Source organism: Streptomyces sp. ISL-87, from assembly GCF_018614095.1.
Taxonomy (GTDB): Bacteria; Actinomycetota; Actinomycetes; order Streptomycetales; family Streptomycetaceae; genus Streptomyces.
Genome location: NZ_JAGGOY010000021.1, coordinates 1 through 48,311 on the forward strand (window position 1 = coordinate 1; position 48,311 = coordinate 48,311).

The 48,311-nt window shown below is 72.7% G+C and carries 41 protein-coding genes, 1 rRNA gene and 1 pseudogene; 31 read left to right on the forward strand and 12 right to left on the reverse strand.

Going from position 1 to position 48,311, the window contains the following annotated elements; genetic code table 11:
- Positions 1 to 95 precede the first annotated feature (95 nt).
- The 3 genes and pseudogenes from rrf (at position 96) to J7I97_RS07765 (ending at position 2,834) form a co-directional block, all read left to right on the forward strand.
- A 5S ribosomal RNA gene (rrf, locus tag J7I97_RS07755) occupies positions 96 to 212 on the forward strand.
- Between the two features lie 588 nt (positions 213 to 800).
- Positions 801 to 1,592: pseudogene (locus tag J7I97_RS40185) on the forward strand (hypothetical protein); the annotation flags it as partial.
- A 357-nt stretch (positions 1,593 to 1,949) separates the two neighbouring features.
- Positions 1,950 to 2,834 (forward strand): tetratricopeptide repeat protein, encoded by an 885-nt coding sequence (locus tag J7I97_RS07765; protein ID WP_214932026.1) that lies wholly within the window; start codon positions 1,950 to 1,952, stop codon positions 2,832 to 2,834.
- A 93-nt stretch (positions 2,835 to 2,927) separates the two neighbouring features.
- On the opposite strand, the gene J7I97_RS07770 is transcribed toward J7I97_RS07765, so the two are convergent.
- Positions 2,928 to 4,199: a DUF1015 family protein gene (locus J7I97_RS07770; protein ID WP_214932028.1), complete on the reverse strand. Its 1,272-nt coding sequence runs from the start codon at positions 4,197 to 4,199 to the stop codon at positions 2,928 to 2,930.
- Positions 4,200 to 4,287: 88 nt separating this feature from the next.
- On the opposite strand from J7I97_RS07770, the gene J7I97_RS07775 reads away from it, so the two are divergent.
- From J7I97_RS07775 to J7I97_RS07790, 4 genes are all read left to right on the forward strand, one after another.
- Entirely contained in the window at positions 4,288 to 5,322 is a 1,035-nt protein-coding gene (locus J7I97_RS07775) for an HAD hydrolase-like protein (RefSeq protein ID WP_214932030.1), read from the forward strand.
- Between the two features lie 115 nt (positions 5,323 to 5,437).
- Complete coding sequence (locus J7I97_RS07780; protein ID WP_374195445.1) at positions 5,438 to 6,496, forward strand: FecCD family ABC transporter permease; 1,059 nt, start codon at positions 5,438 to 5,440, stop codon at positions 6,494 to 6,496.
- Positions 6,493 to 7,560, forward strand: a complete 1,068-nt coding sequence (locus J7I97_RS07785; RefSeq protein ID WP_214932032.1) for an iron chelate uptake ABC transporter family permease subunit — start codon at positions 6,493 to 6,495, stop codon at positions 7,558 to 7,560. The genes J7I97_RS07780 and J7I97_RS07785 overlap by 4 nt, the downstream gene beginning before the upstream one ends.
- Complete coding sequence (locus tag J7I97_RS07790; RefSeq protein ID WP_214932034.1) at positions 7,557 to 8,429, forward strand: ABC transporter ATP-binding protein; 873 nt, start codon at positions 7,557 to 7,559, stop codon at positions 8,427 to 8,429. Before J7I97_RS07785 ends, J7I97_RS07790 begins: the two co-directional genes overlap by 4 nt.
- Here the strand turns inward: J7I97_RS07790 and J7I97_RS07795 are convergent.
- Positions 8,413 to 8,760: an SCP2 sterol-binding domain-containing protein gene (locus J7I97_RS07795; RefSeq protein WP_214932036.1), complete on the reverse strand. Its 348-nt coding sequence runs from the start codon at positions 8,758 to 8,760 to the stop codon at positions 8,413 to 8,415. The genes J7I97_RS07790 and J7I97_RS07795 overlap by 17 nt on opposite strands.
- Before the next feature lie 64 nt (positions 8,761 to 8,824).
- On the opposite strand from J7I97_RS07795, the gene J7I97_RS07800 reads away from it, so the two are divergent.
- The 5 genes from J7I97_RS07800 to J7I97_RS07820 all read left to right on the forward strand — a co-directional run bounded on the left by J7I97_RS07800 (position 8,825) and on the right by J7I97_RS07820 (position 14,132).
- Entirely contained in the window at positions 8,825 to 9,142 is a 318-nt protein-coding gene (locus J7I97_RS07800; RefSeq protein WP_214932038.1) for a hypothetical protein, read from the forward strand.
- 7 nt (positions 9,143 to 9,149) lie between these two features.
- Entirely contained in the window at positions 9,150 to 9,965 is an 816-nt protein-coding gene (locus J7I97_RS07805) for a TlyA family RNA methyltransferase (protein ID WP_214932040.1), read from the forward strand.
- Between the two features lie 23 nt (positions 9,966 to 9,988).
- A complete protein-coding gene (locus tag J7I97_RS07810; protein ID WP_214932104.1) occupies positions 9,989 to 10,930 on the forward strand; it encodes an NAD kinase in 942 nt (313 codons plus the stop codon).
- Between the two features lie 93 nt (positions 10,931 to 11,023).
- On the forward strand, positions 11,024 to 12,769 hold the full coding sequence (gene recN / locus J7I97_RS07815) for a DNA repair protein RecN (protein WP_214932107.1): 1,746 nt from the start codon (positions 11,024 to 11,026) through the stop codon (positions 12,767 to 12,769).
- Positions 12,770 to 13,001: 232 nt separating this feature from the next.
- The gene (locus tag J7I97_RS07820) at positions 13,002 to 14,132 is read left to right on the forward strand and encodes a glycosyltransferase family 4 protein (RefSeq protein ID WP_308365021.1); all 1,131 of its coding nucleotides are present in this window, start codon (positions 13,002 to 13,004) and stop codon (positions 14,130 to 14,132) included.
- Positions 14,133 to 14,542: 410 nt separating this feature from the next.
- On the opposite strand, the gene J7I97_RS07825 is transcribed toward J7I97_RS07820, so the two are convergent.
- Positions 14,543 to 16,180: a PucR family transcriptional regulator gene (locus J7I97_RS07825; protein ID WP_214932044.1), complete on the reverse strand. Its 1,638-nt coding sequence runs from the start codon at positions 16,178 to 16,180 to the stop codon at positions 14,543 to 14,545.
- A gap of 182 nt (positions 16,181 to 16,362) precedes the next feature.
- Between J7I97_RS07825 and J7I97_RS07830 the strand changes: the two genes are divergently transcribed.
- Together J7I97_RS07830 and J7I97_RS07835 are read left to right on the forward strand one after the other, a co-directional pair.
- Positions 16,363 to 17,895, forward strand: a complete 1,533-nt coding sequence (locus J7I97_RS07830; protein WP_214932046.1) for an APC family permease — start codon at positions 16,363 to 16,365, stop codon at positions 17,893 to 17,895.
- A 22-nt stretch (positions 17,896 to 17,917) separates the two neighbouring features.
- Positions 17,918 to 19,543, forward strand: a complete 1,626-nt coding sequence (locus J7I97_RS07835; protein ID WP_214932048.1) for an NAD(P)/FAD-dependent oxidoreductase — start codon at positions 17,918 to 17,920, stop codon at positions 19,541 to 19,543.
- A gap of 52 nt (positions 19,544 to 19,595) precedes the next feature.
- Here the strand turns inward: J7I97_RS07835 and J7I97_RS07840 are convergent, their stop codons facing one another.
- Together J7I97_RS07840 and J7I97_RS07845 are read right to left on the reverse strand one after the other, a co-directional pair.
- The gene (locus tag J7I97_RS07840; protein ID WP_214932050.1) at positions 19,596 to 20,978 is read right to left on the reverse strand and encodes an FAD-binding oxidoreductase; all 1,383 of its coding nucleotides are present in this window, start codon (positions 20,976 to 20,978) and stop codon (positions 19,596 to 19,598) included.
- Between the two features lie 214 nt (positions 20,979 to 21,192).
- A complete protein-coding gene (locus J7I97_RS07845; protein ID WP_214932109.1) occupies positions 21,193 to 22,959 on the reverse strand; it encodes a glycoside hydrolase family 15 protein in 1,767 nt (588 codons plus the stop codon).
- A 589-nt stretch (positions 22,960 to 23,548) separates the two neighbouring features.
- Here J7I97_RS07845 and J7I97_RS07850 point away from each other — a divergent pair.
- The 13 genes from J7I97_RS07850 (at position 23,549) to J7I97_RS07910 (ending at position 38,589) form a co-directional block, all read left to right on the forward strand.
- Positions 23,549 to 25,201: a CTP synthase gene (locus J7I97_RS07850; protein WP_214932052.1), complete on the forward strand. Its 1,653-nt coding sequence runs from the start codon at positions 23,549 to 23,551 to the stop codon at positions 25,199 to 25,201.
- Between the two features lie 91 nt (positions 25,202 to 25,292).
- Complete coding sequence (locus tag J7I97_RS07855) at positions 25,293 to 25,925, forward strand: NUDIX domain-containing protein (protein WP_374103695.1); 633 nt, start codon at positions 25,293 to 25,295, stop codon at positions 25,923 to 25,925.
- 301 nt (positions 25,926 to 26,226) lie between these two features.
- Positions 26,227 to 28,191 (forward strand): tetratricopeptide repeat protein, encoded by a 1,965-nt coding sequence (locus J7I97_RS07860; RefSeq protein ID WP_308369216.1) that lies wholly within the window; start codon positions 26,227 to 26,229, stop codon positions 28,189 to 28,191.
- A gap of 152 nt (positions 28,192 to 28,343) precedes the next feature.
- Complete coding sequence (gene ald, locus J7I97_RS07865) at positions 28,344 to 29,459, forward strand: alanine dehydrogenase (RefSeq protein WP_214932056.1); 1,116 nt, start codon at positions 28,344 to 28,346, stop codon at positions 29,457 to 29,459.
- A 282-nt stretch (positions 29,460 to 29,741) separates the two neighbouring features.
- Complete coding sequence (locus J7I97_RS07870) at positions 29,742 to 30,902, forward strand: ParA family protein (protein ID WP_374103694.1); 1,161 nt, start codon at positions 29,742 to 29,744, stop codon at positions 30,900 to 30,902.
- Positions 30,887 to 31,414 (forward strand): hypothetical protein, encoded by a 528-nt coding sequence (locus tag J7I97_RS07875; protein WP_214932058.1) that lies wholly within the window; start codon positions 30,887 to 30,889, stop codon positions 31,412 to 31,414. Before J7I97_RS07870 ends, J7I97_RS07875 begins: the two co-directional genes overlap by 16 nt.
- 373 nt (positions 31,415 to 31,787) lie before the next feature.
- Positions 31,788 to 33,044: a ScpA family protein gene (locus tag J7I97_RS07880; RefSeq protein WP_214932060.1), complete on the forward strand. Its 1,257-nt coding sequence runs from the start codon at positions 31,788 to 31,790 to the stop codon at positions 33,042 to 33,044.
- Entirely contained in the window at positions 33,041 to 33,661 is a 621-nt protein-coding gene (scpB, locus tag J7I97_RS07885) for an SMC-Scp complex subunit ScpB (protein WP_214932062.1), read from the forward strand. Before J7I97_RS07880 ends, scpB begins: the two co-directional genes overlap by 4 nt.
- Positions 33,661 to 34,965: a pseudouridine synthase gene (locus J7I97_RS07890; RefSeq protein ID WP_214932064.1), complete on the forward strand. Its 1,305-nt coding sequence runs from the start codon at positions 33,661 to 33,663 to the stop codon at positions 34,963 to 34,965. The genes scpB and J7I97_RS07890 overlap by 1 nt, the downstream gene beginning before the upstream one ends.
- Before the next feature lie 141 nt (positions 34,966 to 35,106).
- Positions 35,107 to 35,715, forward strand: coding sequence for a nicotinamide riboside transporter PnuC (gene pnuC / locus J7I97_RS07895; RefSeq protein WP_214932066.1), 609 nt, complete (start codon positions 35,107 to 35,109; stop codon positions 35,713 to 35,715).
- Positions 35,712 to 36,800, forward strand: a complete 1,089-nt coding sequence (locus J7I97_RS07900) for an AAA family ATPase (protein WP_214932068.1) — start codon at positions 35,712 to 35,714, stop codon at positions 36,798 to 36,800. Before pnuC ends, J7I97_RS07900 begins: the two co-directional genes overlap by 4 nt.
- On the forward strand, positions 36,797 to 37,528 hold the full coding sequence (locus J7I97_RS07905) for an NUDIX domain-containing protein (protein ID WP_214932071.1): 732 nt from the start codon (positions 36,797 to 36,799) through the stop codon (positions 37,526 to 37,528). The genes J7I97_RS07900 and J7I97_RS07905 overlap by 4 nt, the downstream gene beginning before the upstream one ends.
- Positions 37,525 to 38,589, forward strand: a complete 1,065-nt coding sequence (locus J7I97_RS07910) for an ADP-ribosylglycohydrolase family protein (RefSeq protein WP_214932073.1) — start codon at positions 37,525 to 37,527, stop codon at positions 38,587 to 38,589. Before J7I97_RS07905 ends, J7I97_RS07910 begins: the two co-directional genes overlap by 4 nt.
- A 113-nt stretch (positions 38,590 to 38,702) precedes the next feature.
- Here J7I97_RS07910 and J7I97_RS07915 read toward each other — a convergent pair whose 3' ends face one another.
- From J7I97_RS07915 to J7I97_RS07925, 3 genes are all read right to left on the reverse strand, one after another.
- Entirely contained in the window at positions 38,703 to 39,398 is a 696-nt protein-coding gene (locus tag J7I97_RS07915; protein ID WP_214932076.1) for a DNA polymerase beta superfamily protein, read from the reverse strand.
- A 98-nt stretch (positions 39,399 to 39,496) separates the two neighbouring features.
- Positions 39,497 to 39,997, reverse strand: a complete 501-nt coding sequence (locus J7I97_RS07920) for a Rieske (2Fe-2S) protein (protein ID WP_214932079.1) — start codon at positions 39,995 to 39,997, stop codon at positions 39,497 to 39,499.
- 104 nt (positions 39,998 to 40,101) lie between these two features.
- The gene (locus J7I97_RS07925) at positions 40,102 to 40,443 is read right to left on the reverse strand and encodes a DUF952 domain-containing protein (RefSeq protein WP_214932081.1); all 342 of its coding nucleotides are present in this window, start codon (positions 40,441 to 40,443) and stop codon (positions 40,102 to 40,104) included.
- 252 nt (positions 40,444 to 40,695) lie between these two features.
- On the opposite strand from J7I97_RS07925, the gene J7I97_RS07930 reads away from it, so the two are divergent.
- From J7I97_RS07930 to der, 4 genes are all read left to right on the forward strand, one after another.
- Complete coding sequence (locus J7I97_RS07930) at positions 40,696 to 41,784, forward strand: prephenate dehydrogenase (RefSeq protein ID WP_214932083.1); 1,089 nt, start codon at positions 40,696 to 40,698, stop codon at positions 41,782 to 41,784.
- 128 nt (positions 41,785 to 41,912) lie between these two features.
- Positions 41,913 to 42,611, forward strand: a complete 699-nt coding sequence (cmk, locus tag J7I97_RS07935; RefSeq protein ID WP_214932085.1) for a (d)CMP kinase — start codon at positions 41,913 to 41,915, stop codon at positions 42,609 to 42,611.
- 56 nt (positions 42,612 to 42,667) lie between these two features.
- Positions 42,668 to 43,255, forward strand: a complete 588-nt coding sequence (locus J7I97_RS07940; protein ID WP_251058586.1) for a 1-acyl-sn-glycerol-3-phosphate acyltransferase — start codon at positions 42,668 to 42,670, stop codon at positions 43,253 to 43,255.
- A 75-nt stretch (positions 43,256 to 43,330) separates the two neighbouring features.
- A complete protein-coding gene (gene der / locus J7I97_RS07945) occupies positions 43,331 to 44,794 on the forward strand; it encodes a ribosome biogenesis GTPase Der (RefSeq protein WP_214932089.1) in 1,464 nt (487 codons plus the stop codon).
- Between the two features lie 64 nt (positions 44,795 to 44,858).
- On the opposite strand, the gene J7I97_RS07950 is transcribed toward der, so the two are convergent.
- The 4 genes from J7I97_RS07950 to J7I97_RS07965 form a co-directional block, all read right to left on the reverse strand.
- Positions 44,859 to 45,341 carry a hypothetical protein gene (locus J7I97_RS07950; protein WP_214932091.1) on the reverse strand — a complete coding sequence of 161 codons (483 nt, stop codon included), beginning with the start codon at positions 45,339 to 45,341 and terminating at the stop codon, positions 44,859 to 44,861.
- Between the two features lie 153 nt (positions 45,342 to 45,494).
- Positions 45,495 to 46,313, reverse strand: a complete 819-nt coding sequence (locus tag J7I97_RS07955) for a hypothetical protein (RefSeq protein WP_214932094.1) — start codon at positions 46,311 to 46,313, stop codon at positions 45,495 to 45,497.
- 650 nt (positions 46,314 to 46,963) lie between these two features.
- Positions 46,964 to 47,722 carry an ATP-binding cassette domain-containing protein gene (locus J7I97_RS07960; RefSeq protein ID WP_214932096.1) on the reverse strand — a complete coding sequence of 253 codons (759 nt, stop codon included), beginning with the start codon at positions 47,720 to 47,722 and terminating at the stop codon, positions 46,964 to 46,966.
- Positions 47,712 to 48,311 (reverse strand): ATP-binding cassette domain-containing protein (locus J7I97_RS07965; RefSeq protein ID WP_214932098.1); only part of this gene is annotated, 600 nt, incomplete at its 5' end. The genes J7I97_RS07965 and J7I97_RS07960, both read right to left, overlap by 11 nt.

Genomic DNA, 48,311 nt, shown 5'->3' on the forward strand with positions numbered 1-48,311 from the left:
TCCACTGTGTTAGTTCTGAAGCAACGAACGGTTGCTGGTTTCTAGAGCTAGAACATAACTACAAAGTGTGCTTGTTCGCTCGAAACCGATAGTGTTTCGGTGGTCATAGCGTTAGGGAAACGCCCGGTTACATTCCGAACCCGGAAGCTAAGCCTTTCAGCGCCGATGGTACTGCAGGGGGGACCCTGTGGGAGAGTAGGACGCCGCCGAACAATCTTTCAAAGGACCCTTGGTCCAGCGTTCAACGCTGGACCAAGGGTCTTTTTTGTTTTTCACCTCTTTACGCCGAAGCGCGGCCATGGGTTGGTTGCGCGAGAATGACTAGCGGTACCCCGAAGACAGGAGTCACACCCATGTCCAACTCTCCCGACGATCGTCCGGAGCGCGAGCCTCGGCGCAACGACGGCGGTGACAGGGGCGGCTTCCGTGGCGGTCGTGACGACCGTGGCGGCGACCGCGGTGGCTTCCGCCGTGACGACCGTGGTGGCCGACCCGCCGACGGTGGCGGCGGCTTCCGTCGCGACGACCGCGGTGGGCGTCCTGCCGGTGGCGGCGACCGTCCCACCGGTGGTGGCTACCGTGGTCGTGACGACCGCGGTGGCGACCGTCCGAGCTCCCCCCGTCGTGACGACGAGCGCGGTGGCCGTCCCGCCGGCGGTGGCGGCGGTTTCCGCAGCCGCGATGACCGCGGTGGCGACCGTCCGTCGTACCCGCGTCGTGACGACGAGCGCGGTGGCCGTCCCACGGGTGGCGGCTTCCGCCGCGATGACCGTGGTGGGGACCGTCCGAGCTTCCCGCGTCGTGATGACGAGCGTGGTGGGTTCCGCGGTGGTCGTGATGACCGTGGTGGCGACCGTCCGTCGTACCCGCGTCGTGACGACGAGCGTGGCGGGCGTCCCGCCGGTGGCGGCTTCCGCCGCGATGACCGTGGTGGGGACCGTCCGAGCTTCCCGCGTCGTGATGACGAGCGTGGTGGGTTCCGCGGTGGTCGTGATGACCGTGGTGGCGACCGTCCGTCGTACCCGCGTCGTGATGACCGTGGTGGCGACCGTCCCAGCTTCCCCCGTCGTGACGACGAGCGTGGTGGCCGTCCTGCCGGTGGCGGCTTCCGCCGCGATGACCGTGGTGGCGACCGCCCGAGCTACCCGCGTCGTGATGACCGTGGTGGGGACCGTCCCTCGTTCCGTCGTGATGACGAGCGTGGCGGGCGTCCCGCCGGTGGCGGCTTCCGCCGCGATGACCGTGGTGGCGACCGCCCGAGCTTCCCCCGTCGTGACGACGAGCGCGGTGGCCGTCCCGCCGGTGGCGGCTTCCGCCGCGACGACCGTGGTGGCGACCGTCCCAGCTTCCCCCGTCGTGACGACGAGCGTGGCGGGCGTCCCGCCGGTGGCGGCTTCCGCCGCGACGACCGTGGTGGCGACCGTCCGAGCTACCCGCGTCGTGATGACCGTGGTGGGGACCGTCCCTCGTTCCGTCGTGATGACGAGCGTGGCGGGCGTCCCGCCGGTGGCGGCTTCCGCCGTGATGACCGTGGCGGCGAGCGCCCGAGCTTCCCGCGTCGTGATGACGAGCGTGGTGGGTTCCGCGGTGGTCGTGATGACCGTGGTGGCGACCGTCCGTCGTACCCGCGTCGTGACGACCGTGGTGGGGACCGTCCCAGCTTCCCCCGTCGTGACGACGAGCGCGGTGGCCGTCCCGCCGGCGGTGGCGGCGGTTTCCGCGGCCGTGATGACCGTGGTGGCGACCGTCCGTCGTACCCGCGTCGTGACGACCGCGGTGGCGACCGTGGCGGATTCCGTGGGCGCGATGACCGTGGCGGCGACCGTGGTGGCTTCCGCGGGCGTGACGACCGTGGTGGCGACCGCGACTTCCGTGCGGACCGCGACCGGGACCCGGTCAAGCGGCTTCCGATCGACGAGGACGTCACCGGCTTTGAGATCGACTCGGATGTGCGCCAGGAGCTCCTGAGCCTGCCCAAGGGGCTGGCCGAGGAGGTCTCCCGGAACCTGGTCATGGTGGCCCGGCTGATCGACGAGGACCCGGAGCAGGCGTACGCGTACTCGCGCATCGCCCTGCGGCTCGCTTCCCGTGTCGCCGCCGTGCGCGAGGCCGCCGGGTTCGCCGCGTACGCGACGCAGAAGTACAGCGAGGCGCTCGCGGAGTTCCGCGCCGCCAAGCGGATGACCGGTTCGGTCGAGCTGTGGCCCGTCATGGCCGACTGCGAGCGCGGCCTCGGCCGCCCGGAGCGGGCGCTGGCCATGGCCGGCGAGCCCGAGGTGCAGAAGCTGGACAAGGCCGGCCAGGTCGAGATGCGTCTCGTCGCCGCCGGTGCCCGGCGCGACCTGGGGCAGCTCGACGCCGCGATCGTGACCCTGCAGAGCCCGGAGCTGGCCTCCAGCTCCGTCCAGCCGTGGACCGCGCGCCTGCGGTACGCCTACGCCGACGCCCTGCTGGCGGCCGGTCGTGAGGACGAGGCGCGCGAGTGGTTCGGCAAGACCCTTGAGGCCGACAAGGACGGGGCCACGGACGCGTCCGACCGGCTCGCGGAGCTTGACGGCGTCGAGTTCGTCGACGCGATGCACGAAGCCGACGTGGACGTGGACGTGGACGCGGATCTGGACGAGGACGAGGACGAGGACGAGGACGAGGACGACGAGGCGGACGCCGCCGAGGTCGCCGCGGCCGAGCGTGCTTCGGACCAGGCCGAGTACTACGACGAGGACGACGAGGAGTTCGAGCCCCTCGAGGAGCCCGACGCCGACGTGGACGTCACCGACGAGGTCGTCGTCGGGATCGAGGACGACGAGCAGGGCCGGACCGGCGACAAGGCCTGAGGCCGATGTAGCGGGTTGAAGTTGAAGTGAAGGAAAGGGCGGTACCCCCGGTGGGGGTACCGCCCTTTTCGCGTTTTGTGGGGTGGGGCGGGGTCAGTCCAGGCTGCGCAGGACCAGGCCGGTGGCTGGTTTCGGGCCGAAGGAGGTGGACTTCCGGGGCATCGTGACGCCCTGGCGGGCCAGGTCCCGGACGACTTCCTCGCGTACGGGGTGCAGCAGGACCGCGGTGCCGCCGTGGCGTTCGGCCATCGCCACGGTCGCCTCGGCGTCGTGGATGTACGCGATCTGGTCCGGGGTGTCGGGGATGTCCCACAGGCCGTCGAGCAGGGTCGCGTGGAGCACGGTGGCGTCCAGCCGGCGCCAGGCCTCGGGGCGGTCGTGGCGGACCGTGCGTCCGATGAGCGCCGGGTCGGGGTCGGTGACGAGGTGGAAGGAGCCGTCGCCGGTGAGGAGGAAGGCGGTGCCGCGCTCCGCGGCGTCCTCCAGGGCCTCCAGGGCCAGCGGGAGCGGGCCGTCGACCGGGCGGACCCGGAAGGAGCCGTCGAGGGCGGCCAGGGCCTCGGCCGGGGGGAGGCGGCGCAGCATGCGGTGGATGGCGCGGACCTGGAGGGGGTAGCGGGCCGTGTCGACGAGGAGGACCAGGCCGTAGTCCCACGGGGTGGGGGACTGGTGTTCCTCCTGGAGGCGCAGGTACGTCGCCCAGCGGTGGTGGCCGTCGGCGATGAGGGCCTGGCGATGGCCGAGATCCGCCGTGACGGCGGCCAGCTCGGCGGGGTCGGTGACGGCCCAGAGGCGGTGCTGGAAGCCGTCCTCGGTGGTGGTCGAGAGGAGGGGGGTGAGCCCGGCCGCCCGCTCGACGACCGCCGCTGCGCCCGCGCCGGGCTCGTCGCCGAGGTAGGTCAGCAGGAGGGGTTCGAGGTTGGCGGAGGCGGCCCGCATCAGGCCCGCCCGGTCGGTGACCACGTCGGGCATGACGTCCTCGTGCGGGAGGACGATGCCCTCGTCGGCGGCGGACAGGGCGAGGGCGCCGATGATCCCGCGCTGGAGGAGGGGGCCCTTGTGCTGCTCGTACACGTAGAGCGCGGGCTCCGGGTCGGCGCTGAGGACGCCGCCGGCGAGCCAGTCGCGGAGGGTCCGGGCGGCCTGTTCGTTGCGCGCTGCGGGGGTGTCGGCCTGCGGAAGGATCAGGCGGACGATGTTGTGCGGGTCGGCCGACTCCAGGTAGTCGACTCCGTCGGGACGCACGACCACGTCGTACGGCGGAGAGGTGACGGCGGCCAGGCTGCCGACACGCTCCGGGACATAGCGCAGTCCGTGGAAGGGGATCAGGCGCAGCCCGTGCTCCGCAGTGCCAGATGTGGTCATTGGTGCATGGTAAGACGCGTCTCGGCATGCGGGATGATCGGGGGAGTACGGAATCGGACAAGATCGAATCGTATGAGGAGCGGACAGGATGACCCGGCTGAGCAGGACCAGTCCCGCGGGCAGTGAGCGGAGTCTGCACCAGGCGTACGACACGGCTCTGCTGGATCTCGACGGGGTGGTGTACGCGGGCGGGCACGCCATCGCGCACGCCGTGGACGCGCTGGCGGCGGCCCGGGCCGACGGGATGCACCTCGCGTACGTCACGAACAACGCGCTGCGCACGCCGGACGCGGTGGCCGGGCACCTGACCGAGCTGGGCATCCCGACCGAGGCCGGCGAGGTGATCACCTCGGCGCAGGCGGTGGCCCGGCTGATCGCGGACCAGGTACCGGCCGGCTCGAAGGTGCTGGTGATCGGCGGCGAGGGGCTGCGGGTCGCCCTGCGCGAGCGCGGGCTGGTGCCGGTGGAGTCGGCCGACGAGGAGGGGCTGGCGGCGGTCGTCCAGGGGTACGGGGGTCCCGAGCTGGCGTGGGGGCGGTTCGCGGAGGCCTCGTACGCGATCAACCGCGGGGTGCCGTGGTACGCGTCGAACACCGACCTGACGATTCCGGGGGCGCGCGGGATCGCGCCGGGCAACGGTGCCGCGGTGGAGGTCGTACGGATCGCCACGGGCGCGGAGCCGCAGGTGGCGGGGAAGCCGCTGCCCCCGATGCACCGGGAGACGGTGCTGCGGACCGGGGCCGAGCGGCCGCTGGTGGTCGGGGACCGGCTGGACACCGACATCGAGGGCGCCTTCAACGGGGAGGTGGACTCGTTGCTGGTGCTGACCGGGGTGACGGACGCGGCGCAGCTGCTGCGGGCGGAGCCCAGGCACCGGCCGACGTACGTGGACCGGGACCTGCGGGGGCTGCTCACCGGGCAGCCGGAGGTGGCGCCGGCCGAGGAGGGCTTCCGCTGCGGCGGTTGGACCGCGGTCGCGCTGGACGGCGTACTGGAGCTGCGCGGGGAGGACGGGGATCCGCTCGACGGGCTGCGGGCGCTGTGCGCGGCGGCCTGGACGGAGGCGGGGGACGGGGTGTGCGGCCTGTCCGCCGACAAGGCGCTGGCCCGGCTGGGGCTTTAGGGGGCGGCCCTGATCCGCCGGACACCCCCCTAGGGGGGCCTGCCGGGCTCCTGGAGTGCGCGGTGGGCTGTTCGGGGAGCCCGGAGAAAGTGCAGGGTAGGCTAACCTAACCTGCGTGTTGGTCGAGATTCCCCCCGAGATTCCCCCCGGACAGAGCGCGGCGCCGGCCGCCGCCACCCGTTCACGCGATGCCGCGCGGGCCGCCGGTCTGCTGGCCGCCCTCACGCTGCTGGCCGTGATCGCGGTGGCGAGCATCGCCGTGGGCGCCAAGCAGGTGCCCCTCGACCAGGTCTGGCACGGCCTGTTCCACTACGCGGGGACCTCCTCCGACGTGGTGGTGCGGGACCTGCGGGTGCCGCGCACCATCCTCGGGGTTATGGTCGGCCTCGGGCTGGGCCTGTCCGGTGCGGTGATGCAGGCGCTGACCCGCAACCCGCTGGCCGAGCCGGGCATCCTCGGGGTCAACGCGGGCGCCGCTGCCGCCGTCGTCTCGGCCGTCAGCTTCCTCGGCGCCACCTCCCTCAGCGAGTTCGTCTGGTGGGCCTTCCTCGGAGCCGCCGTCGTCTCCGTCCTCGTGTACGTGCTCGGCGGGAGCCGCAGCGCGACGCCGGTGCGCCTCGCGCTCGCGGGTACGGCGGCCAGCGCGGCCCTGGTCGGCTACATCAACGCCGTGCAGCTGATGGACAGCAAGGCGCTGGAGAAGCTGCGCTTCTGGACGGTGGGCTCGCTGGCCTCCGCCACCATGGACACCGTCACGCAGGTGGCCCCCTTCCTGGCGGTGGGCGCGGTGATCGCGCTGGCGCTCGGCCGGCCGCTCAACGCCATGGCGATGGGCGACGACACCGCGCGGGCGCTCGGGGCCAACCTGACACGGACCCGGATCGGCGCCATGGCCGCCGTCACCCTGCTGTGCGGCGCGGCCACCGCCGCCTGCGGGCCGATCGTCTTCGTCGGCCTGATGATCCCGCACCTGGTGCGGTTCTTCACCGGGCCCGACATGCGTTGGGTGCTCGCGTACTCCGCCGTCCTGTCGCCCGTCCTGCTGCTCGGCGCCGATGTCGTCGGACGGGTCGTCACCCGGCCCGCCGAGCTCCAGGTCGGCATCGTCACGGCGCTCATCGGCGGCCCCGTCTTCATCTACCTGGTTCGGCGCAAGAGGATGGCCCAGCTGTGACCCTGCCTGCGAAACTCCGGGCGGGCCGGCCCGGGCCCCGGCCGCTGCGGCTGCCCGGCGGCGTCTCCCTGCGCGTGGAGCGGCGCGCGCTGGCCGTCGGGCTGTTGCTCACCGCCGCGGCGCTGGTGCTGGCCGTCGCCCTCATCGGGACCGGCGACTTCCAGATCGCCCCCGGGGACGTCGTACAGACGCTGCTGGGCAACGGCACCCCGGCCAACGACTTCATCGTCAACGACCTGCGGCTGCCGCGGGTCCTGGTGGCCCTGCTCGTCGGTGCGGCCCTCGGGATGTCCGGCGCCGTCTTCCAGTCCGTCTCGCGCAACCCGCTCGGCTCCCCGGACCTGCTCGGCTTCGGGTACGGCTCGGCGGTGGGCGCGCTGAGCGTCATCGTCCTGTTCAAGGGCGACGCCACGGACGTGGCCGCGGGAGCGCTGGCGGGCGGCCTGCTGGCCGGCCTGGCCGTCTACCTGCTCGCGTACAAGCAGGGCATCCACGGCTACCGGCTGGTCCTCGTGGGCATCGGCGCCTCCGCGATGCTCGTCGCCGCGATCCAGTACCTGCTGACCAAGGCGCAGTTCGCCGAGGCCGGCCGCGCGATGGTCTGGCTGACGGGCTCGCTGGCCGGCCGGGACTGGGAGCAGGTGTGGCCGCTGCTCGCGACCTGCGCGGTGCTGTTCCCGCTGGTCCTCAGCCAGAGCCGGGCCCTGCGGATGATGGAGATGGGCGACGACGCCGCGAACGCCCTGGGCGTACGGGTGGAACGCACCCGGCTGCTGCTGATGGTGGCCGCGATCCTGCTGACCACCGCGGCCGGCGCCGCGGCCGGGCCGATCAGCTTCGTCGCGATGGCCGCGCCACAGCTGGCCCGGCGGCTGACCCGCTCGCCCGGGGCGGGCCTGCTGACCGGCGCGCTGATGGGCTCCGTGCTGCTGATGCTGTCCGACTGGGCCTCGCAGCGGGTCTTCGGTTCCGACCAGCTGCCGGTGGGCGTGGTGACCGGGCTGGTCGGCGGTGTGTATCTGCTGTGGCTGCTCGTCACCGAGCGCAAGGCGGGACGTATATGAGCGGGGCGGGTCCGACCCACCTCCGTGCTCAGGAATTCGGCAACCCTAGGAGTACCCAAGTGCAGCGGCTGACCGCGGAGAACGTGACCCTCGGCTACGAGCAGCGGGTCATCGCGGAGAACCTGTCGGTGGAGATCCCCGACAACTCCTTCACGGTGATCGTCGGCCCCAACGCCTGCGGCAAGTCCACGCTGCTGCGCGCCCTGTCGCGGATGCTGAAGCCGTCCGCCGGGCGGGTGCTGCTGGACGGGCAGGCCATCGGGTCGCTGCCGGCGAAGAAGGTCGCCAAGACGCTGGGGCTGCTGCCGCAGTCCTCGATCGCGCCGGACGGCATCACGGTGTCCGACCTGGTCTCGCGCGGCCGCTACCCGCACCAGGGGCTGCTGCGGCAGTGGTCCTCGCAGGACGAGCGGATCGTGAACGAATCGATGGCCTCCACCGGGGTCGCCGAGCTCGCCGACCGGGCCGTGGACGAACTCTCGGGCGGGCAGCGCCAGCGCGTGTGGATCGCCATGGCGCTGGCCCAGCAGACCCCGCTGCTGCTGCTCGACGAGCCGACGACCTACCTGGACATCCAGCACCAGCTCGATGTGCTGGACCTGTGCGCGGAGCTCCACGAGAACCAGGGCCGGACCCTGGTCGCGGTGCTGCACGACCTCAACCACGCGGCCCGCTACGCCACCCACCTGATCGCGCTGCGGGGCGGCGAGGTGATCGCGCAGGGGCCGCCGGACGAGGTGGTCACCGCGGAGCTGGTGGAGCGGGTGTTCGGGCTGCGCTGCCAGATCATCGAGGACCCGGAGACTGGCACCCCGCTGGTGGTCCCGGCGGCGCGGCAGGCCCGCAAGCGGGTTACAGCAGGCTCTTGAGGCGCAGCAGGTCGCGGAAGCCGGCCTCCAGCCTGACCCGGCCGGAGGCCCAGGCCTTGGCGAACTTCAGCTCGCCGGCGACGAGCGCCAGCAGGTCGTCGCCGGCCATCGCGAGCCGGATCTCGGCCTTGGCGGCGGGCGGGCCGGGGGCCACCGCCTCCACCCGGACCCGGCCGCCGTCGAGCCGGCCGGTGAAGGTCTGGTCGAGGTCGGTGATGTGGCAGCTCAGGGAGCGGTCGAGCGCCGCCGCGCCGCGCACGTCGCCGTCGGCCCGCGCCAGGTTGTCGGAGAGTCGGTCGAGTGCTTCGCGGCACTCCTCGATCGTAGCCATCGTGATCACGACCGTACCGCAGAGCCGTGCGTGGTCGCGGCCTGCTACGGGGTAGCGTCAAGGCATGAACGACGAAGTGTCCGGGGCCGTTCCGGACGTCCCCGAGGACCGCGCCGCGGAGCCCGGCGAGGAGACCGCCGCCGAGGCCGCCGAGGCCGCCGAGGCCGCCGCCGGGCCGGCCGGGCCCGCACCGCTGGGCCTCGTACGGACCCCCACGGGGCACGCCCGGGTGGACGCGCACCTGGAGCGGCTGGCGGACGCGGACCACCTCACGGCGGACGGGCACGTCGAGGTGTACGAGGATGTGCACAGGGGACTGCGTGAGGCGCTGACCGCGCTGGACGCACCCTCCCTCCCCGGACCGTACGAAAACAGGAGCTGAACCGAACGTGGCAGGAGTGGCACGCCGCCGCCTGGACGCCGAACTGGTACGCCGCAGCATGGCCCGCTCGCGCGAGCACGCGGCCCAGCTGATCGCCGCGGGCCGGGTGACCGTGGGCGGCACCACCGCGACCAAGGCGGCCACCCAGGTCGAGACCAGCGCGGCCCTCGTGGTCCTCAAGGACGACAGCGACCCCGACTACGTCTCCCGAGGCGGCCACAAACTGGCGGGCGCGCTCGCGGCGTTCCAGCCGCAGGGGCTGCGCGTCGAGGGCCGCCGGGCGCTCGACGCCGGGGCCTCCACCGGCGGGTTCACCGATGTACTGCTGCGCGCGGGCGTGGCCCACGTCGTCGCCGTCGACGTCGGCTACGGGCAGCTCGCCTGGTCGCTGCAGAGCGACGACCGGGTCACGGTCAAGGACCGGACGAACGTCCGTGAACTCACGGTGGAGCTGATCGACGGAATCCCGGCGGACCTGGTCGTCGGCGACCTGTCCTTCATCTCGATCGGGCTGGTGCTGCCCGCGCTGGTGCGGTGCACGGCGCCCGACGCGGACCTGGTGCTGATGGTCAAGCCGCAGTTCGAGGTCGGCAAGGACCGGCTCGGCAGCGGCGGGGTGGTGCGCAGTCCCGAGCTGCGTGCCGAGGCGGTACGGGACGTCGCGGCGCAGGCGTGGAAGCTGGGGCTGGGCGTGCTCGGGGTGACCGCGAGCCCGTTGCCGGGTCCGTCGGGCAATGTCGAGTACTTTCTGTGGCTGCGGGCGGGGGCACCGGCACTCGACCCGGCGGATGTTGACCGTGCAGTGGCGGAGGGGCCGCAGTGACAGTTTCTGCAGTGACACATTCCATGGGGGAACGGCCTTCGGGGGAAGGGGTGCCGGGGGAAGGGGCTACGGGGACGCGGACGGTCTTCCTGCTCGCGCACACCGGCCGGCCGGCCGCCATCCGCAGCGCCGAGCTGGTCGTACGCGGCCTGCTGCGGAGCGGGCTGGGCGTACGCGTGGTGCGCTACGAGGCGGCGGACCTGCCGCTGCCGCCCGAGGTGGAGCTCGTGTCCGAGTGCACCCCGGAGGTGCTCGAGGGCTGTGAGCTGCTGATCGTGCTGGGCGGGGACGGGACCCTGCTGCGCGGCGCGGAGTTCGCCCGCGGCTCGGGCGTGCCGATGCTCGGCGTCAACCTGGGCCGGGTGGGGTTCCTCGCCGAGGCCGAGCGCGACGACCTGGACAAGGTCGTGGACCGGGTGGTGACGCGCGAGTACGAGGTCGAGGAGCGGATGACCCTCGACGTGGTCGTGCGCACCAACGGGGACGTGGTCCACCGGGACTGGGCGCTCAACGAGGCCGCCGTCCAGAAGGTGTCCCCGGAGCGGATGCTGGAGGTCGTCCTGGAGATCGACGGGCGCCCGGTGTCCGGGTTCGGCTGCGACGGGATCGTCTGCGCGACGCCGACGGGCTCGACGGCCTACGCGTTCTCCGCGGGCGGGCCGGTGGTGTGGCCGGAGGTGGAGGCGCTGCTGATGGTGCCGATCAGTGCGCACGCGCTGTTCGCGAAGCCGCTGGTGACCTCGCCGGCCTCGGTGCTGGCGGTGGAGGTGCAGACCGGGACCCCGCACGGGGTGCTGTGGTGCGACGGGCGGCGCACGCTGGAGCTGCCGGCCGGGGCCCGGGTGGAGGTCCGCCGGGGCGCGGTGCCCGTGCGGCTCGCCCGGCTGCATCACGCGTCGTTCACGGACCGGCTCGTCGCGAAATTCGCGCTTCCGGTGTCGGGGTGGCGCGGAGCGCCGCATTAGTGCGCCATTAGCACGTCCGTTCGGAGAGCTCTCCACGGGTGACGTCACATGGCACCGGTGAAACCTCGGTATCGTCGTCCCGTGCTTGAGGAGATGCGGATACGGTCGCTCGGGGTCATCGACGACGCGGTGGTCGAGCTGTCGCCCGGTTTCACCGCGGTGACCGGCGAGACCGGCGCGGGCAAGACGATGGTCGTCACCAGCCTCGGGCTGCTGCTCGGCGGGCGCGCCGACCCGGCCCTGGTACGGATCGGGGCCAAGGCGGCGGTGGTCGAGGGCCGCATCGTCATGCGCCCCGACGCCCCCGCCGCCGTACGCGCCGAGGAGGCCGGGGCCGAGCTCGACGACGGCGCCCTGCTGATCAGCCGGACCGTGTCCGCCGAGGGGCGTTCGCGCGCCCACGTCGGTGGCCGCTCCGTGCCCGTCGGCCTGCTCGCCGAGCTCGCCGACGACCTGGTCGCCGTACACGGGCAGACCGATCAGCAGGGGCTGCTGCGGCCGGCCCGGCAGCGCCAGGCCCTCGACCGGTACGCCGGGGACGCGGTCGCCGTCCCGCTGGAGAAGTACGCGGGCGCCTACCGGCGGCTGCGGGCCGTGTCCGCCGAGCTGGAGGAGATCACCACCCGGGCCCGGGAGCGGGCCCAGGAGGCGGACCTGCTGCGCTTCGGGCTGGACGAGATCGCGGCCGTGGAGCCGCTGGCCGGCGAGGACGACGAACTCGCGGCGGAGGCCGAACGGCTCGGGCACGCCGAGTCGCTGGCCTCGGCGGCGCAGGTCGCGCACGCGGCCCTGGCCGGCAATCCGGAGGACCCGGAGGGCATCGACGCGAACACGCTCGTCGCGGGCGCGTACCGGGCGCTGGAATCCGTACGGTCGCACGACCCGGCGCTGGGCGCGCTCGCCGAGCGGATCGGGGAGCTGGGCATCCTGCTGGGCGATGTGGCCGGGGAGCTGGCCGGATACGCCGACGACCTGGACGCCGATCCGCTGCGGCTGGCGGCGGTGGAGGAGCGGCGGGCGGCCCTGACCCAGCTGACGCGCAAGTATGGGGAAGCGGCGGCTGCCGGGACCGGCGGCAGCACGGTGGCGTCCGTACTGGAATGGGCCGAGCGGGGTTCCGCACGGCTGCTGGAGCTGGACGGCGACGACGAGCGGATCACCGAGCTGACCGCCGAGCGGGACGGGCTGCGGGCCGAACTGTCGCTGCTGGCACAGGCATTGACGGACGCGCGGGTGGAGGCGGCCACCCGGTTCGCGTCCGCCGTGACGGAGGAGCTGGCCTCGCTGGCGATGCCGCACGCACGGGTGACCATCGACATCCGGCAGGCCGAGGACCCCGACGGCGTGGAGGTGGACGGCCGCCGCGTGGCGTACGGGCCTTCGGGCGCCGACGAGGTCGAACTGCTGCTGGCCCCGCATCCGGGCGCCCAGCCGCGGCCGATCGCCAAGGGCGCCTCGGGCGGTGAGCTGTCCCGGGTGATGCTGGCGGTGGAGGTCGTGTTCGCGGGCTCCGACCCGGTGCCCACGTACCTCTTCGACGAGGTCGACGCGGGCGTCGGCGGCAAGGCGGCGGTCGAGGTGGGCCGACGGCTCGCGAAGCTCGCCAAGTCGGCCCAGGTCGTCGTCGTCACGCACCTGCCGCAGGTGGCGGCCTTCGCGGACCGGCAGCTGCTGGTGGAGAAGACCGTCGACGGGGCCGTGACGCGAAGCGGTGTCACGGTCCTGGAGGGCGAGGACCGGATCCGGGAACTGTCGCGGATGCTGGCGGGCCAGGAGGACTCGGAGACCGCCCGGGCGCACGCCGAGGAACTGCTGGCGGCGGCGCGCGCGGATGCGTGAGTACGCCTGACCGAGCGTTGTCCGCCAGGGCCCGGGGCGTGTCGCGCTCCGGGCCCCGGCGGCTTTCCGCGGGCAGCGGGAGCGGCGGCGGGCTAGCCCGTGTGGGTGAGGCTCGGGGCCCCGTGAAGGTATCTCCTGCGAGATCCGTACCCGTATGGTCCCGGAACGCGCGTGCGGACTGGCATCCTTGGCGACGTCTCTGACTCCCTCACCCAGCCAGGAGCTTCGGCCCGTGAGCAGCTCCCCGGTCCCGGTACCCGCCCAGTCCCCGCCGTACGGGCGGCCGCCGCTGCGCACCGTCCAAGTGCTCGGCGGTGCGGGCGCGGGCAGTAGTACGCACGTACGGTCCCTCACGAACGGGCTCGCCGCACGGGGGGTACGGGTCACCGTGTGCGCTCCCGCCGAGGCGGAGGGGGAGTACGACTTCACGGGCGCCGGGGCCTCGTTCGCGCCGGACGCGGTGAGCACGCTGCGGGCCGCGTGCGCCGGGGCGGATGTGGTGCACGCGCACGGCGTACGGGCCGGGATGCGGGCCGCGCTGGCGTTGCGCGGGAGCGGGCCTGGGCGCAGGGCGCCGCTGGTGGTGACCTGGCACGGCGGTGCGCCGGACGCGGAGGGCGCGCTGGGGCGGCTGACCCGGCTGCTGGAGCGGCGGGTGGCCCGGGCGGCGGCGGTGGTGCTGGGCGCGTCGACGGAGCTGGTGGACCTGGCGCGCATGCGGGGCGCACGGGACGCGCGGTTGGCGCCGGTGGCGGTACCGGTGCCGGCGGGGCCGGAGGCGGCCGCGGACCCGGGCAAGGCGCGGGCGGAACTCGGGGCGGTGGAACGGCCGTTGGTGATCGCCGTCGGGAGCCTGGTGCCGCGGCGGGGGTACTTCGTACTGCTGGACGCGGCGCGGGCGTGGCGGGTGCTGGACCCGGTGCCGCTGCTGGTGATCGCGGGGGAGGGCCCGCTACGGGCCGAACTGGCCCGGCGGATCGAGGCGGAGGGGCTGCCGGTGCGGCTGCTGGGGCGGCGCCGGGACGCGGCGGAGCTGCTGGCGGCGGCGGACGTGGCAGTGCTGCCGAGCCGGTGGGAGGGCCGGTCACTGCTGGCGCAGGAGGCGCTGCGGGCCGGGGTGGCGCTGGTGGCCACGGCGGTCGGGGGCGTGCCGGAGCTGGTCGGGGACGCGGCGGTGCTGGTGCCTTACGGGGACCACGGGGCGCTCTCCGCGGCGGTGGCGGGCCTGTTGGGGGATCCGGCCCGGCGGGCGGCGCTGGGCGCGGCGGGGCGTTCGCGGGCCGCGACGTGGCCGTCGGAGGACGACACCGTGGCGCAGGTCCTGTCGGTGTACGACGAGCTGATGGCACGCCGGCGGTCGTAACCGGGCCGTGCGTATGGCCGGGCCGGCCGGGACCGAAACCCCGGGGGCTTCGCCCCGAGCCCTCGCCCGTGGGGCCGGGTGCGCCTCCGCTGCCGGGGGCCAGCCAGCCCCCGGACCCCCGCGCCTCAAACGCCGGCGAGGCTGGGTGTGCCGGCGGGGCTGGGTGTGCCAGCGTGGCTGGTGTGCCCGGCGTGGGCCGGGTGGCCCGGCGGGGATGTGTCCAGTGGGGCCGGATGTGCCCGGAGGGCTGGAAGGTGGGTCTGGGGCGGAGCCCCAGGGAACGGTGGAAGGGCGGGCAGGGGACAGCCCCGCAGGGCCGACCCACCCGCACCCGGCCCCGCACCCCGGCCACCGGCGCCGCGGCTCGAAGCCGGGGAGGCCCGCCAGGGCCGAGCCGTGCGAGAGTCGCGTCAAGAAGGCGACGGCGCAGGCGAAGGCGCGTGGCGGCGGGCGCGTAGGGCCAGGCTCAGGGAGAGGACCGTCTCCGGGTCGTCCAGGTCCGTGCCCAGGAGCTCCGAGATGCGGGCCAGGCGGTTGTACAGCGTCTGGCGGTTGAGGTGCAGCTCCCGGGCTGTTTCCGCCTTGCGGCCCGCGTGGGCCAGGTACGTCTCCAGGGTGGGCAGGAGAGGGGGGCGGGACGACACGTCGTGGGCCCGGATCGGGCCGATCGCGCGGTCCACGAAGGCCGCCAGGTCGGGGTGTTCGCGCAGCCGCCACAGCAACAGGTCGATGTCCAGGCGGCGGGCGTCGTACCAGGGGCGGGAAGGCAGACCGTGGGCCGCCGTCGCGGTTTCGGCCGCGTGACGCAGGCCCGCCGAGGCCGCCGCCCAGCCGCCCGCGACGCCAACCACCACCGCCGGCGGGGCGGCGGCGCGGTCCAGGCCGGCGCGTTCGACCCCGGCCCGGAGCGCGGCCGCGACCCGGTCCGCCACCGCCGTGCGTTCCGACTCCGCGCGCAGGGACACGAGCAGCGGCACCCGGCCCTCCACCGGGCGGACGCCCAGCAGGACCGGGACGCCGACCGAGGACAGCTCTTCCAGCACCGCCCGGGCCAGGACCGCCCAGTTGCCCGCCGGGCCCAGGTCGGAGGAGAGCCGCATGACCACCGGGAGCAAGGGCCCCCCGCCCGGCCTGAAGCCCAGGACGCGGGCCTGCGCCGGCGCGTCCTCCGCCGAGATCCGCCCCTCCGCCAGGTCCGTGAGGAAGTCCCCGCGGCCGCGCGCCGCCAGCTCGTCCTCCTGCCGCGCCTGCATCAGTACGACCGCCAGCACGCCCGCCGTCCGCTCCGCCGCCATCCGGTGGACGGGGAGGAGCGGAGCCGTGACACCCAGGAGGACCATCCGCGCGCGGACCGAGCCCGTACCGTGGCCGCCTCCGGGGACGTCGACCACCACCGTGTTGGCCGACGGCTCCGCCTCGCGTTGGCCCCGTAGGCCCTCCCACACCTGGAGCGGGTCCGCCGCGGCCTCACCGGAGACCGGGCCGGCCGCGTACAGGAGCTGGCCGTCCGGGGTCTCCAGGAAGACGGGGTTCGCGGTGAAGTCGGCCAGGATGTGCAGCACCTGCGGAATGCCGCCGCCGCCCAGCAGGGCCTCCGTACAGCGCCGGTGGATCTCCTCGGCCCGCTGGAGCAGCGCGTAGTGGCCGTTGACGATCTCGGTGTGGACCTCCTCCGTCACCGTCACGAAGGGGACTTCCCGGTGCAGTTGGACGAGCGGGAGGCCGGCCGAGCGGGCGGTCTCGACGATCGTCGCCGGAAGGCGGGTGAAGCGCGGCCCGAGTTCCACCACCAGCGCTGCGATCCCCCGGTCCGCCAGGCGGCGTACGAAGGCACGCTGTTCGGCGGGCCGGGTACCGAGGCCGAGCCCGGTGGTCAGCAGCAACTCGCCGCCCTTGAGCAGGGACGCGATGTTCGGCACCTCGCCCGCGTGCACCCAGCGCACGGTCCGCCCGAGGCGGTCGGCGCAGGCCACCACCTCCGGCAGCCCGCTGCGCAGTCCCGGCAGCTCCAGCGCCCGCTGAACGGTGATCCCGCCCTGGTTGTCCATATCGCGGGACGGTACCGCCAGCCCTGTTCCGAGCACATCACCGGATGGTTACGGTGCCCGATATGCCCCCGTCCGGCCCGACAACTCGTCGTCCCCGCAAGGAGATTATCGGACCGCGTGCCGATTGTGGCATGCGTCACTCCGGGGGAGAGTGGCGCCCTCCCGACAGGAACGAGGACCCGATGAGCGCAGACACCACACCACAAGCCCAAGGAGCGGGGCAGGTCCCCCCGGTCCACCGGCTCAAGGCCAATTCGGTCGGCCTGGTCGGCGTCGTGTTCATGGCCGTCGCCACCGCGGCCCCGATCACCGCCATGACCGGCAACCTCCCCATCGCCGTCGGCTTCGGCAACGGCACCGGCGCCCCGGCCGGCTACCTGTTCGCCACCGTCGTGCTGACCGTCTTCGCCGTCGGCTACGTCGCCATGGCCAAGCGGATCACCGCCGCCGGCGCCTTCTACGGATACATCTCGCACGGCCTCGGCCGGATCGCCGGCATGGCGTCCGGCATGCTCGCGGTCCTCGCGTACATCGTCTTCGAGGCCTCGATCGTCGGCGTGTTCTCCTACTTCGCCAAGACCACCGTCAAGGACCAGCTCGGCGCCGACGTGCCCTGGATCGTCTACGCGGCGGCCATGCTCGCGGTCACCGCCGCCCTCGCGCACTTCGACATCAACCTCACCGCCAAGGCACTCGGCGTGATGCTCGTCGCCGAGATCGCCGTCCTCTTCGCCGTCGCCACCGCCGTACTGGTCGCGGGCGGCGGCCCGGACGGGATCCCCCTCGAACCGGTCAACCCCAAGCACGCGTTCACCGGCACCTCTGCCGGGCTGGGCCTCTTCTTCGCCTTCTGGTCCTGGGTCGGCTTCGAGTCCACCGCGATGTACGGGGAGGAGTCCCGCGACCCCAAGCGGGTCATCCCCAAGGCGACCCTGATCTCCGTCGTCGGCGTCGGCCTCTTCTACATCTACGTCTCCTGGATGACCATCGCGGGCAACGGCCTCGCCAAGTCCGTCGAACTGTCCGCCTCCGCGAGCCCCCTCGACCTGTTCTTCGCGCCCACCCAGACCTTCATCGGCGGCTGGGCCGTCGACGCCTTCCAGTGGCTGCTGCTCACCGGCTCCTTCGCCTGCGGCATGGCCTTCCACCAGTGCGCCGCCCGCTACCTGTACGCCATCGGCCGCGAAGGCTTCCTGCACCCCGGGCTCGGCCGGACCCACGCCAAGCACGGGTCCCCGTACATCGCGTCCGTCGTGCAGACCGCCATCGCCACCGGCCTGGTCGCGCTGTTCTGGCTGACCGGCCAGGACCCGTACATCCACCTCTACACGCTGCTCGCGATCCTCGGCACGATGGCGATCCTCATCGTCCAGACCCTGTGCTCCTTCGCGGTGATCGGCTACTTCCGCAAGAACCACCCCGAGGACCGGCACTGGTTCCGGACGCTGACGGCCCCGCTGCTCGGCGGGATCGGCATGACCGCCGTGGTCGTCCTGCTGGTGGTCAACATGAAGACCGCCGCCGGGCTCGCCGCCGACTCGTTCTTCTTCACCCTGATCCCGTGGATCGTCGGCGTCGTGTTCTTCGGCGGGCTGGGGCTCGGGCTCTGGCTGAAGTTCAAGGCCCCCGAGCGCTACGAGATCATCGGCCGCGTCGTCCTGGAGGACTCCGCCGAGCGCACCGAAGACCCCGCCCCGTCCTCCGCGACCGTCTGAGAATCCGAGTAGGAGCACCGCCATGGCCCGTACTCCCCTGATGCACGCCCTCCGGCAGCTGGCCGCCGAGCACGCCGCCGCGCGCCGCCTCTCCCTGCCCGTCGCCGAGGTCCGCGGCCTCGGCCGCCGTGAACTGCTCGGCCGCGCCGCCGCCCTCGGACTCGGCGCCGCGCTCGCCCCGGCCGCGACCGCCTACGCCGCCGAGGCCGTCCCCGACAAGAAGCCCGTCACCCCCGCCCGCGTCGCCGTCGTCGGCGCCGGCATCTCGGGGCTCACCGCGGCCCTCACCCTCCAGGACGCCGGCGTCAACTGCACGCTCTACGAGGCCAACCCGAGCCGGGTCGGCGGCCGGATGTGGACCCAGCGCTCGCACTGGGCGTACGGGCAGACCTCCGAGATCGGCGGCGAGCTGATCGACACCAGCCACAAGAAGATCCTGGAGCTGTGCCGCCGCTTCAACCTGCCCACCGAGGACTTCCTCGGCGGCGGACCCAACGGCGCCGAGGAAGTCCTCTGGTTCAACGGGACCTACTACCCGCGCACCCAGGCCGACGAGGACTTCAAGGCCGTCTACCAGGCGCTGCACCGCGACCTGGTGGAGTCCGGGGAAGTCACCTGGAACTCCTCGACCCCGGCCGGCACCGCCCTGGACAACATGTCGCTCCACGAGTGGATCGAAACCCGCGTCCCCGGCGGCCACGGCTCCCGGCTCGGCCGCTTCATCGACGTCGCGTACAACGTCGAGTACGGTGCCGACACCGACCAGCAGTCGGCGCTCGCCCTGGTCCTGCTGATGGGCTACCAGCCCAACCCCGGCAACTTCAACGTCTGGGGCCTGTCCAACGAGCGCTACCACATCACCGGCGGCAACGACCAGCTGCCGAACGCCATCGCCAAGGCGCTGCCCGCCGGTTCCCTCGTGATGGGCCGCGAGCTGGTCGCCGTACGGGTGGCCGCCGACGGCACCCAGACGCTGACCTTCAACGACGCGGGCGCGACCCGCACGGTCGTCGCCGACCACACCATCCTGTGCGTGCCGCTGCCGATCCTCCAGCGGATCGACCTCAGCGGGGCCGGCTTCGACCCGCTGATGAAGAACCTGCTGCGCGACGCCCGGATGGGTTACTGCACCAAGCTCAACATGCAGTTCACCGCCCGGCCCTGGAGCGGCACCGGGGTCTGGCCGGGGGTCTCCGCCGGGGACTGCTTCACCGACTCCGGCGTCCAGCAGACCTGGGACACCACCAAGGTCCAGCCGGGCACGGGAGGCATCCTGCTCCAGTACGGCGGCGGCAGCCTGGCCGGGGCGCTCACTCCGGCCACGCCGTTCGCCACCGAGGCCGATCCGTACGTACGCACCCTCGCGGACCGCGTGCTGACGGGCGTCGACGCGTTCTTCCCGGGCACCAGGGCCGTGTGGAACGGGCGGGCGCAGCTGTCCGCCTGGCACCGCAACCCGTACTCCCTCGGCGCGTACTCGTACTGGCCGATCGGCTACCTGCACCGCTACGCCAAGTACGAGGGCACCGCCCAGGGACGCGTCCACATCGGCGGCGAGCACTGCTCGTACGACTTCCAGGGGTTCATGGAAGGCGGGGCCACCGAGGGGGAGCGGGCGGCGCGCGAGGTGATCGCCGCCCTGTCCTAGCACCCTCCCGGAACGCCTAGTGCCGTGACCGGCAAGGNNTCCGGCCACGGCACTAGGCGGGCTTGATGTTGTGGTTGAAGCGGAAGACGTTGTCCGGGTCGTACTCCCGCTTCACCGCAGCCAGCCTGGCCAGATTGTCGGCGCCCACACCCGCGACCACGCGCTCGGGCCCCTCGTCGCCGGTGAAGTTGAGATAGACCGCGCCGGTGCTCCACGGCTGCACGTCGGTCCGTACGTCCCTGACCCACTGGATGGCGCGGCCGTCGTCCGCCGCGTCCTCCCAGATCCCGAAGGGGTGCACGGCCCAGGTCGCGTCCCGGTAGGGGACCGGCCACTCGGGCGGGCCCGTGGCGATGGCGCCGCCCTGCGGGAAGAGCACGTGCTGGCAGCCCGTCGGCACCGGCATGCTGTCCGCGCGGGCGCAGAACACGTCCACCAGCTCGTCCGGGGCGCCGGTGAGGTACTCCGCGGACCAGTAGTTGCGCAGGTCGGGCGGATCGTCGAACTGGGTCTGGAAGTCCGCGTACGGGAGGGCGGTGACCATCTCCACCTCGTGCGGGATCGACAGCAGCGGCTCGGCGAGCCTGCGTACCTCGTCCTCGGGGCCCGTGTAGGTGATCAGCGCGCCGGACAGCAGCGTGCCGACCAGATGGGGCGGGACGAACTCCTCCGGCGGGCCGGTCATGTAGATGACACCGCCGGCGGCGTCGTCCGGGCCGGAGTCGATGATGTCGCGGTAGGCGCGGGCCAGGGCGGGGCCGTGCTCCGGCAGGGCCAGGACCATGGCGATCGAGAACACCGGCAGCTCGTGCAGGCGCAGCGTCAGCGAGGTGGCGACGCCGAAGTTCCCGCCGCCGCCGTGCAGGGCCCAGAACAGGTCGGGGTTCTCCTCCGCCGTCGCGTCCACGACCTGGCCGTCGGCCGTCACCAGCTCTACGCCCAGCAGGTTGTCGCAGGCCAGCCCGAACTTCCGGTCCACCCAGCCGGAGCCGCCGCCCAGCACATAGCCGCCCAGGCCGGTGGTGGAGGCCCGGCCGCCGGTGGTTGCCAGGCCGTACGGCTGACAGGCGCGGTCCAGGTGGCTCATGAGGGCTCCGCCCTCGACCCGTACTGCCTTCGCCGCCGGGTGGACCGTCACCTCGTGCATCCGGCGCAGGTCGATGACGACTCCGCCGTCGTTGAGGGACATGCCGGCGACGCTGTGGCCGCCGCCGCGTACCGCGATGGGCAGGTCCAGTTGCCGGGCGAAGCGCACGGCGGTGGCGACGTCCGGGACGCTCTCGCACTGGGCGATGACGGCCGGCCTGCGGTCGATCAGCGCGTTGAACAGCCTGCGGGCCTCGTCGTAGCCCGGATCGTCCGAGGTGAAGACAGAACCGGACAGATCCTCGCGGAGCGCGGCGAGTGCCTTGCCGGCCTTTGAGAGGGGCGCCATGGCGGTCCCCTTCCGGGAAAGGGCGCGGACCCTTTCAGGGTAGGCGGGAGGGGGTGGCAGGGCGCGGCGAGCCGGGGATCGGCCGTGCGGCGCCGTTGCCGGGGCCAGCCCCCGAACCCCCGCGCCTCAAACGCCGGCGAGGCTGAAAAGACCTGGGCCCCGCCGAATCCGGCCCCGCCGAACACCGGCGGGGCTGGGTTCGGCGGGGCCGGGACTATCCCCCGTACGCCCCGCTCGCCGTCAGACGCAGGGCCGTGTCGATCAGGGGGACGTGGCTGAAGGCCTGTGGGAAGTTGCCGACTTGGCGTTGGAGGCGCGGGTCCCACTCCTCGGCCAGCAGGCCCAGGTCGTTGCGGAGCGAGAGCAGCTTCTCGAAGAGCCGGCGGGCCTCGTCGACCCGGCCGATCATCGCGAGGTCGTCCGCCATCCAGAACGAGCACGCGAGGAACGCCCCCTCGTCTCCCTCCAGCCCGTCCACGCCGGCCTCCTCGCCGGCCGTGGGGTAGCGCAGGATGAAACCGTCGGGCGTGGACAGCTCGCGCTGGATCGCCTCGATCGTGCCGATGACCCGCTTGTCGTCCGGCGGCAGAAAGCCCATCTGCGGAATCAGCAGCAGTGAGGCGTCCAGCTCCCTCGACCCGTACGACTGGGTGAAGGTGTTGCGCTCCTTGTCGAAGCCCTTCTCGCACACGTCCTGGTGGATCTCGTCGCGCAGCTCGCGCCAGCGGTCCAGGGGGCCGTCCGCGTCCCCGCTCTCGATCAGCTTGATCGTGCGGTCCACGGCCACCCAGGCCATCACCTTCGAGTGCACGAAGTGGCGGCGCGGGCCGCGCACCTCCCAGATGCCCTCGTCCGGCTGGTCCCAGTGGGCCTCCAGGTAGCGGATCAGCTTGAGCTGGAGCAGCGAGGCGTAGTCGTTGCGGGCCAGGCCCGTCATGTGGCCCAGGTGCAGGGCCTCGGTGACCTCGCCGTACACGTCGAGCTGGAGTTGGTGCGCGGCGCCGTTGCCCACGCGGACCGGCCGCGAGTTCTCGTAACCCGGCAGCCAGTCCAGCTCGGTCTCGCCGAGCTCCCGCTCGCCCGCGATCCCGTACATGATCTGCAGGTTCTCCGGATCGCCGGCCACCGCGCGCAGCAGCCAGTCCCGCCAGGCGGAGGCCTCGTCGCGGTAGCCGGTGCGCAGCAGCGAGGACAGGGTGATCGCCGCGTCGCGCAGCCAGGTGTAGCGGTAGTCCCAGTTCCGTACGCCGCCGATCTCCTCCGGGAGGGAGGTCGTCGGAGCGGCGACGATCCCGCCCGTGGGGCCGTACGTGAGGGCCTTGAGCGTGATCAGGGAGCGGACGACCGCCTCCCGGTAGGGCCCGTGATACGTGCAGTGCTCCACCCAGTCCCGCCAGAACTCGCTGGTGGCGTCCAGCGCGGCCTCGGCGTCGGGAGTCTCCGGCGGGCCCTTGTGGGAGGGCTGCCAGCTGATGCAGAAGGCGAGCCGGTCACCGGCCCGGACGGTGAAGTCGGAGTACGTCGTCAGGTCTTCGCCGTACGTCTGCGCCTCGGTGTCCAGCCAGACCGAGTCGGGGCCGGCGACGGCCACGGTGCGCCCGTCGACCTTGTGCACCCAGGGCACGACCCGCCCGTAGCTGAACCGCATGCGCAGCGCGGAGCGCATCCGGACGCGTCCGCTGACGCCCTCCACGATGCGGATCAGCTGCGGCGCGTGGTCCTCGCGGGGCGGCATGAAGTCGATGACGCGCACGGTGCCGCGTGGGGTGTCCCACTCCGACTCAAGCACGAGTGAATCGCCGCGGTAGCTGCGGCGGCTCGCGCGTGGCGCCTCGGCGTCGGCGGGGAACGCCGGGCCGATCCGCCAGAAGCCGTGATCCTCGGTGCCGAGGATGCTCGCGAAGGCGGCATGGGAATCGAAACGTGGCAGACACAACCAGTCCACCGATCCGTCCCGGCAGACCAGCGCCGCGGTCTGCATGTCCCCGATCAGTGCGTAATCCTCGATGCGCCCGGACACGTTGCATCTCCAGTCGAACGGCCACGTCCGCCCCTAAGGGCGCTTGCAATGCGCGGTTGCGCGGTCTCCTGGGTGGAGAGAAACCCCCGCATCGAGCCATGATCCCTCAAGCCGGCGGGGTTGCGCCGTCTCCCGGACTGCTCGGCGGGCGATGTGCAGCGATATCCGAGCAGGATATGTCGGCACCCTAGTGATCTCCTTAAGCCCGGGAACAATGTGGCTCCGCCGAACGGGTGACCGCCGGGCGCGCCCCGGGCGCGCCCCCGGGCGAGCTTCGGGCGACTGACTGGCGAGCTTCGGGCGACCGCGGGCGACCGGCCGGTGACCAGGCCGGACCGTTCGCCGGGCCGTCCCGGAGGGCACCCCGCCGGGTGGCCGGAGGCAGACCGGCCCGGGCGCTGATAGGCTGGTACCCCGTGGACCGGTGGTCTGCCTGTGCGAATCAGGAGCCCCGAAACCGCAGCTTCGGCGCCCCCTGAGACCCTCCGGTTCGATGGTGGCCGGCGCCGGACGCACCTCACTTCGCGACCACGGGAGCCCCCTCTTGGCGATGCCGCCCAAATCCATGACGACCAAGCACATCTTCGTCACCGGGGGTGTCGCTTCGTCCCTCGGCAAGGGCCTGACGGCCTCCAGCCTGGGTGCGCTGCTGAAGGCGCGCGGTCTGCGGGTCACGATGCAGAAGCTCGACCCGTACCTGAACGTCGACCCGGGCACGATGAACCCGTTCCAGCACGGCGAGGTGTTCGTCACCAACGACGGCGCCGAGACCGACCTGGACATCGGCCACTACGAGCGCTTCCTCGACGTCGACCTCGACGGCTCGGCCAACGTCACCACCGGCCAGGTCTACTCGACGGTCATCGCCAAGGAGCGGCGCGGCGAGTACCTCGGTGACACCGTGCAGGTCATCCCGCACATCACCAACGAGATCAAGCACCGCATCCGCCGCATGGCGACCGAGGACGTCGACGTCGTCATCACCGAGGTCGGCGGCACGGTCGGCGACATCGAGTCGCTGCCGTTCCTGGAGACCGTCCGCCAGGTCCGCCACGAGGTCGGCCGCGACAACGTCTTCGTCGTGCACATCTCGCTGCTGCCCTACATCGGCCCCTCCGGCGAGCTGAAGACCAAGCCCACCCAGCACTCGGTCGCGGCGCTGCGTAACATCGGCATCCAGCCCGACGCGATCGTGCTGCGCGCCGACCGCGAGGTCCCCACCTCGATCAAGCGCAAGATCTCGCTGATGTGCGACGTCGACGAGGCCGCGGTGGTCGCCGCCATCGACGCCAAGTCGATCTACGACATCCCCAAGGTGCTGCACACCGAGGGCCTGGACGCGTACGTCGTGCGCAAGCTCGACCTGCCGTTCCGCGACGTGGACTGGACGGTGTGGGAGGACCTGCTGGACCGGGTCCACAACCCCGACCACGAGGTCAAGGTCGCGCTCGTCGGCAAGTACATCGACCTGCCCGACGCGTACCTGTCGGTGACCGAGGCGCTGCGCGCCGGCGGGTTCGCCAACAAGGCCCGCGTCCAGATCAAGTGGGTCACCTCCGACGACTGCAAGACCCCGGCGGGCGCCGCCGCGCAGCTGAGCGACGTGGACGCGGTCTGCGTGCCCGGCGGGTTCGGCGACCGCGGTGTCAACGGCAAGGTCGGCGCGATCACGTACGCCCGCGAGAACAAGATCCCGCTGCTGGGCCTGTGCCTGGGTCTGCAGTGCGTGGTCATCGAAGCCGCGCGGAACCTGGCGGGCATCGAGGACGCGAACTCCACCGAGTTCGACGCCTCGACCCCGCACCCGGTCATCTCGACCATGGAGGAGCAGCTGGCCTTCGTCGAGGGCGCGGGCGACCTGGGCGGCACCATGCGCCTGGGCATGTACCCGGCGAAGCTCGCCGAGGGCTCCATCGTGCGCGAGGTCTACGGCGACCAGGCGTACGTCGACGAGCGCCACCGGCACCGCTACGAGGTGAACAACGCCTACCGCGGCGAGCTGGAGAAGAAGGCGGGCATCGTCTTCTCCGGCACCTCCCCGGACAACAAGCTCGTCGAGTACGTCGAGTACCCGCGCGAGGTCCACCCCTACCTGGTGGCCACCCAGGCCCACCCGGAGCTGCGCTCGCGCCCGACGCGGCCGCACCCGCTGTTCGCGGGTCTGGTCAAGGCGGCGGTGGAGCGCCAGCAGGCGGGCAACTGACGCGTCTGTGTGACCGCATAACGTAGACAGCCGGGGTACGGAAGATCCGTACCCCGGCTGTCACGCGTTGTGGAGGGCATTCGGCATGGGCATCGCCATCAAGGACACGTCGGAATCCTGGGAGACGGTGTCGACCCAGCGGCCGTTCCAGGGTGCGAAGACGGGGGTGAACTCCGACGAGGTCCGGATGCCGGACGGATCGGTGGCCCGCCGCGACTACCAGGTGCACCCGGGCTCGGTGTGCGTGCTGGCGCTGGACGAGGCGGGGCGGGTCCTGGTCCTGAGCCAGTACCGGCACCCGGTGGGCCGGCGGCTGTGGGAGCTGCCGGCGGGGCTGCTGGACGTGCCCGGGGAGAACCCGCTGCGCGGGGCGCAGCGGGAGCTGTACGAGGAGGCGCACGTCAAGGCGGAGGACTGGCGGGTGCTGGCCGACTTCTACGCGTCGCCGGGCGGGTCGGACGAGGCGGTCCGGGTCTTCCTCGCGCGGGACGTCTCGGAGGCGGACGGCGACCGGTACGCCGATTCCGGCTCGGAGGAGGCCGACATGGAGGTGGCGTGGGCGCCGCTGGGCGATCTGGTACGGGGTGTCCTGGCGGGGGAGCTGAGCAACCCGGGGCTGGTGACGGGCGTGCTGGCGCTGTCCGCCGCCCTTGCCTCCGAGGGCGGCCTCGCCACCCTCCGGCCGGGACTGTCCCCCTGGCCGGCCCGCCCGTACGAGGCCTGACCCCTGCCGGGTTCCGGCGGGGCCGCGCGGGTTCGTTTCGTCTGCGGAGCCGCTGCGGGGGCGCTGCCGGGGGCGCCGCCCCCGGACCTCCCCCAGACTCCGTCCGGGGGGACCCCTACCCTCAGACACCGTCCGGGGGACCCCCGGCGCCTCGAACGCCGGCGAGGCTGAACACGTCCCGACACGGCGTGGTGTGACCATCGGCTGATCCGATCGGGCGATTTGCCCGCCGCGCTCCACACGAGTCGTCGCTCTCCGTGAACTACGCTCGCAACCCGAAGGCAGGGAGAGGAGCGGATCCGTGACGGATTTCGTCGGGCGGCGGCGCGAGCTCAAGGAGCTCCGCGAGGACATCGCACGGACCGGGCTCGACACCCTCTCCGGCCGGAAGGCGAAGGCGCCCCGCGCGCGGGTGCTGCTCGTCGCCGGCCGCCCCGGCTCCGGCCGCACCGCCCTCGCGGAGGCATTCGTACGCGAGGTGGCCGACGACTACCCCGACGGGGTGTTCCGGACCCGGCTGACCACGCCCGGTGGCGAAACCGTCGCCACCGAACGGGCCGTCAGGGGGCTGCTGGAGGGGCTGGGGCAGCCGACCCCGCCCGGCGCCGGCGAGGACGAGCTGAGTTCCGTCCTGCGGTCCGCCCTCGACGGCCGCCGCGTGATCCTGCTTGTCGACGACGCCGCCGATCCCCAGCAGGTGGACGCCTTGCTGCCGGACACCCCCGAGTGCCTCGTCGTGGTGACCGCCGAGGGACCCCTCACCGGCATTCCGGATGTGCGCCCCTGCACCCTCGGCGGACTGGACACCCCCTCCGCCGTCGCGATGCTCGCCCAGCACATCGGCGACACCCGCGTCACCGCGGACCCCCGCGCCGCCGAGACCCTCGCCGAGGAGTGCGGAGGCCAGCCCGCGGCCATCTGCCTGGCCGGCGGCTGGCTCGCCGCCCACCCCAAGGCCTCCGTCTCCGACGTGGCCAAGCAGCTCCACGACATGCCGCCCGGCACCAGCGGCCCGCTCGGCCGTGCCTTCCGCCTCGTCTACGAATCCCTGCCGCAGCCGGCCCAGCGGACCCTGCGGCTGCTTCCGCTCGCCCCGGCCGGCGTCCTCGACTCGCACACCGCCTCCGCCCTCGCGGGCTGTTCGGTGGCCGCCGCCCAGTCCACCCTGGAGGACTTCGCCGGGCTGGGACTCGTACGGCATGACCGCGACGGCCTGTTCCTGCTCCCCGGATGCCTCGCCCCCTTCCTCCAGGCCCTCCTCCAAGCCAAGGAGCGCCCCGCCGAGGTGCAGCTGGCCCGGGCGCGGATGCTGGAGCGGACCGTGCGGCTGCTGCACTCCTGCCGGGCCATGGCCGAGGAGGACGAGGACGCCGCGCGGGAGAAGCTGGACGGGCTGCCGCGCGCCCTGCGCTTCGCCGACCGGCGGGCCGCCGCCACCTGGCTGGACACCCGGCTGCCCGCCCTGTCCGCCGCCGCCTCCCTGGCCGTGGCGGACGGTGCGCTGGACACCCTGGCGCGCCGGCTGGTCGCGGCCCTCGTACGGGCCCTCGCGGAGCACCGCGGGACCGCCGAGTCCGCGCCCGAGCTGTACGGCCTGCACCGCCTGGTCCTGGACGTGGCCGAGCGCCGCGACCTGCACCGCGAGCAGGCCGCCGCGCTGCTGAACCTGGGCGACCTGGACGCCGAGACCGGCCGGACCCAGGAGGCGCTGGAGCGCTACCGGGCCGCGCTGGACGCCGGAAGGGCGGCGAACGATCCCTACGCGACCGGCCGCGCGATGGAATCCGTAGGAGGTGCCTACCAGGAGCTGGCGGACTGGCACCGGGCCTCCGACTGGTTCCGCCGGGCCCTGTCCCAGGCCCTGGCCCGGGGGGAGCGCGCGGACGAGGCCCGGCTGTACGGGCGGCTCGGCAATGTGCACACGTATGCGGGGCGCTACGGGGACGCGCTGCGCAGCTGGCGCGCCGCCGCCGCGGGCTACCGGAAGCTGGCCGATGTCCCGGGCCGGGCAAAGGCGTTGAGCGAGATGGCGCGTATTCAGGAGTACGCCGGGCGGCCCGAGGAATCGCTGCACACCTGCCGCGAAGCGGTCGAGCTCGCGCGCCGGGCCGGAGACCTGCGACTTCAGGCCGCGCTCCAGGTGCGCCTGGCCGACACGCTGGACCGGCTGGGTGATCCCGCGGCTGCCAGGCTGCACCGCTCGGCGGCCGACAGATTGCTGGGAGACGACCCCGCAGCCTGCGAAATCCGTAGTGATTCCGACTGAGATTATTTGTTTGCAAGGCTAGACAGCGCGTCGTCCTTCATTAGACTGGCTTCACCACGACATCCCGTGGTGCATCCCGTTGCGCGTTCTTGTGGGCGGGTATGTATGGAAGTGCCCCCGAAAATCCCCTGAGCCAAGGACCGTGATCGACGATGAAGGTCGGCATCCCCCGCGAGGTCAAGAACAACGAGTTCCGGGTCGCCATCACGCCCGCCGGCGTGCATGAGCTGGTCCGTAACGGCCACCAGGTCTTCATCGAGCAGAACGCCGGTATGGGCTCCTCGATCACCGACGCCGAGTACGTCTCGGCCGGCGCGGAGATCCTCGGTACCGCCGACGAGGTCTGGGCGACCGCCGACCTGCTGCTGAAGGTCAAGGAGCCCATCGCGGAGGAGTACCACCGCCTTCGCAAGGACCAGACCCTCTTCACGTACCTGCACCTCGCGGCCTCCCGCGAGTGCACGGACGCCCTGCTGGAGTCCGGCACCACCGCCATCGCGTACGAGACGGTCGAGCTCGCCAACCGCGCGCTCCCGCTGCTCGCCCCGATGTCCGAGGTCGCGGGCCGCCTGGCCCCGCAGGTCGGCGCCTACCACCTGATGCGCTCGGCCGGCGGCCGCGGCGTCCTCCCCGGCGGTGTCCCCGGCACCCACGCCGGCGAGTGCGTGGTCATCGGCGGCGGCGTCTCCGGCTGGAACGCCGCGCAGATCGCCATCGGCATGGGCTTCCACGTGACCCTGCTGGACCGCGACATCAACAAGCTCCGCGAGGCCGACAAGATCTTCGGTACGAAGATCAAGACGATCGTCTCCAACGCCTACGAACTGGAGAAGGCCGTCGTCGAGGCCGACCTCGTCATCGGCGCGGTGCTGATCCCGGGTGCGAAGGCCCCGAAGCTGGTCACCAACGAGCTCGTCGCCAAGATGAAGCCCGGAAGTGTCCTTGTCGACATTGCGATCGACCAGGGCGGCTGCTTCGAGGACTCCCGTCCGACCACCCACGCCGAGCCGACCTTCCAGGTCCACAACTCGGTCTTCTACTGCGTCGCCAACATGCCGGGCGCGGTGCCGAACACCTCCACCTACGCGCTGACCAACGCGACCCTGCCGTACATCGTGCAGCTCGCGAACCTCGGCTGGGCCGAGGCGCTCCGTCGTGACCCGGCGCTCGCGCTGGGCCTCAACACCCATGACGGCCAGGTCGTTTACGGTCCGGTCGCCGAGGCCCACGGCCTCCAGACCCTTGAGCTGAGCACGCTGCTCGGCTGACCCGTCAACGACTGACGTCAATCTCACGTGTCCGGCCCGGCGGGACTGTTCAACTCGCCTCGAACGTAACCCTTTAACCCTTTCGCACACCCGCGAAACTTCGCAGCGACAGGGCGCACGCCCTTGACAGAGTGGTGTTCGGTTGCCGACACATCGTGCCGGGTCCGGTGGATTGTGTTGCCGCTGAGTGGTGACACGCCATAGAGTCGCCAACCGTCGGCATGGTGCCACGCTGACCTATCGATAAGTGTCCTGGTCACGTCCGAGGAGGTAAGACGACTTGTGAATGAGTCGACATTTGCTCCTGGAGGTGGTCGAGCAGGGACGCCTGAGCGGGGACAGGGTTCCGCCGGGCTCGAAGCTGTCGGCTCTGTCGCAGTCCGCACCTTCGCAAACCACCAGCACATGACGACGCCCCAAAAGAGCATGGACGGCCTAGACGTGAACTCCAGGGCCGGCGACCTGAGCGGCGAAAAGCCCGTGGGTTTCGCCGACTATGACCAGGTGCCCGAGGGGCACTTCTACGACCCCGACGCGGAGTACGAGCCCGACCCCGAGTACGCGGCCACTCTCGCCCCCGACGCTGCCCGCCAGCGCCGTGAGCGGATCGGCCCGACCGGACGGCCGCTGCCGTACTTCCCGATCCCGGGTCCGCTGACCGACCACGGTCCGGCGAAGATCATCGCGATGTGCAACCAGAAGGGCGGCGTGGGCAAGACCACGTCGACCATCAACCTGGGTGCCGCGCTCGCCGAGTACGGGCGCCGCGTGCTGCTCGTCGACTTCGACCCGCAGGGCGCGCTGTCCGTGGGTCTCGGCGTGAACCCGATGGAACTCGACCTGACGGTCTACAACCTGCTCATGGAGCGGGGTATGTCGGCCGACGAGGTGCTGCTCAAGACGGCGGTTCCGAACATGGACCTGCTGCCGAGCAACATCGACCTGTCCGCTGCGGAAGTGCAGTTGGTCAGCGAGGTAGCGCGCGAGTCGACGCTCCAGCGGGCGCTCAAGCCCCTGATGGCCGACTACGACTACATCGTGATCGACTGTCAGCCCTCGCTCGGTCTGCTGACCGTGAACGCCCTGACGGCGGCTCACAAGGTCATCGTGCCGCTGGAGTGCGAGTTCTTCGCGCTGCGTGGTGTGGCGCTGCTGACCGAGACCATCGAGAAGGTGCAGGAGCGGCTCAACCCGGAGCTGGAGCTCGACGGCATCCTCGCCACGATGTACGACTCCCGTACGGTGCACAGCCGTGAGGTGCTGGCGCGCGTCGTCGAGGCCTTCGACGACCACGTCTACCACACGGTCATCGGCCGTACGGTGCGCTTCCCGGAGACCACGGTCGCCGGCGAGCCGATCACGACGTACGCCTCCAACTCCGTCGGTGCCGCCGCCTATCGCCAGCTGGCCAGGGAGGTGCTCGCCCGGTGTCCCGCCGAGTGAGTCTGCCCGGAGCCGACGAACTGTTCCGCACGACCGGCGGGATGGCGCTGCAGTCCTCCTCGCCGCGGCGGGGCGCCGAGGAGCCCTCGGCGGCTCCGTCGGGACACTCGGCGGCGTCGGCGGAGGGCACGGCGGGGGAGGGCCGCAGCCGGGAGGCTGAGGCTGGCGGTACGGAGCCTGTCGTGGGGGCGCCGAGGCGGCCGCAGGAAGGTTCTGTCACCGTTGCCGTCGGTGGCGGCGCGGACGCGTCGTCCCGGCGGGGCAAGGGCGGCCAGGGGCGGGGCGCGAACCGGCGCCCGAGCGGGCGCGAGCGGCACGACGAGAAGATCACGGTCTATGTCTCCGCGGAGGAGCTCATGGACCTGGAACACGCGCGGCTGGTGCTGCGCGGGGAGCACGGGCTGGCGGTCGACCGCGGCCGCATCGTCCGCGAGGCGGTGGCGGTGGTCCTGGCGGACCTCGAATCCCGCGGCGACGCGAGCATCCTGGTCCGCCGCCTCCGCGGCCGCTGACCCACCCGGCTGCGTGGCTGATGGCCCGCCCGGTTGCGTGGGTCCCGGCCCGCCCGGCTGCGTGGCGGCTTGCACAGCCCGGCTGCGTGGCTGATGGGCTCGCCCGGCTGCGCGGCGGCTGATCCGGCCCTCGGCTGCGTGGCGGCTGGCCCCGTCCGGCTGCGGGGCTGCCGCCCGACACCCCTGCCCGCTCCCGGGGCTGCTGTCTGTTGTGCCCGAGGTGCGCCGTGCCGGGCGGGGCGGGCTCTAGGCTGCTGGTGGCGGCGGGTACTGCCGTTCGGCCCGCCCTCGCCGGGCACGTGGGTGTGGCGGCCGTCCACCACCCCGTCGTGTCGGCAGACCAGCCGTGTTTTCCGTACCACCCTGGACCGTGATGCCCTCTCCCGCCGAACCCGGCCGACCGGCCCGCCGCCTGCTGGGCCGCGGCCCGGGCACCCCTGCCCCTGCCGCTGCCGCTCCGGCGGACGGTTCCACGGGTGCGGCCGAGGCCGTACGGGGCGGGGAGGAAGCGCTCCCCGACCCCGCCCCTTCCCGAAACCGGGGGCAGGCCCCCGGCCCCCTCGCCGCGCCCGCTGCACGACCCGCGGAGTCCCCGGACGCATCCGCCGATGCCGATGCCGATGCCGATGCCGATGCCGATGCCGACGCCGACGTGGCGCCCCAGCCCCACCGGGCCCCCGGACCCGTCGGCGGGCCGGACCCGGTCGTGGCCGCACGCCCCTCCGGGGGCTCCGAGGGCGGCAAACCCGCGTCGGCCGACGGGCCCGCCGCGCGGCGCGGGAGCGTGGGCGTGGGCGAGGGCGCGGCACCCGCCGGAGGCGACGGGCGGTTCACGTTGCGGCTCGCGAACTTCGAGGGGCCCTTCGATCTGCTGCTCCAGTTGATCTCGCGGCACAAGCTCGACGTCACCGAGGTCGCACTGTCCAAGGTGACCGACGAGTTCATGGCGCACATCCGGGCCATGGGGCCCGACTGGGATCTCGACCAGACCACCGAGTTCCTCGTCGTGGCCGCCACCCTGCTCGATCTGAAGGCCGCCCGGCTGCTGCCCGTCGCCGAGGTCGAGGACGAGGCCGACCTCGCGCTGCTGGAGGCCAGGGACCTGCTCTTCGCGCGGCTGCTCCAGTACAAGGCGTACAAGCAGGTCGCCGAGATCTTCCAGAACCGGGCCGAGAGCGAGGGCAAGCGGTACCCGCGCACCGTGGGGCTGGAGCCGCACCTCGCCGAACTGCTGCCCGAGGTGGTCATCAGCATCGGCGCGGAGGGGTTCGCCCGGCTGGCCGTGCAGGCCATGCAGCCCCGGGCCAAGCCGCAGGTCTACGTGGATCACATCCACGCCCCGCTCGTCAGCGTGCGCGAGCAGGCCGGACTCGTCGTCGCGATGCTCAGGGCCCGGGGCGAGGCGACCTTCCAGGAGCTCACCGAGGACGCCCCGGACACCCTCACCGTCGTCGCGCGCTTCCTGGCCCTCCTGGAGCTCTACCGGGAGAAGGCGGTGGTCCTCGACCAGGAGGAGGCCCTCAAGACGCTCACCGTGCGCTGGAGCGGCGGGGACGGGGATGCGGAAGGGGACGGGCGGCTGCCGGACGTCAGTGACGAGTTCGATCAGATCGTGGAGGCGAAGGAATGAGCGACGTGGCCGGGCTGGCGCTGAAGCCCGCCCTGGAGGCCGTCCTCATGGTCGTGGACGAGCCCGCGACCGAGGAGCACCTGGCCAAGGTGCTGGAGCGGACCCCGCGCGAGGTCGCGGCCGCCCTCCGGGAGCTGGCCGACGAGTACGCGGTGCAGGGGAGGGGCTTCGAGCTGCGGCTCGTCGCCGGAGGGTGGCGGTTCTACAGCCGCGCGGAGTACGCCCCGGCCGTCGAGGGCTTCGTTCTGGACGGCCAGCAGGCCCGGCTCACCCAGGCGGCCCTGGAGACCCTCGCGGTCGTCGCGTACCGCCAGCCGGTGAGCCGATCGCGGGTCTCGGCGGTCCGCGGAGTCAACTGCGACGGGGTCATGAGGACCCTCCTTCAGCGCGGTCTGGTGGCCGAGGCGGGCGCGGAACCCGAAACAGGTGCGATCCTGTACAGGACGACGAACTACTTTCTGGAGCGGATGGGCCTGCGCGGCCTGGACGAGCTCCCGGAGCTCGCGCCCTTCCTCCCCGAGGCGGACGCGATCGAAGCCGAGACGCAAGAGGGTGTTCCGTCGTTCGATCCGGACGCACCGGACACCGATAAAGACGACAAGACGACGGAACTTTGATGCGAAGCAGCGGTAACGGCAACGGCGGCGGAAACAGGAACAGCGGCGGCGGCGGTGGTGGGCGTGGCAGCTCCCGCGGCGGCGGCTCCGGCGCGGGCGGTGGCTACCGCGGCGGCAGCTCCGGCGGTAGCTCCGGTGGCGGTGGCTACCGGGGCGGCAGCTCGGGCGGCAGCTCCGGCGGTGGCGGTGGCTACCGCGGTGGCGGCGGCTCCGGCGCGGGCGGCGCGGGTGGCTCGCGCGACCGCGACCGTGATCGCGACCAGGCGCCCCAGCGCCCGCGCAACCCCCGCCCCGAGGAGCGTCGCTACGACGTAGGCCCCGAGGGCGAGCGCAGCGGCCGCAGCGGCCCCAAGGCGGGCGGCGGCGGTGCCCGAGGAGCTGCCGCGCGCGGTGGCGCCAAGGGCGGCCCCAAGACCTCCAAGACCCCCGGCATCGGCGGAGCCGGCGGCCCGCGCAGCGGTCCCGGCAGCCGCAGCGGCCAGTCCCGCCCCCGCGAGCTGGACGCGCGGATCGAGGAGCGCGTGCGCGACCGGTACGCCGACAAGCCCGTGATCAAGACCCCCAAGACCTTCCCGGGCGCCGAGGAGGAGGGTGAGCGCCTGCAGAAGGTGCTCGCCCGTGCCGGCATGGGCTCGCGCCGCGCGTGCGAGGAGCTCATCGAGCAGGCCCGCGTCGAGGTCAACGGCGAGATCGTGCTGGAACAGGGCAAGCGCGTCCAGCCGAAGGACGAGATCAAGGTGGACGGCCTGACCGTCGCCACCCAGTCGTACCTGTTCTTCGCGCTGAACAAGCCCGCCGGCGTCGTCTCCACCATGGAGGACCCGGACGGCCGCCAGTGCCTCGGCGACTACGTCACCAACCGTGAGACCCGTCTCTTCCACGTCGGCCGGCTCGACACCGAGACCGAGGGCATCATCCTGCTCACCAACCACGGTGAGCTGGCCCACCGCCTGACGCACCCGAAGTACGGCGTGAAGAAGACGTATGTCGCGGCCATCACCGGCCCGCTGCCCCGCGAGATCGGCAAGCGGCTCAAGGACGGCATCGAGCTGGAGGACGGCTACGCGCGCGCCGACCACTTCCGCGTCGTGGACCAGGTGGGCAAGAACTACCTGGTCGAGGTGACCCTCCACGAGGGCCGCAAGCACATCGTCCGCCGCATGATGGCGGAGGCTGGCTTCCCGGTCGAGAAGCTCGTACGGACCTCCTTCGGGCCGATCGAGCTGGGCGACCAGAAGTCCGGCTGGCTGCGCCGTCTGACCAACACCGAGGTCGGCATGCTCATGCGCGAGGTCGGTCTGTAGTCACCTCCGGTCAGTTCCGGTTCGAAAACCCGCGGTGCCCGTCGGCACCGCGGGTTTTCTCTTGTCCGGAGCTCTCTTGTCCGGAGCACCCTTCCGTGTTTATAGTCAACATGACTATTAAAGGGGAGTGAGGGGGCCGGCATGAGCTGGACCATGAGCTGGACCGAGGTACTCGGGTTCGCCACGGGCGCCCTGTGCGTCTGGCTGGTCACCCGGCAGCACATCGCCAACTGGCCGATCGGCATCGCCAACAACATCTTCTTCATCGTGCTCTTCGCCCAGGCGGGCCTCTACGCCGACGCCGGGCTGCAGATCGTCTTCATCGCCCTCGCCGCGTACGGCTGGTGGTCCTGGACCCACGGGGGTGGACCAGGCGCCGCCGAGGCCCTGCCGGTGCGCCGCACCACGCGCACCGAATGGGCCGCGCTGGCCGTGGCGGGGGCGGTGGGGGTGCTCGCCCTGACCCTCCTGCTGAGCCGGGTCACCGACTCCACCGTCCCGTTCTGGGACGCGCTGACCACCGGGCTCTCGCTCGCGGCCACCTACGGCCAGTGCCGCAAGCTCGTCGAGTCCTGGTGGCTGTGGATCGCCGCCGACCTCGTCTACGTCCCGCTCTACGCCTACAAGGGGCTCTACCTGACCTCCGTGCTCTACGTCGGATTCCTCGCCCTGTGCGTGGTCGGACTGCTCGGCTGGCGGCGGACGCTGCCCGCGCCGGGCGCCCGTACGGCTGCGGAGGCGACGGCATGAGCGGCGGGAAGCGCTTCAGGCACGGCCTTGTGCTCGGCAAGTTCTACCCGCCCCACGCCGGGCACCACCACCTCGTACGCACCGCCCAGGACCAGTGCGAGCGGCTCACCGTGCTGGTGTGCGCGGCCTCCGTGGAATCAGTGCCGCTCGCGGACCGGGTCGCCTGGATGCGCGAGGCGCACCCCGGGGCCCAGGTCGTCGGCGCGGTGGACGACATCCCGGTGGACCTGCACGACCCGGCGATCTGGGAGGCCCACATGGCGATCTTCCGGGGCGCGGTGGCCGGACGGGTGGACGCCGTGTTCACCTCGGAGGCGTACGGGACCGAGCTCGCGCGGCGGTTCGGCGCCGAGGAGGTGCTGGTGGACCGGGGGCGGACGCTGTTCCCCGTGTCCGGGACGGCGGTACGCGAGGACCCGGCAGGCTGCTGGGAGTTCCTGGGCCCGGCCGTACGGGCCTCCCTGACCCGGCGGGTCGTCGTACTCGGCGCCGAGTCCACGGGGACCACGACGCTGTCGCGGGCGCTGGCGGAGCACTACCGCGGGCGCGGCGGGGTCTGGGCCAAGACGGGCTGGGTCGCCGAGTACGGGCGCCAGTACAGCGAGGAGAAGCTGGCGGCGGCCCGCGCGGCGGACCCGGCGGCCTCGTGGGAGGACGTCTCCTTCACCTCGGAGGAGTTCCCGGTGATCGCGCGGCGCCAGGACGCGGAGGAGGAGCGCGCGGCCCGGCTGGGCTCGCCGGTGCTGTTCTGCGACACCGACTCCTTCGCGACCGGGATCTGGCACGAGCGGTACATGGGCGGGCGCAGCGAGGAGGTCGAGAAGATCGCCGAGCTGACCCGGCGGGATCTGTACCTGCTGACGGACCACGCCGACGTGCCCTTCGAGGACGACGGGCTGCGGGACGGGCCGCAGCTCAGGCCCTGGATGACCGGGCGGTTCCGCGAGGAACTCGCACGCACCGGCAGGCGTTTCCTCGTCGTGGGCGGGGACCGGGCGGCCCGGCTGGCGAAGGCCGTGGCGGCGGTCGACGAACTGCTCGCCGAAGGCTGGCACTTCGCGGACCCCCTGCCGGAGAACCGATGAGCGCCGGATACGACCCCTATGCCTTCGAGCCGTTCGCGGTGACGGTCGACCTGGCGGTGTTCACCGTGCGCGGCGGGGCGCTGCACGTCCTGCTGATCCGGCGCGGGCAGGAGCCGTACGCGGGGGCCTGGGCGCTCCCGGGCGGCTTCGTCCTGCCCCGGGAGTCCGCCGAGACTGCGGCCCGCCGCGAACTGGCCGAGGAGACGGGGCTGCCGGAGGCGCTGGTTGCGGCCCTCCACCTGGAACAGCTGCGGACCTATAGCGAACCGGACCGCGATCCCCGGATGCGGGTGGTCTCGGTGGCCTTCACGGCGCTGGTCCCCGACCTGCCGGAGCCGGCGGTGGAGGGCGGCGGCGACGCGGCCCACGCCCGATGGATGCCGGTGGGGGAGGTCTCCGCTCTGGCCTTCGACCATGCGCTGATCCTCGCCGACGCGCGGGAGCGGGTGGGCTCGAAGCTGGAGTACAGCTGCCTGGCCACCGCGTTCTGCCCGCCCGAATTCACCCTCGGCGAGCTCCAGGCCGTCTACGAGACCATCTGGGACACCGCCCTGGACCGCCCCAACTTCCGCCGCAAGGTCCTGGCCACACCCGGCTTCGTCGAGGCCGTACCGGGAGCCGCCCGGCTGACCGGCGGCCGCGGCAAACCGGCCGCGCTGTACCGGCCGGGGCCTGCGACCACCCTGCACCCGCCTCTGCTGCGCCCTTCGGAAGGAACCACGCGATGACACAGACGCCTACGACGCCGCCGACCGCTCCGGCCGGTTCGCCTGCGGCGACGAAGCGAGCCGCGACGGGCGCCCTGATCGGCCTGGCCCTCGGGGACGCGCTCGGCTTCCCGACGGAGTTCAACGACGTGCCGTCGATCCTGGCCAAGACCGGCCCCTGGCGGGAGATGAGCCTGCCCCGGCCGGCGATCGTCACGGACGACACCCAGATGACGCTGGCCCTGGCGCGCGGGATGCGGACCGCAGGCGAGCGGGGCCGGATCGCCCCGCTGCGGCTGGCCCGGCCGGTCCGGGAGGAGTTCGTCGACTGGTACCACTCCCCGGAGAACAACCGGGCCCCGGGCAACACCTGCCTGAAGGCCTGTCGGCTTCTGGACCAGCCCGAGCGGGACTGGCGCGACGCCAGCCAGACGGGTTCCAAGGGCTGCGGCGCGAACATGCGGGTGGCCCCGGTCGGCCTGGTGCCCGGCTGGACACAGGACGAGCGGGCCGGCGCGGCCCAGCTCCAGTCCGGCCTGACGCACGGCCACCCGACGGCCCTCGCCGCCTCCGACCTGACGGCCCGGGCGGTGTACCTGCTGGCGCAGGGTACGGAGGTGACCGGCCTGGTGGGGCAGTTGCGCTCGTACGCCCTGGAGAACCGCACCCGCTACCACGAGCTCTGGCTCGGCGACCTCTGGATGCGGACGCCGTCCGACGCCTCGCCGGAGTCCTTCATCGCGCGGGGCTGGGACGAGTGCCTGGCCGTCCTGGACCGCCTCGCGGCGGCCCTGCGTACACCTTCCCCGGAAACGGACCCCTGCCTGACCACGGGCGACGGCTGGATCGCGGAGGAGGCCCTCGCCACGGCCCTGCAGTGCTTCCTCCTCTTCCCGGAGGAGCCCCTCCTCGCCCTGCGCCGGGCCGCCTGCACCCGCGGCGACTCGGACTCCATCGCCTGCCTCGCCGGCGCCTTCGCGGGCGCCCACCTCGGCGCGGACGTCTGGCCGCGCGACTGGGAGGGCCGCATCGAGTACCGCGACGAACTGCTCGCCTTCGGCGCGTTGTGGGACACGCCCTAGGAGTCTGATGAAGATCTTGAAAACGCGCCCGGCTTGCACCGGTTCAACCCGATTGACATTTACCGGCAATATGGGGTGAATCGGTCGGCCGGAGCAAGATCTTCAAGAGCCTCCTAGACGGCCGACGCGCGGCGGGTGCGGGTCAGGAAGTCCTGGACGCGGGCGTGGTCCGGGGCTTCGGGGAGGCGGGTGGTGGTGAGGGCGGCCTCGGATTCCTCCGCGAGGCGGGTCATCCAGGAGCCGGCCTCGTCCCAGGAGAGTTCGCCGCGCCTGACCGCGAGGAGGCGGTCGCGGTGGGGGCCGGCGTCGATGGTCAGGCGGCCCGTGCGCAGCAGGTCCCGGCAGGACAGGAGCAGCCGGAGCAGGTGCATGGCGTGCTTCCAGCGCGGGGCGCCGTGGATACGGACGTCCGCGACGAGTTTGCCGTGCTGGGAGGCCGCGTACCGGCTGAAGGAGGTGTGGGCCCGGCGGGAGAGGAAGGCCCCGCGCAGGGAGAGCAGTTCCTCGCCGACCGGGGTCACCCGTTCCACCAGGGGGGAGTGCAGGCACTCCAGGATGTTCGGGTTGGCGCGCAGGGCGAGTTCGCAGAAGCGTTCCAGCTCCCAGGAGAACTCCTCGTCCCGCGGCCCCTCCACATGCGTGGGCGGCTTCTCGAACCGCCAGAACAGCGGCGTCGGGGCGACGTAGACACCGCGCCGGTCGGTGTCGCTCGCCTCCGTGGCCAGGCCGAACGCCCGCGAGCCCATCACGCATGCGTAGACCGTGTGGTCGCGGACCAGGTGCAGGGATTCGGGCGTCAGTTCGTTCATCGGGGGAGCGTAGGCGGACCGGCGTCCGCCACGCGAGGCCATTTCCCAGGTGGGGCGCCGGGGCTACGACGTGTCTGGGGCCTGTCTTCCGGATCAGCCTAGGCGAGCTCGATTTCGCCCGCCGGAGTCACCGTGATCTTCTTCTCCGCCAGCGGGCGGCCGGCCGGGCCGTGGACCACCGCGCCGTCCGCGACCTGGTACTTGCTGCCGTGGCAGGGGCAGTCGATGGTGCCGTTCTCGACCTTGTTCACCAGGCAGCCCTGGTGCGTGCACACCGCCGTGAAGCAGCGGAAGGACCCCGCCGTCGGCTGGGTGACCACCAGCTTCGCGTCCTTGAGGACCGTACCGCCGCCCACCGGGACGGCCGAGGTCTTCAGCAGGGCCTTGCCGGTCCCGGTGGCCGCCGAGGCCGTGGGGGCGGCCGATGCCGTCGGGGCCGTAGAGGCGGCCGGGGACTCGGGTGTCTGCGGGGTGGGCGTGGTCCCCGGCTCCTTCTTCGGCTTCTCCTCGTCACCGCACGCGGCGAGGGTGCCACCCGCCAATGCGGCCGCTCCCGCCGCCAGTACCGTGCGCCGGGCGGTGCGCGTGGGGTCGCTCATGACATCTCCTCGCTGCGCTGCGTCGTCGTCGCCGTCGCCATTGCCGGGGTGGCGAGACGCATCCTGGCGTGTGGCGGGCTCCAGGAGAAGCCCGCCACACCGTTTCACGGGCCCGGCTGCCAGGGGGCCAGTTCCGCGGGGCTGCCCGGGTTTCGCACGATCTCCCACAGGTGGACCGCCGCGGCCCGGTTCAGCGGTCCGTGGACGTGCGGATAGCGGCCGCTGGCTTCACCCTCCCGGCGGACCTCCGAGGTCAGGGCCCGTTCGTCGAGTTCCACGGCCAGCAGGGTGCCCGGCGTATCGCGGTAGTGGGCCTCGGCGATCTCGAGCACGGTCGGGCGGTCCGCCGAACAGTGCACGAAGCCCTCTGATTCGAGCGAGGGCGGGGCGTAGGGGAGGTCGGGCTCGGCGGTCCAGTCGGCGAGGGGGACGATGTGGAAGATCATGCAGATCGTTGTACCGCAGTGTGCAGTGGCTCCAAGTGGCGGCGCCGTTCGGTTCGGGTGACATTGTCCGTGTCTTGAGCCGGGTGCGCGGCGGATCACCGCCGCCCGGTCCTTCAGGCAGCAGAGGATCCGACGGACCCTCGCCAGGGCCCGGCCGCCGTCCCACGGGACGGGCCGCCGGGCCCCCGCGCTGTCCGGGCTGGCTACCCTGGCCGTGCCCGTGCCCTGCCGTTACGCAACCCTGGAGCGCCCGTGAGAACCGCCGTCGTCATCGGAACCGGACTGATCGGCACCTCCGCGGCGCTCGCCCTGACCGCCCGCGGGATCACCGTCCACCTCGCCGACCACGACCCGGCGCAGGCCCATACCGCCGCCGCCCTCGGCGCGGGCACCGACGACGCCCCGGAGGGCAAGGTCGACCTCGCGATCGTCGCCGTACCGCCGGCCCATGTGGCGGCGGCGCTGGCCGACGCGATCGGGCGCGGGCTGGCACGGGCGTACGTGGACGTGGCGAGCGTCAAGGGCGGGCCGCGGCGGGAGCTGGAGGCGCTGGGCGCGGACGTGACGGCGTACATCGGGACGCATCCGATGGCGGGCAAGGAGCGCTCGGGGCCGCTGGCCGCGACGGCGGACCTGTTCGAGGGCCGGCCCTGGGTGCTGACGCCGACCCGGGACACCGACCACGAGGTGCTGAACCTGGCCCTGGAGCTGGTGGCGCTGTGCAAGGCCGTACCGGTGGTCATGGACGCCGACGCCCACGACCGGGCGGTGGCGCTGGTCTCGCACACCCCGCAGCTGGTGTCGAGCATGGTCGCGGCGCGCCTGGAGGAGGCGGACGAGACGGCGGTCCGGCTCTGCGGGCAGGGGATCCGGGACGTGACGCGGATCGCGGCGTCCGATCCGCGGATGTGGGTGGAGATCCTCTCCGCGAATCCGGGGCCGGTCGCGGACGTCCTGACGGGGATCGCGGCCGATCTGGCGGAGACGGTCGAGGCTCTACGGGGCCTGCAGTCGGCCGATGAGGGGAAGCGGCGCGGGGGCGCGGCGGGCATCGAGGACGTGCTGAAGCGGGGCAATGCGGGACGGGTGCGGGTGCCGGGCAAGCACGGTGCGGCGCCGCGGGTGTACGAGACGGTGGCGGTACTGATCTCCGACCAGCCGGGGGAGCTGGCGCGGATCTTCGCCGATACGGGTCGGGCCGGGGTGAACATCGAGGACGTGCGGATCGAGCATGCGACGGGGCAGCAGGCCGGCCTCGTGCAGCTGATGGTGGAACCGCGGGCGGTCGCGACCCTGGAGGCCGAGCTGCGGGAACGCGGCTGGGCGCTGCGCAAGCAGTAGCCCCGAGGCACTCCGTCCGGGGGAGACCGATGCGGGCGGAGTCGGGGAGGGCTGGGGGCCGGTAACCTTGGGGAGGGGCGCTTTGGCGCGCCCGGACACGTACGCGCAACCAGGAAGGTGCCCGCACCGTGGAATCCGCAGCTCCGACCGCCGTGATCGTCGCCATCGACGGTCCCTCCGGCACGGGCAAGTCCAGCACCTCCAAGGCCGTGGCCGCCAAGCTCGGGCTGCGCTACCTGGACACCGGTGCCCAGTACCGAGCCATCACCTGGTGGATGATCACCAACGGCATCGACACCGACGACCCGCACGCCATCGCGGTCGCCGCCGGCAAGCCCGCCATCGTGTCCGGGACCGATCCGGCCGCGCCGACCATCACGGTCGACGGGCTGGACGCCGCCGGGCCGATCCGTACCCAGGAGGTCACCTCCAAGGTCAGCGCCGTCAGCGCCGTCCCCGAGGTGCGCACCCTGATCACCGAGCTCCAGCGCGGCATCGCGGCGGAGGCCGACGGCGGGATCGTCGTCGAGGGACGGGACATCGGTACCACCGTCCTGCCCGACGCCGACGTGAAGATCTTCCTCACCGCGTCTCCCGAGGCCCGCGCCGCGCGCCGCAACGGCGAGCTCCGCGGCAAGGAGGCCTCGGATCTGGCCGCCACCCAGGAGGCCCTGGTCAAGCGGGACGCGGCCGACTCGGGGCGCAAGACCTCCCCGCTGGCCAAGGCCGACGACGCCGTCGAGGTGGACACCACCGAGCTGACCCTCGACCAGGTCATCGAGTGCGTCGTGACCCTCGTGGAAGAGAAGCGGGCGGGCGGCAAGTGAGCGAAACGCCCTCCCTCAAGGGTGCGGCGGTCGGCCGGCGGATCGGCATCGGGCTCATGTACGGGCTGTGGAAGCCGCGTGTGCTGGGGGCCTGGAAAGTGCCCGCCTCCGGCCCCGTCATCCTGGCCGTGAACCACTCGCACAACATCGACGGGCCCATGCTCATGGGCACGGCGCCCCGGCCGCTGCACTTCCTGATCAAGAAGGAAGCGTTCATAGGCCCCCTCGGTCCCTTCCTGGAGGGGATCGGGCAGGTGAAGGTGAACCGGAGCGGTACCGACCGGACCGCCATCAGCCGCGCCCTCGGCGTACTCGAGAACGGCGGAGCCCTGGGGATCTTCCCCGAGGGCACCCGCGGCGAAGGCGACTTCGCCTCGCTGCGCGCCGGGCTCGCCTACTTCGCGGTCCGCAGCGGCGCGCCCATCGTGCCGGTTGCCGTCCTGGGCAGCACCGAACGCCGCGGGCGGCTGGTCAAGGGCCTGCCGCCGCTGCGTAGCCGGGTGGACGTCGTCTTCGGCGACGCCTTCCAGGCCGGGGACGGCAGTGGCCGCCGTACCCGTACCGCGCTGGACGAGGCCACCGTACGCATCCAGGAGCGGCTGACCGCCCACCTGGCCGACGCCAAGCGCCTCACCGGGCGCTGAGCGAGACTTGAACCAGTAGTGGAACCGCGCTGCGCGGGGGCCACCGATCACCACGAACGACGAGGAACGGACTTCATGAACGACCAGCACGACCACGGAGCACTTGGCGATGCCGAGTACGCGGAGTTCATGGAGCTCGCCGCGGAGGAAGGCTTCGACGTCGAGGACGTCGAGGGCGCGATCTCGGAGGCCGGCCATGGGCCGCTTCCCGTGCTCGCCGTCGTCGGCCGCCCGAATGTCGGCAAGTCGACCCTGGTGAACCGGATCATCGGCCGCCGCGAGGCGGTCGTCGAGGACAAGCCGGGCGTCACCCGCGACCGCGTCACCTACGAGGCCGAGTGGGCCGGCCGCCGCTTCAAGGTCGTCGACACCGGCGGCTGGGAGCAGGACGTCCTCGGCATCGACGCCTCCGTCGCCGCCCAGGCCGAGTACGCCATCGAGGCCGCCGACGCGGTCGTCTTCGTCGTGGACGCCAAGGTCGGCGCCACCGACACCGACGAGGCCGTCGTCAGGCTGCTGCGCCGGGCCGGCAAGCCCGTCGTGCTGTGCGCCAACAAGGTCGACGGCCAGAGCGGCGAGTCCGACGCGGCCTCGCTGTGGTCGCTGGGCCTCGGCCTGCCGCACCCGGTCTCCTCGCTGCACGGCCGCGGTACGGGCGACATGCTCGACGCCGTCCTCGAAGCCCTGCCCGAGGCGCCCGAGCAGACCTTCGGGGGCGCCGCCCCCGGCGGGCCGCGCCGCATCGCGCTCATCGGGCGCCCGAACGTCGGCAAGTCCTCCCTGCTCAACAAGGTCGCGAAGGAGGACCGGGTCGTCGTCAACGAGCTGGCCGGCACCACCCGCGACCCGGTCGACGAGCTGATCGAGCTCGGCGGCGTCACCTGGAAGTTCGTGGACACCGCGGGCATCCGCAAGAAGGTGCACCTCCAGCAGGGCGCCGACTACTACGCCTCCCTCCGGACGGCCGCCGCCGTCGAGAAGGCGGAGGTCGCGGTCATCCTGATCGACACCACCGAGACGATCAGCGTCCAGGACCAGCGCATCATCACCATGGCCGTCGAGGCGGGCCGCGCGATCGTGATCGCGTACAACAAGTGGGACGAGCTCGACGAGGAGCGCCGCTACTACCTCGAGCGCGAGATCGAGACCGAGATGCAGCAGGTCGCCTGGGCGCCCCGCGTCAACGTCTCGGCGCTCACCGGCCGCCACATGGAGAAGCTGGTCCCGGCGATCGAGACGGCCCTCGCCGGCTGGGAGACGCGCGTCCCCACCGGCCGGCTGAACGCCTTCCTCGGCGAGGTCGTCGCCGCCCACCCGCACCCGATCCGCGGCGGCAAGCAGCCCCGCATCCTGTTCGGTACCCAGGCGGGAAGCAAGCCGCCGCGGTTCGTCCTCTTCGCCTCCGGCTTCCTGGAGCACGGCTACCGGCGCTTCATCGAGCGCCGACTGCGCGAGGAGTTCGGGTTCGAGGGAACCCCGATCCACATCTCGGTGCGGGTGCGCGAGAAGCGCGGCGCCGCCTACAAGAAGAAGAAGTAGGGGCCAAGAAGAAGAAGTAGGGGCCCAAGTTAGAAGTAGCGCGGAACTTGGCCGCGTCGGGGTGTCAGTAGCCCCGGCGCGGGGCGGGCGGCAGGGCCGCCGGGATGTGCTGCATCCCGGTCTGGTGCTGCCGCCCGTTGGCGTATCCGGAGGAAGGCGCGGCTGAGGCGGCGGTAGCGGCGTACTGCGGGGCGCCCTGGCCCGCGTACGAGTACACGGGCTGAGGCGGCTGAAGCTGGGGGGTGTACGCGGGCTGCTGCCACGCGGAACCGTTCCATCCGGTGCCGGTGCCGGTGCCGCCGCCGCTGCCGTACGAGGAGCCGGAGCCGGTGTACGTGCCCCCGTACGAGAACGCCGTGAAGCCGAGGTCCTCCTCGCCCGTACGGTCGCCCGGCAGCGCCCTGAAGGCGCGCAGGTACTCCGAGTACAGGGTGTCGAAGATCGGGGTGTGCGAGGCGGCCGGAGCGATGTCCCGGTCCCGTGCGGGGCGCAGCGGCGGGACGGTGCTCGGGTGGTACGGGGCGCGGGAGGGGTCGTATGAGTGCACGTAACAGCCAACGAACCCGTTGCCCTGCGGATGCGGGGGTCAGGGGAGAAAACGCAGATCGCCGGGGGTGCGCGGGACGGACCGCGCACCCCCGGCGCATGCCACCCGGCCCCCACGGCAGGGGGCGGACGGCCGTTCGGGAGGGAAAGGGGATCAGGCTCCCGGCGTACCCGCCAGGGGCATCGAGGCGGCCACCAGCTTGCCGCCGGCCGCCGCCTTGTCCAGCGCGTCGCGCAGCAGGTCCTCGCGGGGCTGCTGGCCGATGGAGCCGACGGGGGCGGCGTAGATGAGCACGCGCTGGGTCTTGTTGACGGCGGCCCGCCAGCCCTCGGTGACCGAGAGCGCCTGGTGCGCCTGCCACCAGGCGACCTGGCCGCCGCCCTCGGTGCCGGGCTGGAGGACGGCGTGCAGCTGACCGGCGGCGAGCAGGACGGACCAGCCGTTCAGGGGGGAGGGGAGCTCGGCGGTGTCGGTGACCGGGATGAAGCCCTGCTCGATCAGGAGCGGCAGGAAATCGTCGCCGGGGCCGGTGGTGCCGGGGCGGGCGATTGGCGCGGTCGGCTCGACGACGAGGGCGGGGTGCAGTTCGCCGCCGATCAGGACCAGGCCGCTCGTGATGCCGAGGACGGCCTGGCCGCCGGGCACGGACTGCGGAACATCGCCGGCGCCGTCGGCGGCCGCGGCGGGGGCCGGGCTGTCGCCGGTGATGCTGCGGACGGCGCCCTGCAGCTGCTCCTCGGGGACGGTGACGACCTGGGAGGGGATACAGCCGGCGTGGGCGAAGGCGAGGACGGCGGTTTCCTCGCCGACGAACAGCACCGTGCTGGTCCGCTCGCGCTCGGGGTCTCCGGGGGTGCGGCAGGAGGTGCAGTCGTAACTGCCCGGCGCGTCGTCGCCGACGAGCAGCCTGTCGGCTTCTTCGTCACCGATCTCGGCACGTACCTCATCACTGACGTCGAGCATGCGCGGCACGGGGTGGCTCCTCGGACTAGGGCGTGCGGGGGCCGGGGGGTTCCCGGCTCGCCGGGCTCAACGGGGGAGCGGCGTGCGGGGTCACGCCGTTTGAGGGAACGGAATCGAACCGGGCCCCCGGACGAGTGAACGGTCTGACCGGGGTTTCGTTTTGATGCCAACTCTTTTTTGATTGTGCGCAGTTGGTGGCCAGTGCTGGCCGTTTCCGGGTGGGGTGGCGGCTCGGCCGTCCGGGTGGGGCCCGGGGGAGAGCCGCGTGGCGGGTCCGGAGGGCGGGAAGGCGCTGCCTAGCGTGACCCGATGCCCGATCTCCGCCTGCGGATCTTTTCGGCTTGTGCCGCTGCGGCTGTCGCTGCCGGTTCCGCTGTCGCTGTCGCTTCCGCTGTCGCTTCCGCTGTCGCGCTGGTGCTCGTACTCCCGTGGGGTCCGGTGGCGGCCGCCGCCACGGCCGTGGCTCCGCCGCCGTCGGCGCCCGGGCCCGCGGGGGCGGTGCGTCCCGGCTCGCCGGGGGTGATCGGGCTCGGGCTCGGGGTCGGGGTCCGGCTTGGCTCCGCCTGGGGCTTCGGCGGCGGAGCCGTCTGGGGCTCCGGCGACGTCAGCGGCTTCTCCGGTTCCTGTGGCTCCTCCGGGCTCTCCGGCCCCTGTCGCCCCTACGGCCTCTCTGGTTCCTGCGGTGCCTGCGGTGCCTGCGGTGCCTCCGGTGCCTCCGGTTCTTCCGGCTCCCGCGCTCGCGGTGTCGGCTCGCTCGGCCGTCGTTCCGTCGCCTCCCCGCTGAACACCACCGCACCGCGCCGCAGTTCGTGTACGAGGACCCCGGCGCGGGCCAGCGCGGCCGGCACCCGCTGTTCGGCCAGCACCACGGCGGCACCGGAGCCGGCGGCGCGGATGGCGAGGAGGGCGTAGGTCCGGGCGGCGACGGCGGGGGACATGCCCTGGGTGGGTTCGTCGAACAGGAGCACGCTCGCGTCGGCGCTGAGGAGCGCGCGGGAGAGGGCGAGCATCCGCTGTTCGCCGCCGGACAGCGTGCCGGCGGGTCGGCTTAGCAGGGCTGCCAGGGCCGGATACGCATCGAGCGCGGCGTCGTACCGGGCGCCCGGTGAGAAGAGGCCGAGGTTGTCGGCGACGGTGAGCGACGGGTACACGGCCTCCCGGTCCGGTACGAAGCACAGCCCGCGCCGGGCGCGTTGGTGGGCCCGGATGCGGGTGACGTCGGCGCCGTGCCACAGGACGCGGCCGGAGCTGAGTGGGACGGACCCGGCGAGGGCGCGCAAGACGGTGGTCCGGCCGGAGCCGTTGGGGCCGAGGAGCAGGGTGAGGGTCCCCGCCGGGACGGGCAGGTCGATGCCGTGCAGGGCCTCCAGGGGGCCGTAGCGGACGCGGGCGGCGCGCAGCGCCATCTCAAGTGGCATGGAGGCGGCCGTTCTTGAGGGTGTGGAGGGTGCCGGCGAGTACGGAGAGGAACTCCAGGTCGTGCTCGATGACGACCAGGGCCATGCCGTCGGCGGCGAGCGCGCGCAGGAGCAGGGCGAGGACGGCGACCTCGGCCTCGTCGAGTCCGGCGGTGGGCTCGTCGAGCAGCAGGACGCGGGGGGAGCCTGCAAGGGCGCGGGCGAGCTCGGTCCGGCGGAGGGCCCCTGTGGGGAGGCGGGCGGTGAGGGTGTCGCGGTCGGGGAGCAGGGCGAGAAGCCGCATGGCCTGCGTGGCGGCGCCGAGCGAGTCCCCGGCCCCTCCGCCCTCGCCCGGGCCCCTTCCCAGGCCTCCTCCCCGGCTCCTTCCCCGGCCGAGACCGTGCTCGGCGCCGACGCGGATGTTGTCGGTGACGGTGAGGCTGCCGAAGACGGCAGGTTGCTGGAAGGTCCGGGCGAGTCCGATGCGGGCGCGGGCGTGCGGGGGGAGGGCGGTGATGTCCCGGCCGTCGAGGGTGATCCGCCCGGCGGCGGCGCGGATCGTCCCGGCGAGGCAGTGCAGCAGCGTGCTCTTGCCGGCGCCGTTCTCACC

Bases quoted from the DNA above. Each gene is read 5' to 3' on its own strand.
- J7I97_RS07770 (WP_214932028.1), bottom strand. From the start codon at position 4,199: ATGACCACATCTGGCACTGCGGAGCACGGGCTGCGCCTGATCCCCTTC.
- J7I97_RS07775 (WP_214932030.1), top strand. From the start codon at position 4,288: ATGACCCGGCTGAGCAGGACCAGTCCCGCGGGCAGTGAGCGGAGTCTG.
- J7I97_RS07790 (WP_214932034.1), top strand. From the start codon at position 7,557: ATGAGCGGGGCGGGTCCGACCCACCTCCGTGCTCAGGAATTCGGCAAC.
- J7I97_RS07795 (WP_214932036.1), bottom strand. From the start codon at position 8,760: ATGGCTACGATCGAGGAGTGCCGCGAAGCACTCGACCGACTCTCCGAC.
- J7I97_RS07800 (WP_214932038.1), top strand. From the start codon at position 8,825: ATGAACGACGAAGTGTCCGGGGCCGTTCCGGACGTCCCCGAGGACCGC.
- J7I97_RS07810 (WP_214932104.1), top strand. From the start codon at position 9,989: ATGGGGGAACGGCCTTCGGGGGAAGGGGTGCCGGGGGAAGGGGCTACG.
- recN (WP_214932107.1), top strand. From the start codon at position 11,024: ATGCGGATACGGTCGCTCGGGGTCATCGACGACGCGGTGGTCGAGCTG.
- J7I97_RS07825 (WP_214932044.1), bottom strand. From the start codon at position 16,180: ATGGACAACCAGGGCGGGATCACCGTTCAGCGGGCGCTGGAGCTGCCG.
- J7I97_RS07830 (WP_214932046.1), top strand. From the start codon at position 16,363: ATGAGCGCAGACACCACACCACAAGCCCAAGGAGCGGGGCAGGTCCCC.
- J7I97_RS07835 (WP_214932048.1), top strand. From the start codon at position 17,918: ATGGCCCGTACTCCCCTGATGCACGCCCTCCGGCAGCTGGCCGCCGAG.
- J7I97_RS07840 (WP_214932050.1), bottom strand. From the start codon at position 20,978: ATGGCGCCCCTCTCAAAGGCCGGCAAGGCACTCGCCGCGCTCCGCGAG.
- J7I97_RS07845 (WP_214932109.1), bottom strand. From the start codon at position 22,959: ATGCAGACCGCGGCGCTGGTCTGCCGGGACGGATCGGTGGACTGGTTG.
- J7I97_RS07850 (WP_214932052.1), top strand. From the start codon at position 23,549: ATGCCGCCCAAATCCATGACGACCAAGCACATCTTCGTCACCGGGGGT.
- ald (WP_214932056.1), top strand. From the start codon at position 28,344: ATGAAGGTCGGCATCCCCCGCGAGGTCAAGAACAACGAGTTCCGGGTC.
- J7I97_RS07880 (WP_214932060.1), top strand. From the start codon at position 31,788: ATGCCCTCTCCCGCCGAACCCGGCCGACCGGCCCGCCGCCTGCTGGGC.
- scpB (WP_214932062.1), top strand. From the start codon at position 33,041: ATGAGCGACGTGGCCGGGCTGGCGCTGAAGCCCGCCCTGGAGGCCGTC.
- J7I97_RS07890 (WP_214932064.1), top strand. From the start codon at position 33,661: ATGCGAAGCAGCGGTAACGGCAACGGCGGCGGAAACAGGAACAGCGGC.
- pnuC (WP_214932066.1), top strand. From the start codon at position 35,107: ATGAGCTGGACCATGAGCTGGACCGAGGTACTCGGGTTCGCCACGGGC.
- J7I97_RS07900 (WP_214932068.1), top strand. From the start codon at position 35,712: ATGAGCGGCGGGAAGCGCTTCAGGCACGGCCTTGTGCTCGGCAAGTTC.
- J7I97_RS07905 (WP_214932071.1), top strand. From the start codon at position 36,797: ATGAGCGCCGGATACGACCCCTATGCCTTCGAGCCGTTCGCGGTGACG.
- J7I97_RS07910 (WP_214932073.1), top strand. From the start codon at position 37,525: ATGACACAGACGCCTACGACGCCGCCGACCGCTCCGGCCGGTTCGCCT.
- J7I97_RS07915 (WP_214932076.1), bottom strand. From the start codon at position 39,398: ATGAACGAACTGACGCCCGAATCCCTGCACCTGGTCCGCGACCACACG.
- J7I97_RS07920 (WP_214932079.1), bottom strand. From the start codon at position 39,997: ATGAGCGACCCCACGCGCACCGCCCGGCGCACGGTACTGGCGGCGGGA.
- J7I97_RS07925 (WP_214932081.1), bottom strand. From the start codon at position 40,443: ATGATCTTCCACATCGTCCCCCTCGCCGACTGGACCGCCGAGCCCGAC.
- J7I97_RS07940 (WP_251058586.1), top strand. From the start codon at position 42,668: ATGTACGGGCTGTGGAAGCCGCGTGTGCTGGGGGCCTGGAAAGTGCCC.
- der (WP_214932089.1), top strand. From the start codon at position 43,331: ATGAACGACCAGCACGACCACGGAGCACTTGGCGATGCCGAGTACGCG.
- J7I97_RS07960 (WP_214932096.1), bottom strand. From the start codon at position 47,722: ATGCCACTTGAGATGGCGCTGCGCGCCGCCCGCGTCCGCTACGGCCCC.